At 45.6% G+C, this 57,671-nt stretch carries 60 protein-coding genes, 1 tRNA gene, 1 rRNA gene and 1 riboswitch (1 of these 63 running past the window's edge); of the genes, 1 reads left to right on the top strand and 61 read right to left on the bottom strand.

Features of this window, described 5'->3' with window-relative positions:
- From BM210_RS30150 to BM210_RS30405, 52 genes are all read right to left on the bottom strand, one after another.
- Positions 1 to 291 (bottom strand): 16S ribosomal RNA (locus tag BM210_RS30150); the annotation flags it as partial.
- 378 nt (positions 292 to 669) lie between these two features.
- Positions 670 to 2,166: a lysine--tRNA ligase gene (lysS, locus tag BM210_RS30155; RefSeq protein ID WP_091176296.1), complete on the bottom strand. Its 1,497-nt coding sequence runs from the start codon at positions 2,164 to 2,166 to the stop codon at positions 670 to 672.
- Positions 2,167 to 2,270: 104 nt separating this feature from the next.
- Positions 2,271 to 2,747: a transcription elongation factor GreA gene (greA, locus tag BM210_RS30160; RefSeq protein ID WP_091176298.1), complete on the bottom strand. Its 477-nt coding sequence runs from the start codon at positions 2,745 to 2,747 to the stop codon at positions 2,271 to 2,273.
- Positions 2,748 to 2,928: 181 nt separating this feature from the next.
- Positions 2,929 to 3,945 carry a tRNA dihydrouridine synthase DusB gene (dusB, locus tag BM210_RS30165; RefSeq protein WP_091176300.1) on the bottom strand — a complete coding sequence of 339 codons (1,017 nt, stop codon included), beginning with the start codon at positions 3,943 to 3,945 and terminating at the stop codon, positions 2,929 to 2,931.
- Positions 3,946 to 3,966: 21 nt separating this feature from the next.
- Positions 3,967 to 4,176, bottom strand: coding sequence for a helix-turn-helix domain-containing protein (locus tag BM210_RS30170; protein WP_091176302.1), 210 nt, complete (start codon positions 4,174 to 4,176; stop codon positions 3,967 to 3,969).
- The gene (gene folK, locus BM210_RS30175) at positions 4,158 to 4,664 is read right to left on the bottom strand and encodes a 2-amino-4-hydroxy-6-hydroxymethyldihydropteridine diphosphokinase (protein ID WP_091176304.1); all 507 of its coding nucleotides are present in this window, start codon (positions 4,662 to 4,664) and stop codon (positions 4,158 to 4,160) included. Before folK ends, BM210_RS30170 begins: the two co-directional genes overlap by 19 nt.
- A 4-nt stretch (positions 4,665 to 4,668) precedes the next feature.
- A complete protein-coding gene (gene folB / locus BM210_RS30180) occupies positions 4,669 to 5,031 on the bottom strand; it encodes a dihydroneopterin aldolase (RefSeq protein WP_091176306.1) in 363 nt (120 codons plus the stop codon).
- On the bottom strand, positions 5,024 to 5,884 hold the full coding sequence (gene folP, locus BM210_RS30185) for a dihydropteroate synthase (RefSeq protein ID WP_091176307.1): 861 nt from the start codon (positions 5,882 to 5,884) through the stop codon (positions 5,024 to 5,026). Before folP ends, folB begins: the two co-directional genes overlap by 8 nt.
- Positions 5,885 to 5,896: 12 nt before the next feature.
- Positions 5,897 to 6,775 carry an aminodeoxychorismate lyase gene (gene pabC / locus BM210_RS30190; RefSeq protein ID WP_091176309.1) on the bottom strand — a complete coding sequence of 293 codons (879 nt, stop codon included), beginning with the start codon at positions 6,773 to 6,775 and terminating at the stop codon, positions 5,897 to 5,899.
- Positions 6,772 to 7,353: an aminodeoxychorismate/anthranilate synthase component II gene (gene pabA, locus BM210_RS30195; RefSeq protein ID WP_091176312.1), complete on the bottom strand. Its 582-nt coding sequence runs from the start codon at positions 7,351 to 7,353 to the stop codon at positions 6,772 to 6,774. Before pabA ends, pabC begins: the two co-directional genes overlap by 4 nt.
- 16 nt (positions 7,354 to 7,369) lie before the next feature.
- Positions 7,370 to 8,917: an anthranilate synthase component I family protein gene (locus tag BM210_RS30200; protein ID WP_091176313.1), complete on the bottom strand. Its 1,548-nt coding sequence runs from the start codon at positions 8,915 to 8,917 to the stop codon at positions 7,370 to 7,372.
- Positions 8,918 to 9,022: 105 nt separating this feature from the next.
- The gene (gene cysK, locus BM210_RS30205; protein WP_091176315.1) at positions 9,023 to 9,961 is read right to left on the bottom strand and encodes a cysteine synthase A; all 939 of its coding nucleotides are present in this window, start codon (positions 9,959 to 9,961) and stop codon (positions 9,023 to 9,025) included.
- A 104-nt stretch (positions 9,962 to 10,065) separates the two neighbouring features.
- Entirely contained in the window at positions 10,066 to 10,983 is a 918-nt protein-coding gene (locus BM210_RS30210; protein ID WP_256224151.1) for a peptidyl-prolyl cis-trans isomerase, read from the bottom strand.
- Between the two features lie 87 nt (positions 10,984 to 11,070).
- The gene (gene hslO / locus BM210_RS30215) at positions 11,071 to 11,940 is read right to left on the bottom strand and encodes an Hsp33 family molecular chaperone HslO (protein ID WP_091176318.1); all 870 of its coding nucleotides are present in this window, start codon (positions 11,938 to 11,940) and stop codon (positions 11,071 to 11,073) included.
- Between the two features lie 45 nt (positions 11,941 to 11,985).
- Positions 11,986 to 12,750, bottom strand: coding sequence for a type III pantothenate kinase (locus BM210_RS30220; RefSeq protein WP_091176320.1), 765 nt, complete (start codon positions 12,748 to 12,750; stop codon positions 11,986 to 11,988).
- Positions 12,747 to 13,619 (bottom strand): carboxylating nicotinate-nucleotide diphosphorylase, encoded by an 873-nt coding sequence (gene nadC / locus BM210_RS30225; RefSeq protein ID WP_371263569.1) that lies wholly within the window; start codon positions 13,617 to 13,619, stop codon positions 12,747 to 12,749. The genes BM210_RS30220 and nadC overlap by 4 nt, the downstream gene beginning before the upstream one ends.
- Positions 13,609 to 15,222 carry an L-aspartate oxidase gene (gene nadB / locus BM210_RS30230; RefSeq protein ID WP_091176324.1) on the bottom strand — a complete coding sequence of 538 codons (1,614 nt, stop codon included), beginning with the start codon at positions 15,220 to 15,222 and terminating at the stop codon, positions 13,609 to 13,611. Before nadB ends, nadC begins: the two co-directional genes overlap by 11 nt.
- A 39-nt stretch (positions 15,223 to 15,261) precedes the next feature.
- Complete coding sequence (nadA, locus tag BM210_RS30235) at positions 15,262 to 16,200, bottom strand: quinolinate synthase NadA (RefSeq protein ID WP_091176325.1); 939 nt, start codon at positions 16,198 to 16,200, stop codon at positions 15,262 to 15,264.
- Between the two features lie 284 nt (positions 16,201 to 16,484).
- Complete coding sequence (ftsH, locus tag BM210_RS30240) at positions 16,485 to 18,422, bottom strand: ATP-dependent zinc metalloprotease FtsH (RefSeq protein ID WP_091176326.1); 1,938 nt, start codon at positions 18,420 to 18,422, stop codon at positions 16,485 to 16,487.
- Between the two features lie 68 nt (positions 18,423 to 18,490).
- Positions 18,491 to 19,030, bottom strand: coding sequence for a hypoxanthine phosphoribosyltransferase (gene hpt, locus BM210_RS30245; protein ID WP_091176328.1), 540 nt, complete (start codon positions 19,028 to 19,030; stop codon positions 18,491 to 18,493).
- A gap of 24 nt (positions 19,031 to 19,054) precedes the next feature.
- Positions 19,055 to 20,476, bottom strand: coding sequence for a tRNA lysidine(34) synthetase TilS (gene tilS / locus BM210_RS30250; protein WP_091176330.1), 1,422 nt, complete (start codon positions 20,474 to 20,476; stop codon positions 19,055 to 19,057).
- A 27-nt stretch (positions 20,477 to 20,503) separates the two neighbouring features.
- Complete coding sequence (locus BM210_RS30255) at positions 20,504 to 21,415, bottom strand: protein kinase domain-containing protein (RefSeq protein WP_091176331.1); 912 nt, start codon at positions 21,413 to 21,415, stop codon at positions 20,504 to 20,506.
- Positions 21,399 to 22,175, bottom strand: a complete 777-nt coding sequence (locus BM210_RS30260) for a vWA domain-containing protein (protein ID WP_091176333.1) — start codon at positions 22,173 to 22,175, stop codon at positions 21,399 to 21,401. Before BM210_RS30260 ends, BM210_RS30255 begins: the two co-directional genes overlap by 17 nt.
- Positions 22,176 to 22,373: 198 nt before the next feature.
- On the bottom strand, positions 22,374 to 24,836 hold the full coding sequence (spoIIE, locus tag BM210_RS30265; RefSeq protein WP_256224152.1) for a stage II sporulation protein E: 2,463 nt from the start codon (positions 24,834 to 24,836) through the stop codon (positions 22,374 to 22,376).
- A gap of 232 nt (positions 24,837 to 25,068) precedes the next feature.
- Positions 25,069 to 25,142 (bottom strand) — tRNA-Met (locus tag BM210_RS30270).
- A 138-nt stretch (positions 25,143 to 25,280) separates the two neighbouring features.
- On the bottom strand, positions 25,281 to 25,817 hold the full coding sequence (locus BM210_RS30275) for a S1 domain-containing RNA-binding protein (protein WP_076237322.1): 537 nt from the start codon (positions 25,815 to 25,817) through the stop codon (positions 25,281 to 25,283).
- 103 nt (positions 25,818 to 25,920) lie between these two features.
- Positions 25,921 to 26,253 (bottom strand): FtsB family cell division protein, encoded by a 333-nt coding sequence (locus BM210_RS30280; RefSeq protein ID WP_091176336.1) that lies wholly within the window; start codon positions 26,251 to 26,253, stop codon positions 25,921 to 25,923.
- 15 nt (positions 26,254 to 26,268) lie between these two features.
- Positions 26,269 to 26,847: a spore cortex biosynthesis protein YabQ gene (gene yabQ, locus BM210_RS30285; RefSeq protein ID WP_091176338.1), complete on the bottom strand. Its 579-nt coding sequence runs from the start codon at positions 26,845 to 26,847 to the stop codon at positions 26,269 to 26,271.
- The gene (gene yabP / locus BM210_RS30290; protein WP_091176340.1) at positions 26,844 to 27,128 is read right to left on the bottom strand and encodes a sporulation protein YabP; all 285 of its coding nucleotides are present in this window, start codon (positions 27,126 to 27,128) and stop codon (positions 26,844 to 26,846) included. The genes yabQ and yabP overlap by 4 nt, the downstream gene beginning before the upstream one ends.
- Before the next feature lie 99 nt (positions 27,129 to 27,227).
- Positions 27,228 to 27,512 carry an RNA-binding S4 domain-containing protein gene (locus tag BM210_RS30295; RefSeq protein ID WP_076237314.1) on the bottom strand — a complete coding sequence of 95 codons (285 nt, stop codon included), beginning with the start codon at positions 27,510 to 27,512 and terminating at the stop codon, positions 27,228 to 27,230.
- Positions 27,512 to 27,784 carry an HU family DNA-binding protein gene (locus BM210_RS30300; RefSeq protein ID WP_091176341.1) on the bottom strand — a complete coding sequence of 91 codons (273 nt, stop codon included), beginning with the start codon at positions 27,782 to 27,784 and terminating at the stop codon, positions 27,512 to 27,514. Before BM210_RS30300 ends, BM210_RS30295 begins: the two co-directional genes overlap by 1 nt.
- A gap of 83 nt (positions 27,785 to 27,867) precedes the next feature.
- Positions 27,868 to 29,364 carry a bifunctional methyltransferase/pyrophosphohydrolase YabN gene (mazG, locus tag BM210_RS30305; protein WP_091176343.1) on the bottom strand — a complete coding sequence of 499 codons (1,497 nt, stop codon included), beginning with the start codon at positions 29,362 to 29,364 and terminating at the stop codon, positions 27,868 to 27,870.
- A 155-nt stretch (positions 29,365 to 29,519) separates the two neighbouring features.
- Positions 29,520 to 31,235 (bottom strand): putative polysaccharide biosynthesis protein, encoded by a 1,716-nt coding sequence (locus BM210_RS30310; RefSeq protein ID WP_091176344.1) that lies wholly within the window; start codon positions 31,233 to 31,235, stop codon positions 29,520 to 29,522.
- A 191-nt stretch (positions 31,236 to 31,426) separates the two neighbouring features.
- On the bottom strand, positions 31,427 to 31,969 hold the full coding sequence (gene spoVT / locus BM210_RS30315) for a stage V sporulation protein T (protein WP_091176346.1): 543 nt from the start codon (positions 31,967 to 31,969) through the stop codon (positions 31,427 to 31,429).
- 247 nt (positions 31,970 to 32,216) lie between these two features.
- Positions 32,217 to 33,305, bottom strand: a complete 1,089-nt coding sequence (locus tag BM210_RS30320; protein ID WP_091176348.1) for a peptidylprolyl isomerase — start codon at positions 33,303 to 33,305, stop codon at positions 32,217 to 32,219.
- A complete protein-coding gene (gene mfd / locus BM210_RS30325) occupies positions 33,292 to 36,813 on the bottom strand; it encodes a transcription-repair coupling factor (RefSeq protein ID WP_091176349.1) in 3,522 nt (1,173 codons plus the stop codon). The genes BM210_RS30320 and mfd overlap by 14 nt, the downstream gene beginning before the upstream one ends.
- A gap of 249 nt (positions 36,814 to 37,062) precedes the next feature.
- Entirely contained in the window at positions 37,063 to 37,293 is a 231-nt protein-coding gene (locus BM210_RS30330) for an anti-sigma-F factor Fin (protein WP_091176351.1), read from the bottom strand.
- Positions 37,294 to 37,371: 78 nt separating this feature from the next.
- Positions 37,372 to 37,932 (bottom strand): aminoacyl-tRNA hydrolase, encoded by a 561-nt coding sequence (gene pth, locus BM210_RS30335; RefSeq protein WP_091176353.1) that lies wholly within the window; start codon positions 37,930 to 37,932, stop codon positions 37,372 to 37,374.
- 206 nt (positions 37,933 to 38,138) lie between these two features.
- On the bottom strand, positions 38,139 to 38,771 hold the full coding sequence (locus BM210_RS30340) for a 50S ribosomal protein L25/general stress protein Ctc (protein WP_091176355.1): 633 nt from the start codon (positions 38,769 to 38,771) through the stop codon (positions 38,139 to 38,141).
- A gap of 132 nt (positions 38,772 to 38,903) precedes the next feature.
- Entirely contained in the window at positions 38,904 to 40,301 is a 1,398-nt protein-coding gene (glmU, locus tag BM210_RS30345; protein ID WP_091176388.1) for a bifunctional UDP-N-acetylglucosamine diphosphorylase/glucosamine-1-phosphate N-acetyltransferase GlmU, read from the bottom strand.
- A gap of 100 nt (positions 40,302 to 40,401) precedes the next feature.
- Positions 40,402 to 40,695: a septation regulator SpoVG gene (spoVG, locus tag BM210_RS30350; RefSeq protein WP_076237295.1), complete on the bottom strand. Its 294-nt coding sequence runs from the start codon at positions 40,693 to 40,695 to the stop codon at positions 40,402 to 40,404.
- Between the two features lie 123 nt (positions 40,696 to 40,818).
- Entirely contained in the window at positions 40,819 to 41,205 is a 387-nt protein-coding gene (locus BM210_RS30355; RefSeq protein WP_091176356.1) for a RidA family protein, read from the bottom strand.
- A gap of 6 nt (positions 41,206 to 41,211) precedes the next feature.
- Positions 41,212 to 42,039, bottom strand: a complete 828-nt coding sequence (gene purR, locus BM210_RS30360; protein ID WP_091176358.1) for a pur operon repressor — start codon at positions 42,037 to 42,039, stop codon at positions 41,212 to 41,214.
- 148 nt (positions 42,040 to 42,187) lie between these two features.
- Positions 42,188 to 43,042 (bottom strand): 4-(cytidine 5'-diphospho)-2-C-methyl-D-erythritol kinase, encoded by an 855-nt coding sequence (gene ispE / locus BM210_RS30365; protein ID WP_091176360.1) that lies wholly within the window; start codon positions 43,040 to 43,042, stop codon positions 42,188 to 42,190.
- A 118-nt stretch (positions 43,043 to 43,160) separates the two neighbouring features.
- On the bottom strand, positions 43,161 to 43,361 hold the full coding sequence (locus BM210_RS30370) for a small, acid-soluble spore protein, alpha/beta type (RefSeq protein WP_091176362.1): 201 nt from the start codon (positions 43,359 to 43,361) through the stop codon (positions 43,161 to 43,163).
- Positions 43,362 to 43,474: 113 nt separating this feature from the next.
- Complete coding sequence (gene veg / locus BM210_RS30375) at positions 43,475 to 43,747, bottom strand: biofilm formation stimulator Veg (RefSeq protein ID WP_091176363.1); 273 nt, start codon at positions 43,745 to 43,747, stop codon at positions 43,475 to 43,477.
- A 241-nt stretch (positions 43,748 to 43,988) separates the two neighbouring features.
- Positions 43,989 to 44,849: a sporulation peptidase YabG gene (gene yabG, locus BM210_RS30380; RefSeq protein ID WP_091176365.1), complete on the bottom strand. Its 861-nt coding sequence runs from the start codon at positions 44,847 to 44,849 to the stop codon at positions 43,989 to 43,991.
- 80 nt (positions 44,850 to 44,929) lie between these two features.
- Positions 44,930 to 45,832, bottom strand: a complete 903-nt coding sequence (gene rsmA / locus BM210_RS30385) for a 16S rRNA (adenine(1518)-N(6)/adenine(1519)-N(6))-dimethyltransferase RsmA (protein ID WP_091176366.1) — start codon at positions 45,830 to 45,832, stop codon at positions 44,930 to 44,932.
- A 3-nt stretch (positions 45,833 to 45,835) separates the two neighbouring features.
- On the bottom strand, positions 45,836 to 46,381 hold the full coding sequence (gene rnmV, locus BM210_RS30390) for a ribonuclease M5 (RefSeq protein ID WP_091176367.1): 546 nt from the start codon (positions 46,379 to 46,381) through the stop codon (positions 45,836 to 45,838).
- Positions 46,382 to 46,485: 104 nt separating this feature from the next.
- A complete protein-coding gene (locus BM210_RS30395) occupies positions 46,486 to 47,625 on the bottom strand; it encodes a 3D domain-containing protein (protein ID WP_091176369.1) in 1,140 nt (379 codons plus the stop codon).
- A gap of 342 nt (positions 47,626 to 47,967) precedes the next feature.
- Positions 47,968 to 48,163, bottom strand: a riboswitch (cyclic di-AMP (ydaO/yuaA leader).
- 225 nt (positions 48,164 to 48,388) lie between these two features.
- Positions 48,389 to 49,156 (bottom strand): TatD family hydrolase, encoded by a 768-nt coding sequence (locus BM210_RS30400; RefSeq protein WP_091176370.1) that lies wholly within the window; start codon positions 49,154 to 49,156, stop codon positions 48,389 to 48,391.
- Positions 49,157 to 49,179: 23 nt separating this feature from the next.
- Positions 49,180 to 50,469: an HD domain-containing protein gene (locus BM210_RS30405; RefSeq protein WP_091176372.1), complete on the bottom strand. Its 1,290-nt coding sequence runs from the start codon at positions 50,467 to 50,469 to the stop codon at positions 49,180 to 49,182.
- 320 nt (positions 50,470 to 50,789) lie between these two features.
- On the opposite strand from BM210_RS30405, the gene BM210_RS30410 reads away from it, so the two are divergent.
- Positions 50,790 to 51,044 (top strand): AbrB/MazE/SpoVT family DNA-binding domain-containing protein, encoded by a 255-nt coding sequence (locus tag BM210_RS30410; protein ID WP_076237273.1) that lies wholly within the window; start codon positions 50,790 to 50,792, stop codon positions 51,042 to 51,044.
- Positions 51,045 to 51,203: 159 nt separating this feature from the next.
- On the opposite strand, the gene rsmI is transcribed toward BM210_RS30410, so the two are convergent.
- The 9 genes from rsmI to BM210_RS30455 form a co-directional block, all read right to left on the bottom strand.
- Positions 51,204 to 52,082, bottom strand: a complete 879-nt coding sequence (gene rsmI / locus BM210_RS30415; protein ID WP_091176373.1) for a 16S rRNA (cytidine(1402)-2'-O)-methyltransferase — start codon at positions 52,080 to 52,082, stop codon at positions 51,204 to 51,206.
- A gap of 13 nt (positions 52,083 to 52,095) precedes the next feature.
- Positions 52,096 to 52,866, bottom strand: coding sequence for a tRNA1(Val) (adenine(37)-N6)-methyltransferase (locus tag BM210_RS30420; protein WP_091176374.1), 771 nt, complete (start codon positions 52,864 to 52,866; stop codon positions 52,096 to 52,098).
- A gap of 98 nt (positions 52,867 to 52,964) precedes the next feature.
- Positions 52,965 to 53,318: a DNA replication initiation control protein YabA gene (yabA, locus tag BM210_RS30425; protein ID WP_091176375.1), complete on the bottom strand. Its 354-nt coding sequence runs from the start codon at positions 53,316 to 53,318 to the stop codon at positions 52,965 to 52,967.
- A 36-nt stretch (positions 53,319 to 53,354) separates the two neighbouring features.
- The gene (locus BM210_RS30430) at positions 53,355 to 54,158 is read right to left on the bottom strand and encodes a PSP1 domain-containing protein (RefSeq protein WP_091176377.1); all 804 of its coding nucleotides are present in this window, start codon (positions 54,156 to 54,158) and stop codon (positions 53,355 to 53,357) included.
- 1 nt (position 54,159) lies between these two features.
- Positions 54,160 to 55,137 (bottom strand): DNA polymerase III subunit delta', encoded by a 978-nt coding sequence (gene holB, locus BM210_RS30435; RefSeq protein WP_091176378.1) that lies wholly within the window; start codon positions 55,135 to 55,137, stop codon positions 54,160 to 54,162.
- Between the two features lie 59 nt (positions 55,138 to 55,196).
- Positions 55,197 to 55,643 carry a YaaR family protein gene (locus tag BM210_RS30440; protein ID WP_091176380.1) on the bottom strand — a complete coding sequence of 149 codons (447 nt, stop codon included), beginning with the start codon at positions 55,641 to 55,643 and terminating at the stop codon, positions 55,197 to 55,199.
- Positions 55,644 to 55,663: 20 nt separating this feature from the next.
- Positions 55,664 to 55,993 (bottom strand): cyclic-di-AMP receptor, encoded by a 330-nt coding sequence (locus tag BM210_RS30445; RefSeq protein WP_076237259.1) that lies wholly within the window; start codon positions 55,991 to 55,993, stop codon positions 55,664 to 55,666.
- 125 nt (positions 55,994 to 56,118) lie between these two features.
- Positions 56,119 to 56,751 (bottom strand): dTMP kinase, encoded by a 633-nt coding sequence (gene tmk, locus BM210_RS30450; protein WP_091176381.1) that lies wholly within the window; start codon positions 56,749 to 56,751, stop codon positions 56,119 to 56,121.
- Between the two features lie 293 nt (positions 56,752 to 57,044).
- Positions 57,045 to 57,671 carry the end of an aminotransferase class I/II-fold pyridoxal phosphate-dependent enzyme gene (locus BM210_RS30455; protein ID WP_091176383.1) on the bottom strand. It continues 858 nt past the right edge of the window, so 627 of the gene's 1,485 nt are visible here — the last part of the coding sequence; its start codon lies beyond the right edge, outside the window; its stop codon occupies positions 57,045 to 57,047.

Here is a 57,671-nt window from a genome sequence, read left to right on the forward strand (position 1 = left end):
GGCTACGCATCGTCGCCTTGGTGAGCCATTACCTCACCAACTAGCTAATGCGCCGCAGGCCCATCTACAGGTCACAGATTGCTCCGTGTTTCTTGATCTCAACATGCGTCGAAATCACTTATCCGGTCTTAGCTACCGTTTCCGGTAGTTATCCCGATCCTGCAGGCAGGTTGCCTACGTGTTACTCACCCGTCCGCCGCTAACTGTTCCCGAAGGAACAATCCGCTCGACTTGCATGTATTAGGCACGCCGCCAGCGTTCGTCCTGAGCCAGGATCAAACTCTCCATTAAGGTAGAACTTGAATTGCACTCATTCGTATTGCTAGCGAGAATTTGCATTCTCTTGTACTGCTATTTTACTCACTCGTTGATTCAGTTTTCAAAGGACAATTCTTTTCGATCATTTTCGACATTCTGTCAAAAGCGACCTGATTAATATAGCACATTCATCTATTCGATTGCAAGTACTTTTTTAAATCATTTATGTTTCTCATCATGACCAGAAAAGCTTGCCCTCGAAACGACAAAAAGTAATATAACAAATCGACAAGAAAATTGCAACAACTATTTTTCAGTATACCCTGTTAATGAAAATACTATAAAAAAACGCACCTTCCTTTAGGAAGATACGTTGTAATCTGTTTGTATATATTGAAGTGTTGAAGAAGCTTATTCGCCTTGGCGTTCACGCATTGAAGGAAATAATAGTACGTCCCGAATGGATGGGGAATCTGTCAGCAGCATAACAAGTCGATCGATTCCGATGCCAAGTCCACCTGTAGGTGGCATTCCGTACTCCAACGCACGTAAAAAATCTTCATCCATTTCATGCGCCTCATCATTACCTTGCTCACGCTCAACAAGCTGCGATTCAAACCGCTCACGTTGATCTATAGGATCATTTAACTCAGTGAATGCATTAGCATGCTCACGTGCCACAATAAATAGCTCAAAACGATCAGTAAACCGTGGGTCCTGAGCATTCTTTTTGGCTAAAGGCGAAATCGCTACAGGATGGCCATATACAAAAGTCGGCTGAATCAAAGTCTCTTCAACAAAAGCTTCAAAAAATTGATTCACAATATGACCAAATGTCATCATCGGTTCAACATGAACCTTATGCTCTTTAGCCAATTGATGTGCTTCCTCATCGGTCATATGCTTGCTAAAGTCAACGCCAACAACCTCTTTAATTGCATCGACCATGGAAACGCGTCTCCATTCCGGAGTCAGGTCAATTTCTTGCCCTTGATACTGGATTTTCGTCGATCCCAGAACCTCTTGTGCGATATGTGCGATCAAAGTCTCGGTCAGCTTCATAATGTCCAAATAATCCGCATACGCTTCATAGAGCTCGATCATCGTAAATTCTGGATTATGCCGAGTCGAGGTTCCTTCGTTACGGTATACACGACCAATCTCGTACACCTTTTCCATGCCGCCGACAATTAAACGTTTAAGATGAAGCTCTATTGCGATACGCAAGTGAAGCTGCATGTCCAACGCATTGTGATGTGTATTAAAAGGGCGAGCAGCCGCACCACCTGCTATCGAATGCAAGGTCGGTGTCTCCACTTCTAAATATCCATGGGAATCTAAATATCTGCGCATAGATTGAATAATTTTAGAACGTTGAATAAAGGTAGCCTGAACTTCCTGATTCATGATCAAATCCACATATCGTTGACGGTAACGAAGCTCCACATCTTTTAAGCCATGGAACTTGTCTGGCAGCGGCAATAATGATTTGGAAAGCACCACTACTTGGTTTACTTTGATTGAAAGCTCACCCGTTTTGGTTTTGAACACAGTCCCTAGTACGCCAATAATATCCCCAATATCCAGCAAGTTAAAAGCTTGATACTGAATGGGATCGAGCGCATCTTGACGAACATACAATTGAATTTTACCGGTAATGTCCTGAATATGGGCAAAACCTGCTTTACCCATTCCCCGCTTTTGCATAATTCGCCCAGCAAGGCTGACCTCTAATGACAGTGCATCTAATTCCTCATGACTTTGGTTATCATAGGCATGCAGCAAATCGCCTGCGTGATGGGTAACGTTGTACTTTTGACCAAATGGATCTACACCCAAGCCCCGCAGCTCATCCAGCTTATTACGCCGTATTTGCAGCAATTCGTTAAACTCTTGTTCTTCTGACATCGTGCCTCCAGCTCCTTATCCATCATTCTTCTTACATTAAAAAAGCTTCCAAAGGAAGCTTTTTGCTTGTGAATCAGTATCGATTTCAACTTGCATCCCGGAATTTACTTCTTAATATCGATGATTTCATACTGAATCGTGCCTACCGGAACGTTGATATCAACCTTAGTTCCTTTCGGTTTTCCGAGAATAGCTTTACCTACAGGACTTTCATTGGAGATTTTATTATTGAAAGGATCAGCCTCGGCCGTACCCACAATATTATATTCAACAGTTTCGCCAAATTCCAAATCCTTCAGCGTTACAATAGCTCCGACACTGACCGTATCTGTGTTTACATCAGCATTATTGATAATACGTGCATTACGCAGCATTTTTTCTAAAGTAATGACTCTGCCTTCAATAAAAGCCTGCTCATTCTTGGCATCCTCGTACTCAGAGTTCTCACTGATATCGCCGTATCCAATTGCCACTTTAATCCGTTCCGCCACTTCACGGCGTTTGACCGATTTCAAGTGCTCCAATTCGTCTTCTAGCTTCTTTAAACCTTCCTGCGTGAGGATGACTTCTTTCTCGGCCACGGTAACGATCCCCTTTCATGTGAAAAATTCCCGTATTATGAGCAGATTCATGGAGTATGAATTCACTTTTAATCATATGTTGACCATCTTAATCTTAATGACTAATATCTCATGAGGATGACTATTGACTGATTATATTGCAAGCCTATACAAATGTCAATCTAAGCCAAACCTACAACTTTTAGACCAATTGGCGCATAATCGGAGTTCCATCCTGCGAATCTGGATTGTCTATTGAAGCAACGAATTCCTCCAGCACGCCAGCCATCGTATCCCGCTTGGTAGTCTCCATCACGACGTCCTTCACCCGCGCTCCACCTGGTAAACCTTTCAGATACCATGCCAGATGTTTACGCATTTCCTTAACAGCCACATGCTCACCTTTTAAGGCTACCAATCGATCCATATGCAGAATCGCAATACGAATTTTTTCCTGAGCAGTTGGCTCTGGAGGCAGCTCTCCCTTGGTCAAGTATTGAATTGTGCGATACAGCATCCACGGATTACCCAAAGCTGCGCGACCGATCATCACACCATCAACACCCGTCTCATCCAGCATACGTTTGGCATCCTCAGGAGTTGTCACATCGCCATTTCCAATGACAGGAATCGACACTGACTGCTTCACTTCTCTGATGATGTCCCAATTGGCGTGCCCCGTATACATTTGTACACGCGTCCGTCCATGCACGGATACAGCAGAACCACCGCCGTTCTCGACAGCTTTAGCATTTTGAACCGCATAAATATGCTCGTCATCCCAACCGATCCGCATTTTCACGGTAACCGGCTTACTTACAGCTTTCACGACGGTCGTGATCATCTCTTCAATTCTTGAAGGATCCAGCAGCCAACGGGCTCCCGCCTCACATTTCGTTATCTTCGGAACGGGACAGCCCATATTAATATCAATAATATCTGCATTCGTATGCCGATCCACGTGCTTGGCAGCTTCCACAAGTGTTTCTGTGTCTCCGCCAAAAATTTGCAGGCTGAGCGGCTTTTCCCGATCATCCACATACAGCATATCCAACGTACGATGATTACCATGTAAAATAGCTTTATCACTTACCATTTCCGCACAAACCAATCCAGTACCGAATTCCTTGGCAATCAACCGAAAAGCCGGATTACAGACACCTGCCATAGGCGCTAATACGACTTGGTTGGGCGCTACGACATTTCCTATCTTCAACATCATAATACCTCCTTTCCTTGCTTATTTTGCAGTTGGAAAAAGCTCTTCCGGGTCAATTCCGAGCACTTCCGATATTTTATTGATGATTTGCGGGTCTGGACTTCGTGTTCCTCGCTCAATAGCTCCCAGAACAGCAATCGATACATCCAATTGATCGGCCAGCTCCGTTTGTGTAAATCCTTTGAGCTTACGAAACGCGCGTATGCGCTGTGCTATTGCATATGATTCCATACTCTGACACCCTCCTTCCCTTCCGCCTGATCCAAATGCTCAGACCACACGCCAGCTTGCTTGGAGTGTCTCTGCTGCATAACCTCGACCAGTGGTACCAATACGAACGCCCGCTCTGCCATTCGCGGATGCGGTAAAATGAGCTGTGGATCTTCCTGCCGCAGTTCATCATACAGCAATAAATCCAAATCGATCGTTCGTGGTCCGAAACGAATCTCTCTTATACGACCGAGCTTATTTTCTACACTTAGCATAACAGCAAATAGCTCTTGTGCCGATAGCAGAGTTTCTACCTCAATTACCATATTCAAAAAAGCGTCCTGATCGACATAACCAACAGGGTCTGTTTCATATATATGTGAGCGTCCAGAGACGTAAATATGTTCGTGGTTATCCAGGCACTTAATGGCATCCAGCAGATACCGCTCCCGATCACCGATATTGGAGCCAAGTGCAAGGTATGCACAAACTGGCAACTGAGAACCCATAAAGTTATACCCGCTTTCTGTGAATTTCAACCTTTACCCCATCAAAAAACATTTTGACCGGTGGATGAGGCTTCAGTACGCGTACAGTCACTTCATGGATACTCGCATACGTTTGCAGCAGAATAGCAGCAATTTCCTCAGCCAGCGCTTCAATGAGCTTAAAAACCTGACCTTCTACAATATTTTGAATGACCTCATACGCCTCTGCGTAATTGATTGTATCTTCAATACGATCACTTTGACCTGGCTTATCAAGCGGGAGCAGCAGCTCCACATCCACCTGATAACGTTGGCCGATTTTGTTTTCTTCTGGAAATACACCGTGATAGCCGTAAAATTGCAAACCCGTCATGATGATTTTATCCAATGCCTGTTCCTCCTTTGTGATTGAGCATCGTATCCATCATCAATGCCACACGTTTCATTTCCATTACGTCATGGACCCTAATAATCCGGCAGCCCTGCTGGATTCCCATACAGACCGTAGCCGCGGTTCCTTCTTGAACATCACTCGGAGGAAGCCCCAGCGTTCGAGTAATCATGCTTTTTCTTGACGTCCCTAGTAAAACAGGATAACCAATAGCTACAATTCGATGCAGCTCATTCATCAGCTGTAAATTTTGCTCATAGGTTTTGGCAAAGCCAATACCCGGATCGAGTATTATTTGCGAGTCTCGAATTCCAGCAGCATGCGCCAAGCGAATACTTTGCAGCAAATCGTCAATAACCTCTGGAATGTAATCGCCATACACGGCTTCATTACGATTATGAGTTATCACAATAGGACATTCGAATTGTGCTGCCAGCTGAGCCATTTCCGGTTCTCTTTGTAACCCCCAAATATCATTCAAAACATGCGCACCTGCTTCCAGAGCCTGCCGAGCTACCTCTGCTTTGTAGGTGTCAATGGATAGAGGAACGGTAATTCCAGCTGCTATCAGCGTCTTTACAACAGGTATAACCCGCTGCAGCTCTTCCTCAAGGGTTACAACGCTTGATCCCGGTCGTGTTGATTCTCCACCAATATCAATCATGTCCGCACCTGCAGCAACCATTCGTTTCGCCTGCTCTACAGCAACTTGCACATCAACGTATAGTCCCCCATCGCTGAACGAATCCGGGGTCACATTCAATATCCCCATAATAGCCGTGCGATTACGCAAATCCAGCTTCAAGCCTCTACAATCCAGCTCCATAGCTTGTTTAAGTGATAGTTCCATCTCATTCATCCTTTATATTACCGCTACTGTGCGCTGTCTATAAAGCTGCATCAGACGCCGCGTTAATTCACCGATCGTTCCGTTACTCACATTTGTTATTTGTCCACTTGGATCAAAAAGCCGGGTAACCGGTACGATCTCCTGAATGGAATTCGTGATGAATACTTCATCCGCTTCCAGTACCTGGTTCCAATCATACAAACCTTCTTCTACCGATACCCCGATCGCCTCGGCTAGACTGATTACAAAAGCACGAGTAATTCCCGGTAAAATCCCAGTTGCCAATGATGGCGTATATAAACTTCCGCTCTTCACGAAAAACACATTGCTGACTATACCTTCCGCTATATGCCCTTGTCCGTCAACAAGAAGCCCCTCAGCGCCCTCAGCCCAAGCATATTGCTGAAGCTCACGCTTAGCCAAAATATTGTTCATATAATGCAAAGACTTGAGACGTACTGCACCTTCCGGCGTGTTTCTTGGCAAATGCAGAAGCTGCAGTGATTTCCCCAGAAGATCCTGCTGGTCATTTCGTGGAGGAAGCGACTTTATATAGACAACAACAGAAGGCTTTGTATAGGCCCCCATGGGTAAGCCCAATGCTTCCTGTCCCGCTGTTACCGTGAATCTAATATAAGCATCCTTCAGCCCATTAGCTTCCAACAGATTGTGAACGATTTGCTCCCATTCTCCTGCTTCGGTTTGATAAGCAATACCTAATTGTTCACAACCTGCCTCCAAGCGTGTCCGGTGCGCTTCCAGCAAAAAAGGCTGATAATCATAAGTACGGAACGTTTCAAACAGCCCGATACCGTATAAAAAACCATGGTCGTAGACCGATACCATGGCCTCTTCTTCGTTCGTCACACGATCGTTGATATAAATCTTCACGCTTGCTTGACTCCCGTTTCCTGCAAAAAGTTTCTTAAGATTTGTAATCCGTGATCTGTAATAATCGATTCCGGATGAAACTGTACGCCCTCTATTGGATAATCCTTATGACGCAATCCCATAATTTCACCTTCAGCCGTTTCGGCGCTAATTTCCAGACAATCTGGCAAAGTTTCTCTTTTTACGATCAAGGAATGATAGCGGGTAGCCGTGAAGGGCGAAGGCAAGCCTTTAAACAAGGTTTTGCCGTCATGGATGATCGGAGAGGTTTTGCCATGCATCAACCGCTCAGCACGAATAACTTCGCCTCCGAATACTTGTCCAATGGACTGGTGACCGAGGCACACACCCAAAATCGGAATTTTACCTTTGAAGCGATCAATTAAGGCCAAACTAATGCCAGCTTCGTTTGGTGTACATGGGCCAGGAGAAATCAGAATATGATCCGGCTTCAAAGCTTCGACACCATCCAGATCAATCTCATCATTACGGTGCACCTCAATCTGTTCCCCAAGCTCACCTAAATATTGCACCAAGTTATACGTAAATGAATCGTAGTTATCAATCACTAAAATCATCGTATTCCCCTCGCCTTTACACCGGATTTTGAACGTCCATTTCGCTGTACTGTATTGCTTTCCACAAAGCTTTCGCTTTGTTGATCGATTCCATATATTCCTTCTCAGGGATGGAATCAATGACAATGCCTGCGCCTGCTTGCACATAGCCTATATCATCCACCACAACAAGAGTGCGGATTACAATGTTGAATTCCATATTTCCATTATAGTCAATCCATCCAATCGATCCCGTATAGGGGCCGCGGCGGACAGGTTCCAGTTCCTCAATGATTTGCATGGTGCGAATTTTGGGAGCACCGGTTATCGTTCCTCCTGGGAATTTCGCGGCAATAACTTCATAGGCCCCATTGCCTTTTGCTATTTGCCCCTCAACCTGTGATACGATATGCATCACATGAGAGTAATATTCAATAACCATAAACTCTCTGACTTTCACGGTCCCATAGGTCGAAATGCGGCCCAAATCGTTGCGTTCCAGATCAACCAGCATAATATGCTCGGCGCGCTCTTTTTCATGATGAATCAGCTCGTCTGCCAGCTTGCGATCTTCCTCAGCATTTTTGCCTCGCGGTCTTGTGCCTGCAATCGGACGGGCTCTGACCACACCGCTTTCCAGCTGCACCAAAAGCTCCGGAGAGCCCGACACCAGCTGAAAATCACCAAAACGCATTAAAGCCATATAAGGTGAGGGATTGATAACGCGCAGCCATTCATAGATCTCTTCTGGACTCTGAGTAAGCTGCTTATGCTGTCGGACGGACAAATTAACTTGAAATACATCTCCTGCACCAATGTAAGCCTTAATTTTATTCACAGCTTGGATGTAAGCTTCCCTTGGGAAATCTGCCTGAATGCCTTCAATGGAGTCCACATCAATACGAAGCTGATCGTTGTCCATTTGCTTCAACATCATGTCTCTTTTGCGCAGTGAATGTTCTTCACTATTGATTCTAGCTACCCGGTCCCATATTTCTTTCATATGAACCGTATCCGCTGCTGCTTGCTGGTATAGCCGTTCAAGCTCATCAGGGCTATTCAGAGATGGATCCCATCTATGGGAAGATGAGCAATACAGCTCCCTCTTCTCATGATCAATAATCCATACCTGATCAAACCGGACAAAAGCATAATCGGGAATTTCTAGATCGTCTGCCGACATCTCAGGAAGCTTCTCAAGTGAACGAACTACATCGTATCCCCAAAAACCAACACAGCCACCCAGAAACTTTGGCGCTTCCTCAATGTAAGGGGAGCGAAATGGCTCCATCCATCGTTTAACCAGCTCCAATGGAGCCCCATGCTGCTCCGTAAGAGTGCCGTCTACCTCTTTGATAATCGCCTGTTCATTTTTCCCGCGAATTTCCGAAATCGGCTGAAGACCAAGAAATGTGTAGCGCCCGCCTTTCCCACTTTCCAGTACAAAAGAACCCGGCAGTGCTTCCTTCCAAGCATATTCCCATGAAATGATGCGGATATCCTCCAACGGGAACGATTGTACATAAGGAAGCATCGTGTAATGCTCAGCCCATTCTATCCATTGCTTATAGGTTGTCACAAACACCTGCTCCCCCCTTTATCTCGTCGTCATATAAGTTAGGATTTAGTATACTGTATATTCTCAACGAAAAAAAGCCCCTCAAGGAACTGAAGGGCTTTATCGATGCTGCTACTCTTCAAATTGGTATAAAGGGGTACTTAAGTATCTCTCACCGTTACTTGGAAGAATGGCGACTACACGCTTGCCAGCACCCAGTTCTTTGGCCACCTTCAAAGCTGCAAAAATCGCTGCACCGGAGGAAATACCACCGAGAATACCTTCTTCTTTAGCAACACGGCGTGAGGTTTCAAAAGCTTCCTCGTTATCAACCTGAATAACTTCATCATAAATGTTCGTATTTAAAATTTGTGGAACAAAACCTGCACCGATCCCTTGAATTTTGTGGGGACCTGGTTTACCTCCGGACAAAATAGGAGATGCACTTGGTTCAACGGCATAAATTTTGATATTCGGGAAGTTTTCTTTTAATACGCCGCCCGCACCTGTAATCGTTCCGCCTGTACCAATACCGGAGATGAAAGCATCCAGCTTGCCATCATGGGAATTAATAGCTTCCACGATTTCAGGACCTGTTGTTTCCGTGTGAACCTTAACGTTGGCAGGATTGTTAAATTGTTGTGGGATAAAATAAGACGGATTCTCAGCTTGAAGATCTTCCGCACGTTTAATTGCACCCTTCATACCTTCTGCCCCAGGTGTCAGCACCAGCTGTGCACCATAAGCGCGAAGCAAATTACGGCGCTCCAAGCTCATCGTTTCCGGCATGACGAGAATGGCTTTGTATCCTTTTGCTGCAGCAACCATAGCTAATCCAATTCCAGTATTTCCGCTTGTAGGCTCGATAATGGTATCACCAGGTTTGATTTTGCCTTCTTTCTCTGCAACCTCAATCATACTGATCGCAATACGATCCTTAACACTAGCTCCCGGATTTTGATATTCCAGCTTTACATAGATCTCTGCACTACCTTCAGGTACAACACGATTTAATTTAACCAAAGGGGTACCACCGATTAAATCTGTAATACTTTGCACTAATTTCGCCATGCCGAGTTCCTCCTAGTATCGTTATAAATAATATCCGAGTTTTTTGGTTGGTATTCTATTCTTATCTTATCAACCTGCGATGAGGTTGTCAATATCCAATTGGGTTAAAATGTAATGCTAACCTTCCATCTCTCACGAAGTTTAGCAATTACATCTTTTAGTGGAGGTGCCTCCCGGAGTGCCATTTCTTTTCTAACCATTTCTTTCAGCTCATCCTTCTTGGCTTTGGAATCCTCTTTAAGTTCCTTTAGCTTGAGGATGTAATAGTTACCGTTAAAAAAAACCGGTTTGCTGACTTCACCTACTTTGAGCTGCTTGGCAGCGCTCATGATTGAGGTAGCCATAAACGGATCGTTCTCATCCAACCAGCCCAAGTCTCCGCCCTTATTGCGTGTTGCATCATCAAGCGAACGGTTTTTGGCCACCTGTGCAAAATCCATACCTTTGTTTAAATCAGCCGCTATTTTATCCGTTTGCTCCTTACTGCTAACCACAATTTGTTGAAGCCTCAACTGAATTGGAGAACTAAATTCATCAGGATGTGCCAAGATATAGGTATCTACTTGCCCATCTGTTATCGTGATAGATCTAGTCGCTAACTTTTCTAGCAACAGTTTATTGTACACATCCGTTCTTAGTGCCTCGGGTGTAAAACCAAGCTGCTCATTCATAGACTCATAAAACTGCGTTTCACTATCATACCCCTGCTGCATTCGTTTTAATTCTCTATTTATTTCGTCTTCAGTGACGGTCACGCCCTCCGCATTTCCTTCCATACGAATGACTTCATGGTCCACCATTTGGTTTAACAATTCCCGACCGTGCTTTTGCAACAACTGCCGATTCAATTCCTCACTGGTAATAGTTTTCTCACCCATTTTGGCAATCACGCGCTCACTCGGATTCGACGGGTCAAGCTTCATTGTAGTAGAAGGCTCCTTAAACAATTCGGCAAATATTACGGAGGAAAGGATGACAACGACAAACAGCAACAGTGCATTGACTCCCCACAATATCTTCATGTTTCGCATTCCTAGTCCCCTCGTATGGTCACTCTCCGTAGAATTGAGCTGTTTCCACTATTACTTTCCTTTTTTCAAAATTTCTGATTACAGCTCCTGGATAAGACCTTCAAGATTTTCCCGATTAAACAGATACGCTTCATTACAATAATGACATGAAACTTCCGCTTGACCATCCTCCTGAAGCATCAGTTCAAGCTCTTCACGTCCGAGTGAAATCAAGGTCTGCTCGACCCTTTCTCTGGAGCATTTGCAGCGGAACCTAACATCCATCGATCCGAGCACCTGCACCTCCGGAAGTATCCGATGCAAAATCCCCTCAAGATTCAATCCCTGGCTTAATAAGGTTGTGATCGGTTCAATACGGGAAAGCTGAAGCTCAATCAAGGAAATATCATCATCACTTAAACCTGGCAGCAGTTGAATAACAAAACCGCCCGCAGCAATAACCGAGTAGTCAACATCTACCAGTACTCCAAGAGCTACTGCCGAAGGGGTTTGTTCAGACTTGGCAAAATAGTAAGTGAAATCTTCGGCCAGCTCTCCTGAAATTAACGGAATGCTGCCGCGGTAAGGCTCCTTAAGTCCTAAATCTTTAATAATATTCAAAAACCCTTCCGTACCTACCGCACCGGAAACATCCAGCTTGCCCACCTGATTCAGCGGCAAATCCACTTGGGGATTATCCACATAACCTCGAACATCGCCATTCGCATTGGCATCTACCACCACTTGACCAATGGGTCCTCCACCTTTAATAAGTATGGTCAACTGCTCATCACCTTTAAGCATTGCTCCCATAATCAAACCTGCGGACACCGTCCGACCTAAAGCGGCCATGGCTGTAGGCGACATTGAATGCCTCTTGCCTAATTCATCCACAATTCCTGTGGTGCAAACAGCAAATGCCCTTACCTTTCCATCCATCGCTGTAGCTCTAATCAATTGATCCTGCATCGCTAACCCTTTCCGTATTGAAGTTATGTGATATCATCGCTTTGCTTATTGGTTGCGTTCATAAATAATTCGCAGTCCCTGAAGGGTCAGCAATTGGTTGGTCGTTTCAATGGTGCGCGATTCATTGGAAATTAATTCAGCGAGCCCGCCGGTTGCAACAACTTTAGGGTTCGTCCCAAATTCCTCGCGAATACGATCTACAATTCCGTCAACCTGCCCGGCGAAGCCGTAAATAATACCTGCCTGCATAGAGGCTACCGTATTGCGCCCCACGACGCTTTTTGGCTTAACCAGCTCAATTCTCGGCAGCTTGGCCGCGCGCTGATACAAGGCTTCTGTCGAAATGCCAATACCCGGCGCAACCGCTCCACCTATATATTGTCCAGCCTCATCTATGTAGTCAAAGGTCGTTGCCGTTCCGAAATCAACAACAATAAGGGGTGAGCCATACATCTCAATCGCAGCAACAGCATTGACAATCCGGTCTGCACCTACCTCGCGTGGATTTTCGTAGCGAATATTTAAACCGGTTTTCACACCAGGTCCCACAATCAGAGGTGCTTTCTTAACATATTTTAAACACAATTGCTCCAATACAAACATTAAAGGCGGCACAACTGAAGAAATTATGACGCCCTCTACCTGATCCAATTTAATTCCGGCATGCTGGAATAAATTATACATGGTCATTCCATACTCATCTGCCGTAGAAGCTCGATTGGTGCTGAGTCGCCAGTCATGAAGCAAGCTTTTTCCGTCATAAAGGCCTAATACGATATTCGTATTACCGACGTCAATCACCAATATCATGCCTGCACCCCTTTTTGTGCATTCAGATCCAGACTGATATCAAGAGACTGTACCGAATACGTTAATCGACCTACTGATATAACATCCACACCGGTTTGCGCAATAGCCCCAACCGTATCCAAATTGACGTTTCCTGATGCTTCTATCAGAATATGCGGTGCTGCCGATTTCATGCGTGCAACAGCTTCCCTCATCTGATTCGTTGTCATGTTATCCAACATAATAATATCGGGCTGTGCGAGCAATGCCTCTTCCAACTGCTCTTTGCTTTCGACCTCCACCTCGATCTTCATCGTATGAGGAATCTGAGCACGGGCAGCACGGATCGCTTCTGTAATTCCGCCTGATCCTTTAATGTGGTTATCTTTGATCATAACCGCATCATACAGACCAAAACGGTGATTATGTCCGCCTCCGACTCGCACTGCATATTTTTCTAACAGTCGATGTCCTGGAGTTGTTTTACGTGTATCCACGAGTCTAACGGGCATGCCTTGCAGAGCATCGACAAATTGCTTTGTTCGGGTAGCGATACCAGACAAACGCTGCATCAGATTCAGAGCAAGCCTTTCACCAAGTAATATATGTCGCGTATTGCCTGTTACCTCAGCTAACACACACCCTTTTTCTACAGCCTGTCCTTCCTCTACCTTCATTTCAAAACGAAGCTCAGGATCGACAAGCGCAAAAACGGCGGCTGCAATCGGCAATCCGGCGATAATACCAGACTCCTTGACATGAATAATACCTTTAGATTGATGATCCTTTGGAATGGTTGTCATGGTCGTAACATCCCCCATGCCAATATCCTCCTCCAACCACAGCTGAAGGTTTTTCTTTACTATATCCATCTGCAGCTCAAACATCATCAATCATCTCCTCCGTAATCCCATCTTCCCGACTGAATATCGTATGCTTTCTCCAGTTCAGATCGTCCTTCTCCGGAAAATCATCCCTGTAGTGTCCCCCGCGGCTTTCTTTCCTAATCAAGGCAGCCTCAGTCGTTAAAAGAGCACATGTCAGCATATTGGCAAATTCGTAATCCTCGCGCTTGGTCAGACAAGAATCAAAGATGGATAGCTGGCGGCGCAGCTCCTCATAGCCTTTCTCAAGCCCTTTGGCATCACGCTTTAATCCTGCATAACGCAGCATAATTTTTTGCAGCTTGAGCTTCTTCTCAACTATCGGCTGCTTAGCATGTTCATTCCGAGCAGATATTTCCTGGGCAGACGGATTCACAGCCAATGGTGATAGCTGGTCAATTCGCTCCAAAATTCTGCGACCGAACACGATCGCCTCAGAAAGTGAATTACTAGCTAAACGATTCGCTCCATGTACCCCTGTTGATGACACTTCTCCACAGGCAAACAATCGAGCTACCTTGGTTTCACCATATAGATCCGTTTTCACGCCACCCATCATATAATGCGCGGCAGGCGCAACAGGAACCCAGTCCGAAGACAAGTCCAGACCATAGTTCAAGCAAAACTCATAAATCGTTGGAAAACGATGCTTCACGGTTTCTTCCGACTCATGTGTAAAATCGATATAAACGAATGTTGATTTTGTCAGTTCCATCTCGTTCACGATGGCTCTTGCTACTACATCACGAGGTGCAAGCTCCAGCTGCGGATGGTATTTTTCCATAAAACGTTCACCGGTAATATTCCGTAAGATAGCGCCTTCACCACGAACAGCTTCAGAAACGAGAAAGCGCGGTGCACCTGGATAACAGAGCGCTGTCGGGTGAAATTGGATAAATTCAACATCTTGAATAAGTGCTCCTGCACGATAAGCAATTGCGATCCCATCACCTGTTGCAATATCCGGATTAGTGGTGTACCGATATAATTGTCCTGCTCCACCTGTACATAAAATGGTTGCGTTAGCTTTGACAAAAACTTTTTGCCCATTCGGCTTTTGCACCAGCGCACCCAGACATTCCCCGTTTTCAGTTATCAAGTCAATGACGAAATGATCATCCCAAACCTCAATATTGGGGTCCAGCTTCGTTTTCTCCGATAAGGATCTTACGATTTCTGCTCCTGTTGCATCCCCATGCGCATGTAAAATACGGCGATGACTATGAGCTCCTTCTCTAGTCAGAGCAAACTCCCCATCCTCAAGGTCGAACTGCGTACCCATCTTAATCAAATCCCTGACGCCTGCCGGTCCCTCATGCACTAATACATCAACAGCCTCATGAGAGCACAGACCCGCTCCAGCTACCAGCGTATCGTGCAGATGGTAATCAGGCGAATCATCATCTGATATAACGGCAGCGATTCCTCCCTGGGCATAGCGAGTGTTGCTGTCCAGCAGTGATTTTTTCGTCACCATAAGCACACTATATTTTTCACTTGCCTTAATAGCGGTAAAAAGACCGGCGATTCCAGCGCCGATCACCATAACATCGGTATGAACTTGAGGCAGCTTGCTGATATCAAAGTCTACTAAATAACGTGGTATCATGAGTACGCTCACTTTCTTCTACAAAGAGAGTAGCGCATGCTACTTCACTAGCAGCATGCGCTCCAAGGATGCTCTGGCTTGATCGGCAATATGCGGCGGTACATAAATTTGCGGCTGCATGGTTTCAAGACAGCGTACCACCTTTTTCAAATTGTTCACTTTCATGTTAGGACAAACCAAGTATTTGGTAGCAAAATGGAATTTTTTGTCTGGGCTGTCTACTCTAAGCTGAAACCCTGTTCCATCCTCTGTGCCTACTATAAATTCTTGATGCTCCGATTCCTTGCAATATTTGATAATGGCCGTTGTGCTTCCCACAAAATCGCCCAGCTTAACCACTTCAGGACGACATTCCGGGTGAACGACAAATTTGGCATTAGGGTACTGCGCTCTCATCTCTTCCACATCTTTGACGGTCAGCATGTCATGAGTGTTGCAATAACCTTCCCAAATAATCATTTTTTTGTCAGTAAATTTCGAAACATAATCACCCAGATTTTTGTCAGGAACCCAAATAATCTCATCTGAGTCTACCGATTCAATCACTTTAATGGCATTAGCCGACGTACAGCAAATATCAGTCTCTGATTTCACATCAGCTGACGTATTGATATAAGCAACAACTTTGGCATTAGGATGCTGTTTCTTTAAAGCACGGAGGCCGTCTACATTCACCATATCTGCCATTGGGCAGCCAGCCCGTTCATCGGGAATCAGCACAGTTTTGGTTGGAGCCAGTATCTTTGCACTTTCCCCCATGAAATGTACGCCACAAAATACAATAACATCAGCATCTGTAGTAGCTGCTTTTTGTGCCAGAAGAAAGGAATCACCACGAAAGTCAGCAATTTCCTGAATCTCATCTCTTTGATAATAATGAGCCAATATGATAGCATTACGTTCCTTCTTTAACTGAAGGATTCGTTCCTTTAACTCACGCTTTTGTTCCTCTTTACGTTCCAAAGCCAAAGCTTCCATAATAACACCCTCCCTTTCTCTTGAGCTGCGTTTGGTTTATTTGACAATAGTATGTGAATTTGTTCACATAAAGTTTAAAGATTTACACCTAATTTACACAACATCACAGGTTGTGTCAATGCTTAAATACATGCAATAGAAACAAAATATTCGCATCTCCAGCAGCAGGTTCCCCTTACCCTCAGCTTGTGTCCGGTTTCGTCTATATCCCGCTTAACCAAACCCTTAGCAAAAAATAAAACCGACAGCAATGGATATGCTGCCGGCTTGTATAATACTGTACATTAAGACTCTTTATTCGGATCTTCTTCGATAGGATGTTTATCAAAATCAAGCTTATTAGCTTCTGATGTGGTTTCTTGGCTTTGGATGTTAATTCTGACATCGGAAGCATCAAGACTGCCATTATCGATGAGTTGAATAATTTCATCCTTTTCCAAAATCTCTTTCACTAATAACGTCTCGGCAATCAAACGTACTTGATCTGCATATTTCTCCAACGTTTCTTTCGCTTTCGCGTAGCAGCTGCGGATAATGGTTTGCATTTCCTGATCGATTTCATAAGCGATGGCATCACTGTAGTTTTGTTCATGCCCGAAATCGCGACCCAGGAACACTTGACCCTGTACATTACCAAACTGCATCGGTCCAAGCTTATCGCTCATCCCATACTCCATAATCATCTTACGAACGATGCCCGTAGCACGTTGGAAATCGCTGTAGGCACCTGTACCGATTTGTCCAATGAACAATTCTTCCGCCACACGGCCCGCCAACAATCCGGTAACCTTGTCAAGAAGCTCGGTTTTGGTATTCATCATCTTGTCTTCGCCTTCTTTAGGAAGCATCATCACATAGCCGCCTGCGCGACCTCTTGGGATGATCGTTACCTTATGAACCATATCGGCGTTTTCAATGTGATATCCGACAATCGTATGTCCAGCTTCATGAAAAGCTACCATACGCTTTTCACGTTCGCTAATGATTCGATTCTTCTTCTGGGTACCTACAACTACACGATCAAAAGCTTCGTCCAATTCACCCATGGATATATCTTTACGGTTACGTCTGGCCGCGATTAATGCAGCTTCATTCAACAAGTTCTCCAGATCAGCGCCTGTAAATCCAGTTGTATAGCGTGCAATCGATTCCAGCTTCACATCTTTATTTAATGGCTTATTGCGAGCATGAACTTTCAATACTTCTTCACGGCCCTTAACATCTGGACGGTCAACCGTAATTTGACGGTCAAAGCGTCCTGGACGCAGCAACGCCGGATCAAGAATATCAGGTCTGTTCGTAGCTGCGACAATAATAATACCTTCGTTAGCTCCGAAACCATCCATCTCAACAAGCAATTGGTTCAATGTCTGCTCACGCTCGTCATGTCCGCCGCCTAAGCCTGCGCCACGCTGACGACCTACAGCATCAATCTCATCGATGAAAATAATACATGGTGCGTTCTTCTTGGCGTTCTCGAACAAATCACGAACACGCGATGCCCCGACACCCACAAACATTTCAACAAAATCTGAACCGCTTATGCTGAAGAACGGTACACCCGCTTCACCAGCTACAGCTCTTGCAAGCAAGGTTTTCCCTGTTCCCGGAGGACCATTGAGCAATACACCCTTAGGAATTCTTGCACCTACAGCAGCGAACTTACGAGGATCCTTTAAAAATTCTACAACCTCGACCAGTTCTTGCTTTTCTTCGTCTGCCCCCGCGACATCTTCAAAAGTAACGCGCTTCTTCTCTTCGTTATATAGTCTGGCGCGGCTTTTTCCAAAATTCATGACTTTGCCGCCGCCACCCTGCGCGTTATTCAATAAAAAGAAGAACAGGATGAAAATAATGACGAACGGAATAATGGAGGTAAGGAAGCTAATCCAAACATTGTCACCTTCCATTTTCTCAATCGTGATGTTCGGTACCTCGGCCTTTTCAAACATCTGGATGACCTCTTGGTCAAAGGGCGCACGAGTCTCGAAATTTTTCTTATCCGGCAAGGGCGCATTTTTATATTTCCCACGAACCAAGTATGTATATCCGTCAAATTTAACATTGACCGAGTCCACATTTTTCTCTACTAAGGCCTGTCGGAGCTTATCGTAACTAATAATGTCTTTCTGTTCATTCTGTGTGCTAATAAAGTGAACGATACCGACGGTGACCAAAAAAATGAGCAAATAAAACCCTGTATTGCGTATAATTCGGTTCATCCCTTACCTCCTCTCAAACGGCAACTTTGTTTATTGTACCACAGCAAGTCTGGGCATAACAAGAAATGCTACTGCGAGTAAACTTCCGGCTTTAAAATCCCGACATACGGCAGATTGCGATACTTTTCCGCATAGTCCAGTCCGTACCCAACTACGAATGCATCCGGTATGCTGAATCCTTTGTAGTCTGCTTCCAAATCGGTCGTTCTACGCGCCGGTTTATCAAACAGGGCTGCTACGGTAATCGAAAGCGCATTGCGACGTTCGAGAACATCTATTAAATAGCTGAGTGTAAGTCCGCTGTCAATAATGTCTTCGACAATGAGGATATGCCTTCCCTCAACGGGAACATCCAAATCCTTCACAATCTTAACAACTCCTGATGATTTGGTCGATTGCCCATAGCTGGACACCGCCATAAAATCAATTTCCAATGGAACTGTTATACGCTTTACCAAATCGGACATGAAAATAAACGCGCCTTTTAATACACAGATGACCAGCGGATTACGCCCTTCAAAATCACGGCTTAATAGCTCACCCATCTCCTTAACTTTCTCTTGAATGTCTTGTTCGCTGTAAAGTACTTCGAGAATGTCGTTTTGCAACAGAGAACCTCCTACTGAAATAAATTAAATGATAGCACTTATACAAATCATTGATCGTGTGTGCCCAGTAATCAAGGCATGCGACGATCTTCGAACACCCGGAAGCCATACAATACGCTCCTGAGCATCCACTACAACCGGCACCTGTAATCTTAAGCTCGGCGGCAGTTTGCTGTCGATGAAGATATCCTTTACCTTCTTGGAACCTTTCATTCCAAGCAGACTCATTCGATCTCCATCCTTACGATTCCTAACCTGTAAGGGAAACTGCAGCTGCTCCGCATCAAACCAGGCGGCATTTCGTTCATGACTGGGTACAGCCCATTCCTCATCCAACAAGTCTCGCTCCAGCCAGCTGCATGCAAGCCGGACACCTGTTTCTCCAATCGTCAGGCCATCCATGTCCCGCTCCCAGGTATAACTGTAGGATGCAGGTGGTACCCCATCATTATGCACATAAATCCGATCGTATTCCCTTGTTAAAACCAAGCTGCCTCCTATATGTAGGCTCAGGTTAGATAGGTCCCCGAGAATAGCGTCTCGCATTTGCTCAAGCTTTAGGAAATCTATGGAATCTGCGTCACTAAGAAGACAATTTAATATTAGTTTAATCAACCGTCTTTGTAAAGCAACATGAAGTCCTTCAAACCATTTTCTTGACCATTCACAGAAATCACTTTCTTGGTTAACCCCCTCTGCGAAAGCTGACTTGGTCTGTAAGTCCATGAAATCATGCTCAGCCGTCATCATAACAGACAGTCGATTCAATGCTTGCGGCAGTTGATCGTTGTAATTACGGAGCTGTGGAAGCAGACCAAGACGTATTTCATTGCGAAAATATTTGGTATCCATATTACTACTATCCACATAGAAAGCAAGCTGTTGTTGATGACAATAATCCAACAGCTCTGATTTATATATACGGAGCAAGGGTCGAACAAGTTCCACATCTTTTTCTAAACGACGAATTGGGATGCCAGTAAGTCCTGCAGGCCCCGTCCCCCGAAGCAGTCTCATCAGCAGAGTCTCTGCCTGATCATCCGCGTGGTGAGCAAGCACAATATGTGCAGCTTCATAGCGGTGAGCAACCTCAACAAGAAACTGATAGCGCAGCTCACGTGAGGCGACCTGCGGGTTCTTGCCGGTTTTCCGAATAAATTGCGGGACATCGAAGTGCGCTGTTTCACATGGCAGACCATACTTGGCTGCCAAACTTGCGACATACATCGCCTCCTGCGCCGACTCCTCTATACGAAATCCGTGATTTACGTGCGCCAGGACCAACCGCCATCTCCAGCGCTCTGACATCGTAAAAAGGAGATGCAGCAGCGCGACGGAATCCGGTCCCCCCGATACCGCTACAATGATACATTCCCCTTCTACCAATAACCGCTCCGACTTGATTAATAACTCCACTCTTGCTGCTAAATTCACTCCCTGATCCATTTCCCCCTCCTTCGGCCTTGCTGCCAGCTATGTCCAGTAAAAGTAAACGGCTAATCCAAAAAACAACAAGGAAGCCGTAAATCCCAATTTCAGCCACGACTCGCGACTGGCAGATGAAGCAGGTGGATGCTTATGAAAGCTCAATCGCCGCCATGCCGCCAATACCTGTTTGGAGCTTGTGTAATGCCCCAACAATGCTTTTTGCAAAACAGGCATACAAGGCTCCAATATCGGATTGGACTTCAGTAAATCAATCAATATATGGACACTGCGATTTTGCGGCAGCAGTTTATCAATACCATGCATGCGCTGCTCCGTCTCCGTGCTGCTGATTAGCAGCATAGCAAAGGCAAACATATCATAGCCTTCATCAGCGGTGCGTGTACCCGCCCCCCAATAGCCACGGTCATACACTTCGGTAAATTGCTTGACAGATCGTCCTTTTGCCGTGACCCCGCCAAAATCGATTAATTCGACATCACCATAACCGCATACGAGCATATTTTGCACTTTAATATCACCGAATACATAACCCTGCTCGTGCAGCTCCACCAGCTTGCGCAGCATATTCAATCCGATCAGACCCACCCAATCGCGACCGTTTTGCCTGACAAAATCGGAAATCGTCTGTCCCTTAATGTAACGCATCACATAAAATGGGTAGTCTACGCCCTGATGGTGAAAGTCATCGACATCCAGCAAATAATTTTCAAAAGATGTATTCGATTTCGAAAGCACCTTTAAGGCATTCACTTCGGATTGTAGATCTGCCGCATCTAATCCGATCTTCAGGGCGTATTGACGTTTACCGCGTTTAACTAGATATACCTTGCCATTGGCCCCTTCACCCAGCAATCGTTCAACCTGGTATAGGGTCTTGTTCCATTTGCCGTTCAGGACGGTATCGGATTGTATAATTTGATCAAACGATGTAATCACTCAATATCCCATCCTTGCCTATTGGCGCGTTTCCATTCAAGATTATGTCTTTCTGGCGAAAATGATCACTTTCATATACATCGGTAGTCTGAGCGCCTTTGATAAACTTAGTTACTTTGAGAAGAGCAGGACCCGTCGGAGTTGTACCTCTCATGTTTAATTTATAAAACAAACGGTTTAAATTTGCAAGGTTCCGTGTCCAATCCATATCCATTTCTGCCTCTTGTTGATGGGCACCTGCTCCTGGAAAGTGGAATACAGCTGTTTCGCTGCTGCCCGTCCGCGCCTGCAAGCTAAGCTGCAGGTCATAGATCGCCTCTTTTACCGCCGACAACTTTTGTTTCATACTGGCGCTCGTATCTATAAGCAATGCCACCTTAATAGCTGCCGTCTCGCCTAAATCATCCATGACCTGTACAACCTGTGCGCGCTGATCCGGAGGGAGGCTTTCCAGCTTGGCATCACCCAAAATTTGCTGCAGCTCTTTACCTACTATTTGCTGGATGGTATGCGCCACCGTTTTACGGGTCATCATCTGAACGGTTTGTGAGAGCTTGGCAGGTGTGACAATCCGGCTGGCACCCCCTCCGGCCAAAGCAATTTCTCGAATTTCTTCCGCCCCCATCTCATCAATTTCATGTTCATTGAGCAATCCGATAACATTCACTACAATACCTTCAGCCTTCGCCTCGGCAGCAGCAATAACGGGACTAATGCCTACGTTCGAGCAACCATCAGTAATTAAAAGAATCTGCTTCACGGGTTAACCTCCTATTCATCCTATTAAGCTTAGTTTTTCCACATTGCAAGATTATTAAACTTGAGCTCAGGATGTTGAAGCAAGCAGACTTGTCAATCACAAAAAAGAACCGTCGGCATCTATCCAACGATTCTTTTCTATGCAGATTGATGCACACTCGACAGCAATTTTAAGCAGACAGCAAGTGACACGATAGCTTTAGCTCACCACCTTTGGACGTTCGATGCGCTGCAGTCCGGGCCAACTGAAGGTGGCCCACTCCGGCTTGTACTTCTCCACACGCGCGACCACAACCGTCATATCATCGTAAATCTCCCCATAATGATATCGGACAATCCGCTCCAATAAAATGTCAGCAAATTCCTGTGGGGATTCTGTATCAATCTCTGACAGCATCCGTTTCATCCACAACTCCTTATTGACTGCATGTCCTGGTGCGTCATAAATTCCATCGGTCATCATAACAAGAATATCTCCTGGATACAGCGGCAGACTGATCAGATCCACATCAATTTCATGAACTATCCCGACTGGCAAGTTATTGGCCGATATCGGTATGACCTCACTCCCTCGCTTGACGAAGCTTGGCACAGATCCAATCTTCAAAAATGTCGTATGCGCATCATAGAGATCAATCAACGCTACGTCGACTGTTGCATACATCTCATCGGAGGATCGAAGCATCAAGACGGAATTAACGGATTTAATCGCCAAGCGCTCATCCATACCGGACTGTAACAGCTGCTGTAGAATCGTAAGGGCTGTGCTGCTCTCGGCTCTTGCCCGTTCCCCATTCCCCATACCGTCACTTAAAGCGACTGCGAATTTACCGTTTCCCAGTTCCTTCGTGCTGAAGCTGTCACCCGATAGCACATCCCCCCCCTTGGCTGCCGCAGCGATGCCGGTTTCTATTTCATATTCCTTTGCCGATCCAAAGACGACCGTACTGTAGCCCTCCTTACGCTCCAGCATCTGCTCATTTTTAACGGTAATATGCTCTTCCAAAATATCCGATAGCAGGGGACCAATGATTTTCCGACATTCATCAAAGCCCTTGGTGTACTGGTGAATAATCTCGATTTCGACATTGCCCTCATCCAGACTAATAATATCGATACTGTGTATTGAGAGTCCAAGCTCCTCCAAAGCGCTGCGAATTTGCTCTTCTTGTACGAATAGCTCCTGCCCCTCTCGCTTGATTTCATTCGCCAGGTCCTCCATCACCTGAGATACGCCAAATAGCTGCTCGGCGACCAAATGTCGGCTGTCCACTATTTGCTTTTTCCAATGCTGATCGTTCTGATACAGCTGGTATTGCTGCTGCATGACCTCTGCAACCTGGTCCGGCTTTACACATAGTTTTTTCCAATGGGGCTGCATATCCTTGCGCTTGAGCCCATGGCCCAGTTCTACCTCTGTCATCATTTCGGTCATAAACTTATAGGTTTGATAAAATTTATCGTCCCAGCATTGATCCCGCTTCCAGCAGGAGGCGCAGCTGCGATTCGCAACCGAGTTCATAAAGTGGCCAATCTCCTCCTCCCGTTTCATTGGCTCCGTTTCCGCTGTAATTTGTCTAAAGCTGCGAGACAGCTGGCGAAACACCTCTGAGAATTTTTCCACGCGATCTGCGGTAATATCTCGTACTCTTTTGGCATAATCATGCTGTGACTTTATATTTTCCTGCGTACCTGGGACATATTTGGCAAGCAGTTGAAGCACCGCACGCGGCGTTAAGAAAAACAGCAGCACAGCCGCAAGAGACTCCCAGGTCGAATTCATAATTTCGGCTTGATTCCCGATGTAGATAGATAGAATCGAAGAACCCAGCAGCATGCCCAGAGCCACCGCCATTCGATGCCCCTCCTTGAGCAATCCAGCCAGCATCCCTGCAAAAGCGAGCAAACTCATCTGGTAAATCGCCGACGAATTGGCCAAGCTTAGAATCAGCCCTGTAATGACTCCAACCGAAGCTCCGAGCGGTGCACCTCCGACCAATGCAAACAGCAGAATCAAATAACGGGACAGCACATGCTCCAAAGTAATCGGACCGATCAACCAGCCCACTGTACCCGTCATGACGGAAGCCAACAGGATGATCAGACATATAATTTCCTCATGCTTCAAGCTGTAATGCTTACGTGAAAGCGTAAATACAGGAACCGCCTGCAAGAAGATATGCGTCAATATTAAACTTAATACGGATTCGACACCCGTTATCGTCAAGGTATACCAAGATAGCTTGCCAGCCGCCAGCACGGCAAAGAGCTGAACAAAGAACGTGGCAGTAAACACTATTAGTGGTGCATAGGAAATGTCGGAGCGTTGAAAGCGTTCTATCCCTTTTTGAATAAGCAGTACCACCAGCATCGCTACCACCATATATCCGGTATGCTCAGGTGCCTGTGAGAACAAGCTGCCTCCAATCAAAAAAAGTGCAGTTCCCACTAACAATTCCTTTCGTAGAAAATAGATCACAGCAAAAAATGCCACGGCAAACGGGGCCAATTGATCCAGAATCATCGCCCTTCCCAATAAGAACGCCATGCCCAGTAAGAGGATCGAGCTTTTTCGTGTCGCTACTGATTGCACCCATCGATTGTCCGCAAACCTGCCAGCCATACTGCGCTTCGTCTTTTGAAACCAGCGGTTTCGTTCCATTCCTGCTTGTGTCCATCCTAAACTTTTCAACATATTTGCCCAACACCACCTATATCCGATTAGTGTTTTCTAGTATATCGAGAGTCTATTGTAAAGTTTGTCACAATCAGTTGGTAGACTTAAAATTTTTTCCGACAAAAAAGAAGCCATCTATCCGATAGCTTCCTTTTAACAGCAAAAAAACACCCCACCGGACAACAAGTCTCGGCAAGATGCTTTTGTTCTCTTGCAATAGCGGCGAAGGGAATCGAACCCCCGACCTCACGGGTATGAACCGTACGCTCTAGCCAGCTGAGCTACACCGCCACAACATGTATGAATATATAACAGGCTTGGTCTAGTTGTCAAGCATGGTACAGCGTCATAAACAGGGATACACAGACCGCAATCCACAAAAAAGCCGCATAAGCAATTCGCTCATACAGCTTCATCACCCTACTATATTTAATCGCGTCTAGCGCCGCGACCTCCACGTTTCCCTTCCGTGTTCTTCTTCAGGGAAGAGATGCGTTCCTCGCTATCCTTTAAAAAACGCGAAACCTTGTCCTCGAACGTTAATTTGCCTACCGGAGGTTTACCTCCACGGCCTCCACGATCGCCTCCACGGCCTCCAAATCCACCGCCGCCTCCGCTGCTGCGACCGCCACGATCACCGCCACCACTTCCGCCGCTGCCACCCATACCGCCGCCACTGGAACTACCAGCTGGTCGTTCGTAGCGTTGAGGTCTTGGCGCTTCAGGGGGTTTGTCAACCGCTTGCTTGATGGATAAACCGATTTTACCGTCTTTATCGACATTAATAACTTTGACAGTTACCACGTCGCTCAATTTCAAATGATCGTTGACATCTTTTACATAATTGTCTGCGATCTCCGAAATGTGCACCAGACCTGTACCACCCTCTGGAAGCTCAACAAACGCCCCAAAATGAGTAATGCCTGTTACCTTACCTTCCAGTTTGCTGCCCACTTCAATTGCCATAAAGTAAAATGTTCCTCCCTTAAATAGTTAACAAAAGACTTCAACAATGGAGATTATAACGTACACGCTGCAATACGGTCAACCAAAGCTTTGATGCACTTACTTATTTCTTTAGCTCTTTGGGCACATAAAATAATGTTTCCCCTTGCTTCACATAATGCAGCTCTTTTCGAATTTTTTGTTCAACGTATTCCGGATCATTCAATCTGACAATTTCACGCTTGGTCGCTTCATTGATTTTCCGAGTCTCATCCAGCTCCTGCTGCAAAGAGCTCATTCTCTCGTCCTTGGAACCAAGCTTACTTACCTGATTCCATAAGGTTACGCCAGCCCAGCTCATAAAGCAAGCAAGAACAATCAGGACCAAGCGGCGTCTGCGGAAAGAGCCTTTATTATTTGGTTTCGTATTGTTGCTTGTTATGGTGACAGCTCGCATCGTTTGAAAATCCTCCTACGTCCGATGAAAAAACCGACGAATGAACTTTACCATCGTTTGAACGGTTGTATTCTTTCCTAGCTGAGCACGAACATATCTTGTTAGTGGAAATGTTAAAAATCTAATTAGTTTCCACACAGTATATAGCAATTGTATCATAACTTGATACAGGAAAATAGCTATTGCTGATAAAAATCCAAAAAAGATAAGGATCACTCTAAAAAGCAGAACAACAGGTGTTATAATGAGTATATTAACCAATTTTACAACCCATTGAAACACGATTTTTACCATACGGATCAAAAAATGCAAACAATGAATGATAAGTCCGCTGAACAACCAGAAATAGACGATTACCCCGGCCAGCAGACCGATAAATATAAACAACCGGACCTGTCCCCAATTAATATCATACAGCAATTTAAATACAAGTAAGGTCCCAATGATCCAGAATACGATGTCCAACAAATAATAGGCATAACGGGAAGCCTTTAGATGATGGGCAAGCACCCGATACAAATCAAACAAACCCCCGAGCGACAGTCCTCCCAGCAGCATGGTACCCATCGTGGCGAATTGTATCTCCAGTGTCATTTAAACATCTTGCCCCATAATCCCTTAGGTTTCCCCTGCGCATTCGCATCTACATAAAGCAGCTCATTAATCAAACCTTCGATGACGACGAATCCCTGCTCCAGACTCAGGTTTTTGATATGCAGATTCTGCCCTCTGATTCTAAGATACCCATAGTCCGTCTCCAGCAAAAACTCCTCACTATCAAAGCTTTCCACATTTAAAACGCCGGTTACCTCGAGCAGCTTGCGGTTGAGCATTTTGATTTCCTGTCTTTTCACTTTCCCCTGCTCAATGGCCATGAAACGATCCCTCCCGTCAGCTTTGATTTTCTACAAAGCTTGTATACTCTACACATATGGGGGGATGTCCACATTTAGAACACAAAAGAGACTGAAAGATCAGTCTCTCTGGCCTTGCCATAATTCGGTTTTGTGCATTTCCTCTTTGAGCAGTGTATACATGTGGGCTGCATCTTCCTTGCGGGTAGATTCGGAAAGCTGTTCCACGCGAACCGTGATGCTTTTCTGTCCGAATTGGATTTTCAGCTCGTCCCCGACCTTCACCGCACTGCTCGGTTTGGCATCTCTGTCATTGATCCAAACACGTCCCTGGTCAGAAACATCCTTAGCGACTGTCCGTCGTTTGATCAACCGTGATACCTTTAGGAACTTATCAAGACGCATTATTTTACCGCTTCTTTAAGCTTGTTACCTGCTTTAAAAGCCGGTACGGTCGATTCAGGGATCGAGATTTCTTTGCCCGTTTGTGGATTGCGGCCGGTACGTCCAGAACGCTTGCGAGTCTCAAAAGTACCAAATCCGATCAATTGGACTTTGTCACCCGTAGACAATGCATCTGTAACTTCACCTAAAAAGTTATTCAAGACGGTTTCTACATCTTTCTTGTTAAGTCCGCTTTTTTCGGAAATATTCGTAATCAAATCTGTTTTATTCATGGTTATAAATTCCTCCTTAAGTTAAAGCTTATTGGTATGTATTCTTGATACCTCAGGAAAATCCTGCTAAAAGCCTGCAATCTTTATATTTTTTTTGCTTCCTGCCACAAGGCTTCCATCTCTTGTAAATCAGTTTGCTCCAAATTCTTGCCCTTTAATCGCAGCTGCTGCTCGATATATCCAAAACGGTTAAAAAATTTGCGATTAGCCGCATCCATGGCTTCCTCAGGCTCAATTTTCAAGAATCGGGCCAGATTGACGACAGAAAACAACAGATCGCCCAGCTCTTCCTGCTGTTCAGCCTTGGACAGTGACACCATCGCTTCCTTAAGTTCCAACAGCTCCGACTCCACAACTTCAATAACTTCCTCCAACCGACTCCAATCGAACCCAACAGCCGATGCTTTCTTTTGCAGCTTGTAAGCTCTCATCAGACCAGGCAGCTCACGAGGCACCCCCGAAAGTAGTGGGAGCTGATCTGGATCAATCCCCTTCTTACGCTTCTCCTCCTGCTTGATCTGGTTCCAGTTCACAAGCGCCTCATTGGCATTATCGGCCTGAGCTGAACCAAATACATGCGGGTGGCGGCGGAGCAGCTTTTCATTCAGTCCTGCGATAACATCCCAGACGTTAAAGCTGCCTTCCTCTGCTTCAATTTGCGCATGCAGCATAACCTGCAGCAGCAAATCGCCCAGTTCCTCGGCCATATGGTCCGTATCGTCCTCATCGAAGGTTTCCAGTACCTCATAGGCTTCCTCGATCAGATTTTTACGCAGTGATTGATGTGTCTGCTCACGATCCCAAGGGCAACCATCTGGACTCCGCAAAATATCGACAATTTCATGCAGGCGGGCAAAGGTACGGTTTCTCAGCCTGTCTTGATCGCTTCTTGGCACCCACACTAGAGAAAGATTTCCAAAATCCTGCAAATGGTCCAGCTCAAACAGCGGAATGCGATGAACCCGCTCCTCCCCTGCCACACCCAGGGCGTGCCCGACAACGATCTCATGCTCGTCCGGGTACATTTCCATCAGCGACAGCTTAACATCAGAGGCGCTGAGTGTATCGTACACTTGGGTAATAACCGTATGCAGCATTGGATTCAGGTTGTACAACGACAGATCGGACCCATTGAGCAATTGAAAGCCTTCTACCGGATCAAACCCAAGACGCAGGAAGGCTTGGTCGAGAAAGCTTTCCCCGCCCAGCAGCGTTAACTCGATGCCCGCTTCCGGACAACGCTCTCTTAACAGCTGCACAGTCTTCTCCGCAACCATGGGATGTCCAGGCACAGCATATACAATCTCACCTGCTGAGGAATTGGCGCTAGCGGCAGCTTTGGCCAACGCCAGGAGCTCCGCGGTTATTGCTTCGTAAACCTGCTCGAACTGTTCATGGCTTTCGTAAATGGCATCAAACGACTCATAAGCTATTCCGTTGCGTGTCAGCATCTGTACCATCGGATGCTGATCTGTGCGCAGATACAGCTTATCAGACGCTTGAATTTTTTTCCAAACACCTAGGGTCAGCTGATCCTCGTCACCAGAGCCAAGGCCTACAACAGTAATGTGGGGTTTCATGATAATATTCGCCTCCAAAAAAATAAATAAGGGGTATAGCCGTCAAATGTAAAAATGAAAATCCTGAAGTTCGAGTTCGGACGCAGAAGCATTAACCTTTCCGTCCAACTGCTATACAGCGATTTTCAGAATGAACCGATATGAAATTACTGGCTTTAGCGCAGCAGTCTGACTTTGCGGAGAAGTGCGAGCGGCTTGCCTCGCAGCTTGGGGATTTGCTCCAGCTCGGCGGCGCTGATAACGCCGAGTCGAACCAGCGCGAGTAGGTATACGAGCGCACCCACCGCTACGCCTGCAAGTGCTACCACGGTGGCTGTGCCCCTTGAGGGCAGGGCCACCGGAAGCGCACCCAGCAGCGCGGGCAAGCCGTGCGTCACGGCGAGCAGGCTCGCCGCCATCAAGCCGACGCAGAGCAGCGGCTTGATGACGGCACGGCCGACCGCCGGCGTGACGCCGGTCGCGCGCAGCGCGTGCGCAAGCGCCAGCAAGCCTGCGAGCGCGTATGCGCCAACCGCCGCGAGCGCGGCGCCATCGATGCCCCAGTGGGGCACGAGGGCGGCGTTCGCCGCGATCTTGACCGCGGCGGCAGCGAGCAGGTACAGCGCCGGAGCTACGACGGCGCCAAAGCCCTGCAGCACGCTGCCTGCGATAATGTTAATCGTGCTGAACAGCGCCGTATAGGAGAGCAGGCTCATCGCAAGAGAACCGTCAGCGCTTTTATAAAACATCACATTCAAGGGCTCTGCCAGCACCGACAAACCAACCGAAGCTGCCAGTCCAATCACCCAGGTCAGCCGCAGCGCCATACTCGAACGGTTTCTCAGTATCTCCTGATTAGAGAGAAGTTTTGCAGCGGCTATGGAGGGAACGAGTGCTGCCGACATGGAGGAAGCAATCATCGCAACCAATTGAACAAGCGGCATTCCATGATTATATAAGCCGAACTGGTAAAGCGCACCTGTCTCATCCAACCCATGGAGCTTTAATAAACGCGGCAATGTAAATGAATCGACCAACGTTAGAATCGGCAGTGAAATTGTCCCCAGACAAATCGGCAGTGCGTACAATAATAGCCTCCGAACCAGGCTCCAATCGCTTTCTCTGCTCTGCGGCTTGTACGAACCGTCCGATTGATGCGATGTTTTATTTTCACCAAATTTGTCGGGCCCTTCCTCACTCTGCTTCCGCCCATTCTCCTTATGCCTATCCTTTCGATAATAGACCAGCATAACCATAAGACCAGCGGCTGCACCTGTGACTGATCCGAAGGTAGCACCCGCTGCAACCCACTCTGCGCCGTAGCCCCAATGCATAAATAATAGCAGTAAACCAAACATCGTCGCTACTCGAACTGTTTGCTCAATCACCTGAGAGACCGCAGTAGGAATCATATTCTGATAGCCTTGATAATAACCGCGAAGCGCTGACATGATCGGTACCAGCAGCAGGGCAAAAGACACACTGCGAATCGCGAGACCTGTCTGCTTGGCACCCATCAGCTCCGCCAGCCAATCGGCCCCGTAGAAAAGCAGAAGGAAACATGCAATTCCTGTGGTTATCAATACGTATGAGGCTACCTTTAACACGCGCTTCGCTTCTTCATATTGCTGCATAGCGACTTGCTCTGACACAAATTTAGACACAACCAGTGGAAACCCTGCTGTAGCCAAAAACAAAATCAAAATGTAAAGCGGATATACCGCGTTGTAAATACCGAATACCGCATCGCCAGCCATATTTTGCAGCGGGATTTTTTGCATCGTTCCAATCAGCTTGGACACGATTGTAGCGAGACCCAATACGACTGCTCCTTTTAGAAGCATGGATCCCATTTGCTTTTCGGAGCCCTGACGCCTTTGCTTACTGTTCATTCCTTTTCCCCTTCGCCTCGACAATCCCCCTTATTATAGCATATCAGTTTGACTCTCATCGTTTACGTTTGTCCAGAAACCTTCTGAATGCTAAGAAGTTAATATGCTGCAAATCACAAAAAACAGCCCCCAAGCCAACGTCTCATGAAGCTACGTTAATAAGGGGACTTGTTATTCAACTTATTTACATACTACTGTTCCATTTGCTTAGCCAGAAAACCAGCTGCCGTTTCTGCCATCTTGGTTTCCATTTGCCCCATCTTGACTTGCTCGTCTTTATTCAACAAGATGACCGCACCGATCGGATCGCCACCTGCTATAATAGGCGCCACTACATAAGAGGAGTAGGCTTCATGTAGATCTTTAATCAGTTCGTATTGTCCTGCTTCTCCCTCGAGGGAGGTCTTGCGATTTTCCATACAAGCTTCTACCAGAGGACCAACCTGCTTTTCCAAATAATCCTTTTTGGATCCTCCGGAAACCGCTATGATATTATCCCGATCCGTAATCATAGTCGTATGATTCGTGCTTTCGTACAGAGACTCTGCATATTCCTTCGCGAAATCACCCAACTCACCTATAGGCGAATATTTTTTCAGAATCACTTCCCCGTCACGGTCAACAAAGATTTCCAAAGGATCTCCTTCCCGAATTCGTAACGTGCGGCGAATTTCCTTGGGGATAACCACTCTTCCTAAATCGTCAATACGACGAACAATTCCAGTTGCTTTCATGGTTCTAGATGCCTCGCTTCCCTTGAGGAGTTAAATACTGCTGGATTGAATCTGTTCTATACCAAACATCATATTGGGATTCGACTAAGTAACCATAGTATTCATTGATTCCCAGCAGTTTATGCATGTGAGGCTGTGATTCAGACGACCGTTTTTTCAGCTATGTAATCTTGGGCGTCGTTGTTTACATTATGTCCATAATTGTGAAATAAAAACAGGGTACCCTAAGGGGTACCCTGGTAATATATTACTTTGTTGCTGGCGCTTCTGTTTTTGGCGCTTCAGCAGGTGGAGCTGTTGGTGCAGTAGCCGGAGGTGTTGCTGCTGGCTTAGGCAATGTGTTCGTTTCGATGATTGTTGGTAATTCCTTTTCCACAAAATCATACACTTGGGTTTCTGCCGCTTCCGAACGCAGACTTTCTTTCACTTCGTCATACGTTTTGGTCTTACGTGATTCGACCTTCATGATATGGTAACCATAGCTCGTTTCAACGGGATCACTGATTTGATTAATTGGCAGCTCGGCAGCCGCCTTCTTAAATTCAGGGACCCACATGGAAAGCTCAACATTTTCGTATTTACCGCCTTTATCTTTTGAACCCGGATCATCTGAATATTCCAATGCCAATGCAGCGAAATCGCCGCCAGCTTTCAGCTTGTCCTGCACTTCTTTAGCGCGCTTCATTGCTTCTTCCTTCGTTCTTGTCTCCTTACCGGTTGCAGGGTCAGAAGTACCGATCAAAATATGGGCTACCGTAGCGATATCATAGATATTTTTATCTGCTGCCAGTTTTTTGTCGTACGCGTCTTTTACCTGCTGCTCGGATACCTTGGATTCAAGGGCAGAAATGGCAAGCATACTGCGCCCTATAAACTGCTCAATATCTTTGGCGTTCAGATTAGCATCTTTCAACTGCTTATCCATACCGCCTTCTTGCATACCCAGATACGTGTTAATTTGCTCAACCTGCTGCTTTGTCTTCGTATCTGCCTCAGCCTTGGCTTTGTCATCCGCACGCGCGGATAGAACTCTAAACGTAACCAACTGCTTCATCATATCCTGCTGAAAAGCTGGATCTTCTTTGTATTGTGCGTATTCCTTATAGAAAAAAGTGTTAATGTTAATAAAAGTATCGAATTCACCACGAGTCACCTTGCCACCATCTTTATAAGTGACCAGCACCTCATTAGCATCACCCTTGGCTGGTGTTGTCGTTGGAGCTGCTCCTGTTCCCGCTTTATCTCCGCCACAGCCTGCAACTACTGCCGCTACCGTCATGACTGTCGCTAACGTAATTAAACTCTTTTTTGCGTGTTTCCATTTAGTTGATAACATTCTGTAATTCTCCCTTCGATTTCAAAGCTCGCTTATATTGTACCAGAAACCTTTCGAGCAGATCGATCGATTCTTCTGGCTGTAACCCTTTGCCTTTGAGCTGGATATGAATTTGCGGACCGGCGATCAGCTTAAACCGATGATCAAATTCACTTGCCAGTGCGGCTAATGCCTGACCATCCAAATTAGAAGTTTGGTCAGCATGAATTTTGATTTCATAATCCGCAGCCTTTTGTGAAATCGTTTCGATGGCATACATAGCACCATAAACTTTCAATCTGGCAACAGCGAGCAGATGATGCACCGCTTGCGGCAAGTCGCCGAAACGGTCTACAAGCTCGTCGTGCAGTTCGGCAACTTCATCTAACGATTTGAGTGTCGCTACCTTTTTGTAAATTTCAATCTTTTGTACACTATCATAAATATAATCCCCAGGAATGTACGCATCTAATTGTATATCCAGTACGGTTGACCAAGGCTTTTGGACCACAGGCGCTTCACCCGTAATTTCATGCTTGCGTTTAGCGATTTCTTCACCTAGCATTTGCGAATACAAATCGAAACCGACCGAAGCTATAAATCCATGCTGCTCCGAGCCCAGCAAGTTGCCCGCGCCGCGTATGGACAAATCCCTCATCGCAATTTTAAACCCTGATCCAAGTTCTGTAAACTCTTTTATAGCCTGCAGCCGCTTTTCAGCGATCTCTGTTAATACTTTGTCCCGTTGATACGTAAAGTAAGCATAGGCGATTCGATTCGAGCGCCCAACGCGTCCTCTAAGCTGATACAGCTGGGATAAGCCCATTCGGTCTGCGTCATGCACAATCAAAGTATTAACATTAGGTATATCCACGCCTGTTTCGATAATACTCGTAGACACCAGAACATCGAATTCCCCATCCAAAAAGTCGAGAATTGTTTTTTCCAGCTCATGCTCGGACATTTGGCCATGCGCAACCGTAACTCGGGCATCTGGAACGAGCATCGAAATTTGTTCAGCCATCTGATTTATGCCTTGTACACGGTTGAATAAATAGTACACCTGTCCTTCACGAGCAAGCTCTCGCTCGATCGCCTCCCGGACGAGTCCCGTATTATGCTCCACTACATAGGTTTGTACAGGAAACCGATTCTCCGGTGGCGTCTCGATAACCGATAAATCACGGACACCCAACATCGACATGTGCAGTGTACGTGGAATAGGCGTTGCCGTTAATGTTAGCACATCTACATTCGTTTTTAAACGTTTGAGCTTTTCCTTATGGGAAACACCGAACCGCTGCTCTTCATCAACGACCAACAATCCCAGATCCTTAAACTTCACATCAGCCGACAGCAAACGATGCGTCCCGATTACTATATCAACGGTTCCCGCTTTAACTCCCTTCATCGTCTCCGCTTGGTCCTTCTTGGAACGGAAACGGCTCAACACCTGAATATTGAAGGGATATCCGGAGAAACGCTCGCGGAAGGTCTCGTAATGCTGCTGGGCCAAAATGGTCGTCGGTACAAGTACCGCCACTTGCTTGCCATCGATTGCCGATTTAAAGGCAGCCCGAATTGCAACCTCGGTCTTCCCGTAACCAACATCGCCGCAAAGCAGCCGATCCATAGGGCGCGGCTTTTCCATATCTTCTTTAATTTCGCTTATAGCCCGTAGTTGATCCGACGTTTCTTCATAAGGGAACATACCTTCAAATTCCTGCTGATAGGTGCTGTCTGGATTAAATCCGTATCCCGTCGTTGCCTGACGCTCGGCATAAAGCTTAATCAAATCATCAGCGATATCCTCAACAGAGGAGCGCGCCTTGCTCTTCACACGATTCCAGTCCGCCCCGCCCAACTTATAAACCTTCGGTTCCTTTTCCTCGGAGCCTACATATTTTTGAATCAGGTCGATCTGGTCAATAGGAACGGACAGCTTATCGCCGCCTGCATACAAAATATGCAAATAATCCTTATGAATCCCGCCTACTTCCAATGTGCCGATACCTACAAATTTGCCGATACCATGATTCACATGAACGACGTAATCACCTAATTTAAGCTCCTGATAGCTTTTAATCCGCTCGGCATTTTCGATCTTCTTGTCAACCTTGCGTACCTTACGCTGCTTTTGGGTAAACATTTCGCCTTCGGTTATGACGACCAAATGGATGTTGGGCAGCTCAAACCCGGTCTGTAGATTGCCATTGAGAATCATCGGCTCATCGATGTGATAGTCCGCCAACACACGGCGTACTCTTTCCACACGCTCTTCGCCATTGGCCAAAATCAGTACCTTGGCGTTAGATTTTTTCCAGCGCTCCATCTCGTTTTTAAGCACATTCATTTGACCATGAAAATTTTGCATCACCCTGCACATGAAATTGACGATATTTTGCGGCTGTGTTTGTGGAACCTGCCGCAGGAACAATGACATATATAAGGTCGGATACGGCTTACGCTGCAGCAGCGTTTCGTACGGCTTGGAAATAATAAAAGCAGGAATGCTTTTCCCGTCTTGCAGCGAAATTGTCATCCATTCCGCTTCATCTCGTTCAAGCTGCTTCGCTGTTTCCAGCAATCGTGCCGGCTCGTCTATGAGCAGTATTGAATCCTGTGGCATGTAATCCAGTAAGGTTTTGCGCTCAGGGTAAAGTAAAGACACATATTTGAACAAGCCGGGAAAATAACTGCCTTCCCGCATCATTTCGATTTCATGTCCAACGCCTTCCAGCAACCGATCCTTCGCATTGCGGTCGGACATTTTGTCCAGCTGCGCCTGCAGAAGGTCAGACGCATGCTGAGCCGCTTCTTGTAACCGTTTTCCATTGGCAACAATCTCACGACAAGGCGTAATCACCAGCTCATTCAATTTATCAATTGAACGTTGGTCTGCGATATCAAAGCTGCGAATCGAATCGACTTCGACATCGAACATCTCAATACGATACGGCTGAGGGGAAGATAAAGGATAGAAATCGATAATGCCTCCACGGACACTCATTTCTCCTTTGGATTCAACCCTTTCCACACGCTCATACCCAAGACTGATCATACGAACAATCAGTTCATCCATAGGTATTTGCTGGCCGACCCGAATCGTGATTCTGGCTGCTGCAATATCCTCTTTGTATGGCAATACCCGCCGCATCCCTGCATAAGGCACGACCACAATACCATGAAAATCTGCCGCAAGTCTCGTTAACGCATCAATCCGCTGTGCAAGCATATCCGGACTCGCTACAGCTGTCTCTGCAGCTAGCAGCTCCTGCGCTGGGAACAGCAGCACTTTGTCACTGGGCAGGCACTCTACCAAGTCTTCAAATATTTTTTGCGCGGAAAACATATTGTGCGTTACGATAAACAAGGGCCGCTGGAGCTCCTCGTACACTGCTGCCAGCATAACCTGCCGGGAGGAACCGGACAATCCGGACAGTAACTGCTCCTTCATCCCCGAGCGTACGCCCGAAACAATACTTTGTAAATCAGGATCTGCGGAGAATGCTTGAATTAAAGCCTGCAAAACGGTACACCCCTCTCACCCATTTAAACCCATATACCTATTATAAAATCCTCCGCAAACGGGGATAAGGAGCTTCACCAGTTACGGGTGAGGCCCCTTGATAAGCCATATGTGAAATCTTCGAGTTCATCATCATTGCCCTGAAATTGCTCGAGTCATCGTTCTGATATTTGAAAAAAGCCTAGACTTTCAAGCCTAGGCCGCTATCATCTACATATGTTTCCCGTGTAGGATCCTGAATCCTTGCCACTACTGCAAAGGACTCACTATCAAAGATAGCTCCGGATTGCTGTCCAAAGCTTCTTTACAGTAATCACATATTACTTTGACCTTGACATCTCCATTCGGGCTATACGATATTATACTCTGACGCTCCTCAGGGGTCAAGAAATGGAAGCCTAGCAGCTGTTCATTCACTTGCTGCTGGGGTAGTTCTCCAATAAATGTCTGGCAATGACGGCAAACATAAGTAACAGTCAAAGCGAACACCTCCTTTTCATTCATTATGACCCAAAAAGGAAAATGCTAGCCTTTATCCTCACATACAACCAATACGTTCTATACGTTAAATTTGGCCATCGTCTTCTCAAAAGAATTTCCTAAAGCGTGCTCCATTGCGTCGCAGGTTGTGTCCAACAGCTCAGGCATCGCTTTGGCCTCCTCCTTCGAAAAGGAAGAAAGTACATAATCGGCAATATTATAGCCCGGCAAAGGGCGGTTGATTCCCATCCGAATCCGGTTAAAGGATTGCGTTCCCAAATGCTGAATCGTCGATTTAATTCCGTTGTGTCCTCCAGCACTTCCTTGATAACGCAGTCGGATTTGCCCAAAGGGAGTATCCAAATCATCATAAATCACGATAAAATCCTCGATCGGTACTTTGAAAAAGTCCATAAAGGCACGTATCGATTCCCCCGATAAATTCATATATGTCATCGGCTTGATCAAATATACCTTCGTACCGTTAACATTCCCTTCACCAAGCAGCGCTTTACATTTGCTTTGTGTTACTTTGATTCCGTGCTTTTCCGCAAACCGGTCCACAGCCATAAAACCTATATTATGACGGGTCGATTGATAAGGAGTACCCGGATTACCTAAGCCTACAAACCATTTCACTCTTTGTTTACTCCCCTTCCAGACTGTCAAGCTTTCCATATTTCCTATACCTATCATACCACAAACCGGCTTTGATTTTGCAGCACATGGGGCTGTCCTTTTATAAAATCATCCTAGCATCTTAAAAAAAGAACGCGAAAAAGCGTATCGAATCGCAATCCGATACGCTTCTGAATTTAAGGAATTTCTCAGACTCCTGCAGTCGCTTATTTCTCATCCTCAGCTTTGGCATCAGCCGCCGCTGCAGCGCCAGATGCATCCGCTGGTTCAGCTTCCGTTTCTTCCTCTGCTTTTTGAGGTGCTAAAATCGAAACCAGCACATCATGCTCGTCGGTCTTGATTTCCAGCTTGCTGGATACCTTCAGCTCGGAAACCAGAATGTTTTTGCCGACTTCCAATTCGCTGATATCCACTTCAATCGATTCAGGAAGGTCATCCGGTAAACAACGAATGGAAATTTCATGATGCTGGATTTGCAGAATACCGCCTTCCCTAACACCAATCGAGTCTCCATGGAAATCCAAACGAACAGTTGCTGTAACGGGCTCATTCATATTGATTTGATGAAAATCAACATGCACCACATGTTTGGATAAAGCGTCGCGTTGAACTTCGTTGATCATCACAGACTGTTTGCCTAATTCAGGCACATCCATTTCAACAATAGCATTAGGGTGAGAACGAAGCAGTGCCAATAATTGCTTTTCATCGATTGCGATAGATTTACTAATTATTCTCGAGCCGTAAATGACACCAGGAATTTTTCCATTTGAACGCAAGCCTTTGCGCTCAGACTTGGTTGTACCTTTCCGTGCTTCTGCTTTCAATGCTATTACCACGGGTTGTGCCTCCTTCAACTTTCGATAATTTTGCGGATATGGTATTACATTACCCAAAATTAAAGAAAATCAATCACCCATGGCCGATTCCATCCTAACAGCTTAAGTAACATCACTCCCTTGCCCTGCTACTCAGGACTTCGATTGCTTCTTCTTCTCACTGAATTTGCTTCTTAGCTTGTCTGCATAACCTGCTTTATTAACCTGACGTTCACGTGCGATAGCCACATCATTAGGCTCGACGTCATGTGTGATGGTTGAGCCTGCAACCACATAGGCGCCCTTGCCAATCTTCAATGGGGCAATTAGATTTACATTGCTTCCGATGAATGCATCGTCGCCTACCTCAGTCAATTGTTTGTTAAATCCGTCATAATTAACTGTAATCGCTCCACAGCCAAAGTTCACATTTTTTCCAACAATAGCGTCCCCGATATAACTCAAATGGGAAACTTTAACGTCGTCGGCCAGTGTCGCATTCTTAATCTCGACAAAATCGCCGATCTTCACATTCGATCCCAGCTTAGCGCCTGGACGCAAATAAGCGTAAGGTCCAATAGCCGTCGCGTTGCCTACCTCAGCCTCTGACAGCACTGAATACTTCACTTGAACACCGTCAGCAATAATACTATCCGTAATATCAGCCTGCGGACCAATGTAGCAATCCTCTCCAATGACTGTCTTGCCCCGAATAACACTGCCCGGTGCCACAATCGTATCTGCACCTATCTGTACATCTGCCTCGATATAGGTAGCTAAAGGGTCCAACAGTGTAACCCCTGCCAGCATATGGTTATTATTAATACGCGCACGCATGATCCGTTCAGCCTCTGACAGCTGCACTTTATCATTCACACCCAGCGTTTCCATGGCGTCTTGTGTACAGTAAGCCTGTACAATTTCTTTATTACCAACCAAAATACCAATTACATCTGTTAAATAATATTCCCCTTGGGCATTTTGATTGGTTACTTTATTTAAGGCATCAAAAAGCTTCCGGTTTGTAAAGCAATACATTCCTGAATTAATCTCTTTAATAGCCCGCTCCTCATCATTGCAGTCTTTCTGCTCAACAATGCTTGCTAGTCTGCCGCTGGAATCGCGAATAATTCTTCCAAGACCCGTAGGATCTTCCATGATCGCGGTCATTACCGTTGCTGCCGCCCCTGCTTCCTGATGAGACTTAATCATCTCCTGTAAGGAGGTGTGGGTAATGAGCGGCGTATCTCCATACAATACTACGGTCAGCCCCTCTTCTTTTCCAAGCAGTGCCTCCGCTTGAAGAACAGCATGTCCGGTACCCAGCTGCTGCTCCTGCATCGCATATTCAACACGCTCACCCAAATACGATTTAACGGAATCAGCTCCATGTCCGACAACAACAACCATCCGCTTGGCTTCTATTTGTTCCAAGGCACTGACAACGTGTCCCACCATCGGCTTGCCGCATACCTTGTGAAGCACCTTATACAATTTAGATTTCATTCGTTTCCCTTGCCCTGCTGCAAGTACAATCCCCATAATACTCAAATCCGCCAACTCCATTTCCCCTGAACGTGTTTTGCCTTCAATTTTATATGAATCCGTACCAAAAGAAAAGAGAGCCTCGAAAGGCTCCCCGGAATACGTATTATGCTCCTTCAACGATAACGGCTTCTTCTTCTGTTTCAGACGCGGCCAAATCGTACTCTGCCAGAACAGCAGCTTGGATTTTTTCGCGTGTAGTTGAAGAAATAGGATGAGCGATATCTCTAAACTCTCCATCCGGTGTACGCTTGCTGGGCATCGCCACGAACATTCCGTTATTTCCGTCAATAACTCGAATGTCATGAACGACAAATTCGTTATCAATGGTAATGGAAGCGATGGCTTTCATTCTTCCCTCGGAGTTAACCCGACGGAGTCTTACGTCTGTAATTTGCACTAGTGTTCACCACCTTTTCACATCTTGAGAAGACTTGGTGTTTAAATTCCACATTTTGGTGCTAAATCCTTCTTTTTTTTGTAACAATTTTACTATTTTTTTAAATTAATATTTTATTATAAATTATTCGACAATTATCGCTGCAATCAGTTCTATTTCGACAAAAACATCCCTCGGCAAGCGTGCTACTTCCACGGTAGAGCGGGATGGCTTATGCGTTCCGAAGTACGCTGCATAGATCTCATTCACTTTCGCGAACTGATTCATATCCTTCAAGAAAACGGTTGCTTTGATGACAGTATCGAATCTTGCGCCACCTTCAGCCAACACGGCCTCCAGATTGCGAAATACTTGATGGGTTTGCTCTTCAATCCCACCCTCAACAACTTGTCCGTCAAGTCCAAGCGGAATTTGCCCGGATGTAAACAATAGATTGCCGAATTGGACGGCTTGTGAATAAGGCCCTATGGCCGCTGGTGCTTTATCGGTTGCGATTGTATGTAAGGTCATGTCTTATCACTCTCCATTTGAAAAATAGTTACCAGGTTCTACGGTTATATGTTTCGTACGTGGATCCACACCCGACAGCTTGGCTAGCGAAACATATTCTTCTACAAGATGCTCTTCCACCTCACCGGATTCAACGAACACCCCAACACCTTTGACTGTCGCTTTAAACTCCTGCAATAAATCCATCATCCCATGAACGGTACCACCAACACGCATAAAATCATCAATGATCAATACGCGTGACTCTTCCTTCAACGCCCGACGCGACAAGGACATAGTCTGAATCCGTTTATTGGAACCTGACACATAATTAATACTAACCGCCGAGCCCTCAGTCACCTTATTATCACGCCGAACGATAACGACAGGTAAATTCAAAAACGTTGCCGTTGCATAAGCAAGCGGTATTCCCTTCGTCTCAACGGTCATCACTACATCGATATCCTTCGAGGCAAATGCAGTTGCAAACATTTTGCCAACTTCATTTAAAATTAGCGGTTGCCCCATGATATCCGACATATACATATACCCGCCAGGCAGGATACGCTCCGGCTGCTCTAGTTGTCGGCAAATCCCTTGTATAAATTGCAAAGAGTACGCTTTCGATACCTTAGGAATAAATTTAACCCCTCCGGCTGCTCCAGCCAGCGTCAGCAGCTCGCCAAGCCGCTCCTCCTCAAATACTTCTTTAATGATCGCCAAATCCTCACTGATCGAAGACTTTGCTGAATTATACCGATCGGCAAATGTAGTTAGAGGAATCAGTGTATGGGGGCGAAAAAGCAAGTATTGCGTCATTTCGACCAACCTTGCACTTCTTTTCATTTTTTTCATTGGTGCACCCCCTTCTGGAAAATTCATTAAAATCCGAATATTATAATGAGAATATACCATTTTTATACGTATTTATTCAAGATGCACATGAAATTTATTCTCACATAGAACTAACATTCATGATTTCTGCAGCCATCGCCACTCCTAATTAAGTCAAAAGACGAACGACGTACACATCTTTGCAAAATCCGCGCAAGCCATTGTATATTCTCGGTACTTTCGCTTCCCTGGAGACAAGTCCGAATACAGTCGGACCGCTGCCCGACATCAGGACGCCATCCGCACCCAGTCTAACCATGCATTCCTTTAACTGTCTAACCTCTGGGTAAAGATCCAGTGTGACCTCTTCCAGTACATTGCCCATCCGCTCGCACAATAAATCAAACCGCTTCAAACGAATCGCCTCCAGCACATCAGACGTTGAAGGATGATGATTGATCTGATTGGCACGCAGCTTTCCATAGATCTCTGAGGTGGATACATTGATCGGCGGCTTGGCAAGCACAACCCAGCATTGCGGTGGCGCCTCAATTGGCTCCAGCTTCTCACCGCGGCCGCGAGCAATCGCCGTCCCTCCAGTTACACAAAAAGGCACGTCCGAGCCCAGCTCAGCTCCAAGAACCTGCATCTCTTCGGCAGGAATATTCAGCTTCCATAGCCTGTTCAATCCACGCAGCGTCGCTGCTGCATCACTGCTTCCGCCGGCAAGGCCAGCAGATACCGGTATCTTTTTATCCAAATGTATGTAAACGCCTTGCTTCACATCATAACGGTCCTTAATCAACCGAGCCGCCTGAAAAGCCAAATTTTTCTCATCCAGCGGTATATAGCCGGCTTGACTGGAAATGATAATCGTGTCACGGGGCAGTTCCTGCATCTCGATTCTGTCGGACAAATCGACCATCGTCATAATCATTTCTACCTCATGATATCCATCCTCGCGCTTACGTAAAACATCCAATAACAAATTAATTTTGGCCGGAGCCTTCTCAAAAACCTTCATAACGACACCTTCTTTGCGGCTCTATGCTTCTATATGTTTATACTATACCAAAAAACGAACAAAAAAAAGCTAAAGCCGCTTAATGCATGCTCCAGCTTGAAATTGATTCGTCAATGGCTCATCTAAACGGCGGTTGTGATTGCTGCTTTAAAGCCTGCTCGGCGATTTGAATAGCTCTTTTCACCATATTCCCCGCGTCCTGAGTACGTATACCGCCCCAGCCTTCTCGCTGTACAGTCTCATAAAAACCCAAGTCTTTTGCAAGCTCATACTTAAACCCTTCTGACATTACTCCACGACTTCGGCCTCTGCGTGACATACGGAACCCTCCCTCTCGGTAAGATGGTTGTAGTATCCCCCCATTGCCCCGCTCTCATACGATCATTCTAACAAAAAACAGCATACCCACTGGGGCATGCTGTTTATGTATATTTATTGATGTATAGCAATCCGTACTTCTCCGTCAGCTTGACACACCGTAACTTCGACGGATTCCGTGAGAATATCTGCATAACTGTATGAAACCCGTTTAAAGGCATTTTGTTCCTGATCAAGCTTCACAATAAAAACAGATGGGTAGGTTTCTTCTAACACACCGGAACGTTCAATCGTTTTACGGCGACCACCATTTGCTCTTAACATGATTTTTTGTCCGACATGAGGTTCCAAACTGCGTTTGATATCCAATAGCGCATTTTTAGCCATTTGACCACTCCACCTCTTTCTTACTAAAGTATACTGCATTAGTGGGGTTATGTCAAATGGGGTTAAATATTATAGCAGTGGTCCAAAGCTGTTGTCAACGGCATATTTGCTTAATTTAGTTAGTTTTAGGTATGAAAAAGATTGTTTGTGTTCACAGAAATGTCAATATTACAGTAGCGGTCTTATTTTGTATGAATTGCTCCAAGAAAAAAACGCCCTAAGGCGTCTCTGCTCATCCATTCTATTGAAATTGAGGAACCCCTCTGCGAAAGCTGCCGCGCGATTCAATGCCGCCCATTCCTTCAAATCCGCTATGGGTCAACCCTATAACGCCTGCCACATTAACCGTATCGCGAATCGGCGTAAAGGCAACCTTAGCCGCCACACAGAGCGGATCTAACGCATGAATCAGCACACGGGCCGGAGAACTGGCATAATTCGCACCCGCCTGCAGCAGCGCTTCAAAATGGGACTGACAAGCTCCAGCAATAATGGTTAGTTCATCCTTATTTTTTTCATATTGTCTAGCCACTTTGACAGCCTGAACGAAATGATATGAGTTTTTGTAGCTGTTCAGTTGGTTGATATCCCCATTCCTGCGATTCTTAAGAATGCCATCATGGCCTGTAATGACGAGAATATCCGGCTTAGTCTGAGGCAGCAGACGATATAAGGCCTCGGCCATCTTGATCTCTGACACATAAAAGCCTTCTGCTGGCACTCTAAGCTCTCCGTAGAGGTTCATGCACTTTCGTAAGTAAGAGGGATCTCCGTCCAAATGAAGCACCTTGCCTGGAATTTCAAAATATTTCATAGCTATACTGTCATTAGGCTTTGCCTTCCCTCCAAGCGGTTCCGCAGAGGGCAATAACATTTGTTGAGCCTCGTTACTGCGGATCATGTTCATCCAAGGAGGATTCACTCTGCTTACGGTTGGATAGGGATCAAGCTGTGGAGCACTTAGCAGGTCACTCAGAGGCGCATCAGCAAGCAACCGATAATCCACTCCCCTTAGGAGAGCCTGCCGCTGCACGACATCCTGAATTTTAAACACAATATCATTATCATAAGATCTACGAGTAACCAGATCTCCCTGTTTCATGGGCAATCGCCTCCTCGTGTATCTTATGGCGTACCTAAGCCATTGGTGAATACCGAGTACAGCTTCGATTTACAGGCGATTTACGCTCTTCCCAGAGCTTTGGACAAACAGCTGCTTAAACGGGCATACTCCTCCATAGATAGCGTTTCACCACGCCTCACAGGGTCAATACCCGCCTCCGTCAAAATAGCCTCCAGCTGTCCCTTTGTTTCTTTTGTGAAATAGCGAACTGCCAAGTTATTATAGATCGTTTTTCTACGCTGAACGAACGAGGCTTGGACCACATCAAAAAAGAAAGCCTCATCCTCGACCTCAACAGCCGGTTTTTCACGAACTTTAAGTCTGATGACAGCGGAGTCTACGTTTGGCTGAGGGATAAACACCGTTTTCGGAACAATCGTAACTACCTCAGGCTCACAGTAATACTGTACAGCGATACTCAGACTGCCATACTCCTTGCCGCCGGGTTTTGCCGACATCCGACTGGCTACCTCTTTTTGAATCATGACAACGATATACTCAAGAGGCAGCTTCTCTTCGAGCAGCTTCATGATAATCGGGGTCGTAATGTAATAGGGAAGATTGGCCACAACGCTTATTTGTGCAAAGCCCTCAAATTGTTCACGAAATAACGTTTGGAGATCGACCTTCAAAATATCACCATGAATAACGCTCGCATGAGCATACACCGCTAAGGTTTCTGTAAGCAGCGGCAGCAGCCGCTGATCAATCTCAATAGCTACAACTTTACCCGCTTTTTTGGCTAGCTGTTGCGTCAAAGCTCCAACACCCGGACCGATCTCTAACACACCTTTACTTGCATCCAGGTCTGCCGAACTGACGATCTTATGTAAAATGTTCGGGTCCACCAAAAAATTTTGGCCCAAGCTCTTTTTTAATACGAGTTTATGTTTTTTTAGCAAATCATTGGTTCTTTTAGGTGAGGCAATATCCTCTTGCTCTGTCCATTGGTTCGTATCCATCCTTCAGCCCTCTTCTTGTTCAAGTTGCTGCCAGGCAGCTGCAAATTCTTCACGTGTAATTCGAAACATCCGACAACGGTTGTAAAACTGTTTTCCATTGCAATAGCCTATACCAAGCCGTTTGCCCATCTCCATCCGTCTCGCTGCCGCTTGGGGGTGAACGATCAGACCTGCTGTCATCAAATCCTCAAGCGTAATATCCGACTCGGCCGCTTCATAATCGGTACGCACGTTCTCAAGCGCTCTTCGTATCGTATCGGCTGAAGCATTCTCGACGCCTATATCCCCTTTACTGGTCGCATCCTCACGCGTTATAAAGGCATGCTTACATCCAGGGACCTGTGCTGTAATGATCTTGCGTATTCGTTCTCCCGCGTGGTCAGGATCGGTAAACACAATGACTCCCCGCCGCTGCTGTGCCAGCTTGATCCGCCGGATAATATCTTTGTTAATCGCAGAGCCTCCGGTCTCAATCGTTTCAGCATCGACAGCGCGTTTGATTGCTGTTGTATCGTCTTTACCCTCCACCACAATCATTTCTTTAATCACACCTGCACCTTACCTTTCAAAGCAGAAAAAAGAAGAGGGTTTCCTCTTCTCTTCCTGTGATTCGATATAGCTATATATGATGAGTCTGCCCCAATTGCCGACTGTTAGTCCGACGTTGGCTTGTTCGGTCCGATTACATAGATAGTATTTCCTCGCTTCATGCCAAAGCGGTTCGCGTAATCGTTGCTATCAAAATAAACATCGATTTTGTTCCCCTTGACTGCACTACCAATATCTTCTGCTCTGCGGAATCCAAGCCCGTCTATATATATCCACCAGCCCAGTGGAATCACTGTGGGATCCACTGCAATCGTTCGACCTTCCATTACTCTCGTACCTGTCGCAGTAAGCCCGTATTGCGGATGCTCGCTGCTTTTGCCAGTCGATGATGCACCAGCTGAATAAGCAGTCAGGGTCACATTGTTTATAACCTGTTTCACGTTAAATTTCATACCACTCTTGGATAATTCCTGAATACCAGGTGAAGCCGCAGATAAAACTGTAACCGGATTTTTCGTTCCTATTGCAACAATTTTGTTAACTCGCTCGGATTGAACCTTTTCATCCACTACTTCTTCAGAAATCAGCTTTCCATCCTCAAACAACTTCTCTTTGGTTTTTACAACGACGCCTTCTTGACCCTCTTGAACAATCTGTTCCTTGCCTTTAAGCAACTGTGCATCGCTTTTCTTCTCAACATCAAAGGCGATCTTTTCCGAGAACTCTTCTTTTTCTTTTTTAACTCGGACAATTTGAACTACACCGGTCTCTGATAATTCGGTGTCAAGCGCAGGACTTACCTTATCAAGCTCCCCGATGGAGACTTTAAATTCCTGCAAGGCACTTCCTACAGTTTTGGCCACTGTGTAGAAGGTTTTTATTTCTCCGTCAGCTGTAAGCTGTAACGGCTTCGCATGGTCAATGGCAATCCGGTCACCCGTATTCACCTTTGCATCCAGCGATGCGGAGAGACGATCATGCTCTCCAATAGAAATCCCCTGTTCATCCAGTAAACGTTGCAGAATCCATTGCTTGGTATACACAACTGATTCTTGTCCATTGACAACCACAGATACCCGTTTGGTAGCCGTGCCGTATAACATCATTAAAAACATGAAAGCGATAGCGATTGAAATCAGTGAAACGATCGAAATCAAACGCAAGTTTTCATGCTTCCATCGCAATGCGAAGGACATGCTGGATGATCGTCTTACATGGGGTTGCTCATACTCAATAGCTCCCACTTATTCGGTCCTCCTTAAAGCCCCGCCGTCGAGTGTATCACATGATTCATCTGACGCGACTATGGTTTAGGTTTTGCAATCTTTCGTTAGACGAGTATAAACGGCTTCGGTCTCGCAATTAAAGTCGATGCGCGTTTTTCCAGAAACTAAAGGGCTGCAATCTACGTTCCATATCGTTCTTTCTGAGTGCGTTCAACACCTCCCCAGTGTAAGATGTCGGCCTGTTCCGGAACCCCTGCTATAATGACGGGAGAACACAAAAAAAGTCAGCGGAGAAGAGGACTCTTCCCGTGACTTATTAACTTATTTCATCGGCATGATGAAATAAAGTACACGACAATCGTTACCTCTCTCTTAACGCTTACGAGGTTAGCTGACGGATTCGGACTTGAGAGTCGCCCTACTTTGGACTGAATCATGCGTGATTCTATCCGAAAGATTCACCCCAGAAATCGTGACTTTTGCCTCATTGAATGCAATAGGCAAATCACTTTTTGGTTCCCCCGTTTCCCATTAGGAAACTCAGCGAAAATGGAAAATTGGTAATCGTATTAAGTTAATATTGAGTTTACGCTCTCCGGTGTGAACTTGTAAAGTATACAAACAGGGCAAAAAACGGTGAATATCGTTTAAATCAGACCATAATTCGATGTTTTACCGATATAAACCCTATTTATCTCTGATTTTCATTATTCCTGTGTATATTTACTTGCAATATCCCTTTGAACCAGAAAAACAAGGCTTCTCTACGCCCAGAAATGATTCACTTTAGATCGAATAATCTAATCGCATTTTGGGTTGTAATTTGTGCAATTTCCTCAAGCGTGAGACCTTTAATTTGAGCTGCAGCTTCTGCGACTAATTTCACATAAGCCGTCTCGTTCCGCTTGCCGCGGTAAGGATGCGGTGTCAAATAGGGTGCGTCCGTTTCGATCAGCAATCGATCAAGAGGTACCTTGTCCAGAACTTCTTTTGGCTGCTTGGCATTCTTAAAAGTCACGGGTCCTCCGAAGGAAATATAAAAATTCATGTCCAGACACTGCTTGGCCGTTTCCCAGCTGCCTGAAAAGCAATGCATAACACCTCCAACCTCAGCAGCCTTTTCCTCACGCAGCACCTGAATAATATCATGGTGGGCATCTCGGTTATGAATAGCTATGGGCATACCCAGCTTGCGGGCAAGCCTGATTTGTTGACGGAACACTACGTCCTGAACATCCTTAGGAGACGTATCCCAGTAATAATCGAGTCCAATTTCACCAATAGCGACAACTTTGGGATGTCTGCACAGCTGCTCGATCCATTCCAAATCTTCAGGTGTCATATCTTTGGCATCTTGCGGATGCCAGCCAACAGTCGAATAAATACATTCATATTGTTCAGCCAAAGCGATCGAGCTTGGAATGGTTTCTCTATTAAATCCGACATTGATCATTCGACTGATTCCGTTGTCAAACGCGCGTTGTATTACCTCCTGTCGATCTTCATCGAACTGAGGCGCATTCAAATGTACATGTGTGTCGGTTAGCATACTTGATCTGTCTCCTTCTATAATTAGTCTTCCGCATCCAGCAGGCTTCGCAGCTCGGAGGGGATAGCACGACGATCCACCTGCAGCAGCTCCTCAGGGAAATACAAATGGTATTGCCCTTTATGTATGCCGCTGATCGACTGGATAATTTCTGACTTCTGCGAAATTTCAGTCAAATGATGGTGCTGATCCAGCAGCAGTATCGGCAGGTTTTCATCGTGTTCACCTGGTCGGTACACATCATACGAAAGATCGGATGGAAAATCAATTTCCATGTAGAAGGTCGGATCGATACCTGCATCCTGCATCACAACACGCAATTTTTCCAATTGTTGAATATCCAGATGCTCAAGCTTCACATATTTAAACAATCGACGGTTTAGAAACCGCGAGCATAAATCCGACAAAATCGGGTCCTGCTCTGTCGACCATTGTGCCAGCACCGTCTGCATGAATGCCTCGTCCAACATATGGTATTCCTGCACCGTCAACGTATTGCGGAATAAGCTTAATAGTGGTGGCAGCATGAAGGAAAACTCGTAATTCTCCTCATACAAATGCTTGGCGCGTCCGAATACCTTTTGCAGGACTATTTCGGCACTTCGCGTAACCGGATGGAAATACACCTGCCAATACATTTGATAGCGCGACATTAAATAATCTTCAACCGCATGCATCCCACTTTCCTTCACAACAATATGACCTTGAAAAGGACGAATGACTCTCAAAATACGTTCCAGATCGAAGGTGCCATAATTGACCCCTGTAAAATAAGCGTCGCGCAGCAAATAATCCATACGATCGGCATCCAGTTGACTGGAGACAAGGCTGACCACGATTTCCTTATGATAGGTTTTGCAGATCACGCCAGCCACCTGCTCCGGAAAAGTAGCTGAAACCTGTTTAAGCACACGGTTAACTTCGGTATCACCTAGCACGATCCTGCATGACCATTCCTCATGATGCGTGCCAAACGTTTTTTCAATGGAATGCGAAAAGGGACCATGGCCGACATCGTGCAGCAGCGCTGCGCATAAGGAGAGCAGCCTTTCTTCACGCGGCCAATCCTCATATTGATTACGCTCAAATTGCGATATGATTTTTCGAGTCACTTCATAGACCCCAAGTGAATGTGAGAACCGGCTGTGCTCCGCACCATGAAAGGTCAAAAAGCACGTACCCAGCTGTCTGATGCGGCGGAGCCTCTGAAATTCCTTTGTATTAATCAAATCCCAAATCGTCTGATCCTGAACATATATGTATTTGTGAACAGGATCCTTAAATACCTTTTCTTCTTGAAGTAAACGAGCCATTATACTTCGCCTGCTCTTTCATTAAATTTTCGACATAAACAAACAAAAACCTAACCTATTTGTCGAATAATATCATATCATTATTTCCAATTTTTAAAACCTACTAATGGGCTAAATGAGGTACTTTAAAGCTTTCGTAAATCGAATTAAGAAAATTTTAGCAATTTTTAATCTTTTTTAATCAAATTTGAACGAATTCGACATATTTATTGTCAAAAATCGACAAGTTGTTGTTGACTATTATGGGAATGGTTGGTATCATAGAAAATAAGAATTATGTCGAATAATGACGATTATTTTTTTGAGAGGGGACTTATAACATGTTAAAATCAACTGGTATTGTTAGAAAGGTCGATGAATTGGGCCGAGTTGTGATTCCTATCGAACTTCGCAGAACCCTGGGTATCGGCGAAAAAGACGCTTTGGAAATTTACGTAGACGGAGAGCGCATCATGCTCAAAAAATATGAACCTGCTTGTATCTTCTGCGGTAATGCTGAAAATGTTTCTTATTATAAAGGTAAAATTATTTGTCACGAATGTTTGTCCGATATGCCAATACCTGTGACAAAATAAGAAAAATAGTTTATAATAAGGATAGCACTTCTTACTTAGGTAATTCTAACCTTTTTCATATCTCCTCTTGTCCCTGAATCATAGATAACTCTATGACTCGGGGATTTTTTTTGGGAGTAAAAACGGATTGGTGAATGACCGATCCGTTCTCTTAATGAATCATTCTTCTTTATGTAGAAGGTTATATAATTCTCGCTTTGGCATCTGCCTGTCAGAGGCAGCACGTTTAATCGCTTCCTTGCGGTCAGAGCCTTGCGTTTCGTAATGCTCGACATGCTCCTGCAAGGTATAGGATACCCACCATTCAATTGACACCACAGCCTCGGAGGCCGTGCTGCCCTCCACAATGATGCAATACTCGCCTTTGGGCTCGTGTTCCACAAGAAATTCAAGGCATTCGCTTACAGTGCCTCTTGCAGCCTCCTCATACTTCTTGGTCAGCTCGCGCATCAAGCACATTTGACGCTCGGGATTCCATACCGTTAACATAGCTTCAATAGTCTTAACAATTCGATGTGGTGATTCATAAAAAATCAGAGTTTCCTTCTTAGGCTTCAGCAGCTCAAGCTCTTGAAGCAATGACTTTTTGTCACGCGGTAGGAAGCCCAGGAACGTGAAACGCTCCGTAGACAAACCCGAAACGATCAAAGCCGATAAGGCGGCATTCGCACCTGGTATTGGAATGACATCAACGCCAGCCTCTATGGCCAGCTTAACCAGCTCCGATCCGGGATCACAGATAGCCGGTAAGCCGGCATCACTGACCAGAGCGATAGAATCACCGGTTTTCAACAAGCGGATCAATTCCGGCCCGCTGGCGTGCTTATTATGCTCATGATAGCTGACAAGTCTTGTGGGAATGTTAAAATGTGTCATCAGCTTTCTGGTTTGTCTTGTATCCTCAGCAGCAACCCACTGCACCTCCCCCAATATACGAATGGCACGGAATGTCATGTCCTCCAGGTTACCAATCGGGGTACCTACCAGATACAGCTTCCCAAATCCATTTTCTTGCCCATAGCTCTTTTGAATATTCATTATGATTTCCTCTTCAGTTCTCAGGTTGTTGAATCAGCTCATCACGTCGGCCATAATACAGCTCCATGAGCTCATCACAATAATCTGTCTTATTTTTGTATACCAGCAGCGGCGGCAGCGTCCTTAGCTCTGGTTTGCCGTCCTTATGTGCTTCAATCAGCACCATATTAGCTTCTTCCCCAGCACGTGGATGAACGAAGCGGATTCGCTTCGGCTCCAGCTTGTAGGCACGCATCGTACAAAAAATATCAACTAAGCGACTTGGTCGATGGACCATCGCGACCCTTCCTCCGGCACGCACCAGTTTACTGCTGACCTTAACAACATCCTCCAATGTACAAAACACCTCATGCCGAGCAGCAGCAAAATGCTCATTCCTATTTTGCTCTCCGTCCTGAATCGGCAAATACGGCGGATTAACGGTAACAACGTCAAAAGCCCCATGGCCCAGTTCCGTGCAGGCATCCTTCAAATCGCCATGGATAATTCGGATTTGCTGCTCCAGTCCATTCAGCTTCACATTACGCTCGGCCATATGCGCCAGTCTCTCCTGTATTTCGATGGCGACAATGGAGGCTTTGGTCCTTGTACTGAGCAGCAAAGGGATTACCCCGTTACCTGTACATAAATCGATCATCCGTCCCTTAGGTGGGGTATAGCAAAAGCGCCCCAATAATACGGCATCCAGCGAAAAGCTGAACACTTCATCACTTTGAATAATTTTTAAATCATTAGTAAGCAGATCATCGACTCTTTCATTGGCATGCACAAACACTTTATCCATATTGTTCCTCTTTCTAAAAAAACCGTAGAGAAGCTTGCTCCCCTACGGCGGTTTTATTTACAGTTTATCACTTCATCGCATGCGCATTTCTATGCTGATTATTTATTAAGAAAAGATAAGCAGAACAAGCAATCCCCTTCTGTCCGCAAGTGCCCATAATAGACATTACATATATGAAACCCCTCTTGGTACAGTCGCGTCAGGTTGTCATAACCTTCACCTGTAAGCTCTTTAGCCTGTGCCGGTGTAATAGGTGCTTGCGGCACGATAACCTCAGCCGGTAAAGTGTCCATCTTCATCAGCTTGCGCAGCTGCTGATTTTCTATACTCAGACGTTTATTTTCTTCAAGAAGTTCGACAATTTGCCGCTTCATCTGACCAAGCTCGCCGTATATCGTACCCATCTGTTCTTCAATCTGCTCTATTTGCACAAATACATTTCTTTTATCCACGCGTTCACCTCAAGAAAGCTTGAACTAGAACTACCATTAATGCTGTTCAACCGCATCGTCAAAAGAAAGCTCCATTACTTTACCCAAATCATAAACTTGAATTTTTGCGGTACGCTCGTTCATATTCAACGATACTACTCGACCATTGCCCAGCGATGTAATCACATTGCTACCGACACGCGGCACATCTTCTTTGGCACTTTCGTAATTATCGTGCTCATATTTTAAGCAGCACATTAACCGGCCGCAAAGCCCGGATATTTTCGTTGGATTCAATGATAAATTTTGATCCTTTGCCATTTTAATGGAGACGGGCTCAAAATCACCAAGGAAAGAAGAACAGCATAGGATACGTCCGCATGGACCAATTCCCCCGAGCATTTTGGCTTCGTCACGAACACCAATCTGCCTGAGTTCAATTCGTGTACGAAACACACCAGCCAAATCCTTTACCAGCTCCCGGAAATCCACTCTTCCTTCGGCTGTAAAGTAAAAAATGATCTTATTGCGATCAAATGTATATTCAACATCAACCAGCTTCATTTTCAGCTGATGATCCTTAATTTTTTCTTGACAGAGCGCGAATGCATTTTTGGCTGCCGATTTATTATCTTCCACCAGCTGCGCATCCGTATAATCCGCTATCCGTATTACTTTTTTTAGCGGCAAAACCACATCCGATTCTTTAACCGTGCGCTTACCGATGACGACTTTTCCATATTCAATTCCACGAGCCGTTTCAACAATGACAGCACTATCTTTATCAACCGGAAGATCGATAGGATCAAAATAATAAATTTTCCCAGCTTTTTTAAAGCGTACACCTACAACCGAGTACATGTTACACCCCCTTCAAGTGCATCAACATTTTTTCAAGCACCAGCTGCGGGTTTGCATGGAAACGAAGCCTTTTTTGCAGCTCGATCGCCTGCTCCATGCAGCGGACCCAGTGCTTCATATCGTAATTCAAGGCCTGTCCGCCCATCCAATCGGTTTGATCTGTAAAAACCAGCTCATTGTGATTACCCAAACTTAATCGTACCATATCCTTCAGCCACAAAATGAGCATATCCATAAATAATGGCAGTTGGTCGGTAAGCTCCGATTTGGCCAGCTTCTGTTGCGCAGTCAGCATGGATGTGGGAAGCCGGGTCAAGCTTTCCCTTGCTAATTGTATCACTAGGTTTCTAATTTCTGCAAACCCATTTCCTTGAATCAGTTCTCGTGCTGCTTCGGTTCCTGCGGCCAAACGAACGGCCAGCTGGATCAAAAAGGACGGATGTCCTTCCGATTGAAGCATGGATACCATCAAATCACGGCTGAGCGGTGCAAAAGGCACCCATTGCGCTCTTGAACGAATCGTAGGCAGCAAGGCTTGACCGTTATCGGTAATCAAAATGGCTACTACCCGAGAAGTTGGTTCTTCCAAAAATTTCAGCAAGCTGTTGGCAGCCTGCACGGTCATCGTATCGGCATTTTCCAGTACATACATCTTTAAACCGGAAACCCCTGCACGATACGCGAACTGCTTTTGCAGCTCACGAATCTGCTCGATTTTGATCGAAGCTCCGTCCGGCTTGACCCAATGAAGATCCGGGTGATTTCCGTGTTCAACCTTGCGGCAGTCCAGGCATTCTCCGCAACCGTCATAAGGCAGCACCTTGCAATAAAGGGCTTGTGCAAAGGCAAGTGCCATCTGCCTGCGCCCTGTTCCATACTGACCTGTAAAAATATAGGCATGGGACACTTTATCCGTCCGCAAGCTATTTTGCAATATGCGCTTGACTCGTTCTTGTCCAGCTATGGATTCAATAGACATCTCGGTCTGTAAAATCCTTTCCTACTATAATATTTAAAAGCGGGTCGGTTCCAAGCGATTTAAAATACAAGGTTAATGAGCATACCCCTGATCTCGCCAATTTTGTGTAAAATATCGATCCGTCCCTGCTCACTCTCCAGCATCTCATCTGCAAGCGTCAGCAGCTCCTGATCAACCTCTTCCAGCAGCTTGTAGCGTTTGGAGCGGCCGCGTCGGTCCCAGCCCCGTGTATCACGCAATTGGACACCCCGACGCACCGTTTCCTCCAAAAACCTCATTACTAGCAATTTATATTGACGTAACTCGCGTACCGTCATGGATTTGCTTAGACGATCACCTTGCATTTGAATTTCCTGCAAAATTCGTTGAAGCTGTTCCTGATTGGCTCCCTCATTTTGCTGCTGCATCATATCAGAGAAAGACTTCTGCTGCAGCTGCTGGGAAGCTGTATTTTCCATACGTTGAATTTCTTTGCCGAAAGGTCGCCAGCCCGGATTAATTTTCACTCCGCGTCCACCCTTCTTCTTTAATAATGCTCGAATCTTTCAACAGGAAGCACGAACACCGCGGCTCCGCCTACCTGTACTTCGACAGGGAAAGGAATATAGGAATCGGTCGTTCCGCCCATCGGGGACACAGGAGTAACCATTTGCTCACGAATCTTGCAATTGGCTTTAATAACCTGCATCACATCGCTAATGCGCTCGTCTTCGATACCGATCATAAAGGTTGTATTCCCTGCTCGCAAAAATCCGCCTGTACTGGCCAATTTGGTTGCACGAAATCCTTCCTTGATTAAGGCATTGGAAAGACGATTGCTATCCTTATCCTGGACAACGGCAATAACTAATTTCATTAGCATCAACCTCCTCGTGAAATATGTTCTCCCACTCTATATTAATTTGACATCGATGTGTACAATTCCTGCAATGCCAAGTGCTGCAACACGCTAAAAACCATCGAAAACGAGCGAAAAACGGACTATTTTTCTAGAAAATGAGTAATAGCTGCTTTCACTTGCTTAAAGACTGCATCGATTTCCACATTAGCATCTATCGTCACGATTCTTTCCGCGAAACGCTCCGTCAGTATTAAATAGCCCTCACGCACTTTTTGATGGAAAGCAAGCTCCTCCAAATCGAGTCTGTTGATTTCCCTCTCATTATTAGCATGAATCCGCTTAAGCCCAACTTCCGGATAAACGTCCAAATAAATCGTAAGATCGGGCAGCATCTGATCAATCGCAAATTGATTAATACTCAACACCTCATCGATACCTAAGCCCCTGGCGTGACCTTGATAGGCTAAGCTGCTGTCAATAAACCGATCACAGATGACTACTTTTCCTGCCTGCAGTGCCGGTACGATCTTCTCGACCAAATGCTGCCTTCTGGCTGCCGCGTATAAAAGTGCCTCGGTGCGTCCGTCCATCATGGTATTTTGCGTATCTAGAAGAACCGCTCTGATTTGTTCGGCAATTTGAATGCCCCCCGGCTCACGAGACGTCATGACTTCATAACCCAAAGCAGATAAATGGTCGGTGAGCAGTCTAATGATCGATGTCTTCCCTGCGCCCTCACAACCCTCAGTTGTAATGAAAAATCCTTTATACATCGTGTTTACTCCAATACTTATTAATCACAACTTATCGATTTCAAAGAGGTTGTTCAAAAAAATCCCCTTTGGATCACGAGATCATACCGGAAGCTTATTCGGCATCGAATCTTGCATTCGGGCTCGAAATGTGGTTCTCATTTAGGTTCGCCTAAACTCCGCATCTTCTTTACCTTCTTGCAATCATCACGGTGCTGAAAAGTCGACTTTTTGACCACGTTTAAAGCTGTTTCTTCTATTATATATCGTTTGCCTTATGATTACCTCACATTTTCAATAAAATATCCCTTCACCTATGGTTTGGCGCTGCTAAACACCGTGAGCATAGGAGGCTCTCCATCAATTAACCCATGAATGCGTGCACCCATGGCGACCAACTGCATTAAATAACGCAATACTTCGGCAGAGATCAGCTCCCCTGGACACAGTACCGGAATACCGGGAGGATATGGCACTACCATTTCAGCTGACAGCATACCCTCCGCATCCTTTAAAGCCACCTGAATCGTACCCTTCTGACGAACATTGGATTCATCAAAAGAAACGGGCTTGGATAAACCAGGCATCACCGTAGAGGAATAGCTGCGGAGTATCTCTTCGTTGTTGATCTCCCCTGTCTTCTCGTTAATTGCCAGGCTTATCGCCTTTAGCGCCTTCAGAACTTTGAGCACATCCTGTTCGGTAGATGCCAGACTAAATACGAGCAGAACGGCTTGCGGGTCAGCCAGCTCCACAAAGCAGCCATGCGCCTCCAACTCATCCTTCAGCTCAAAGCCGCTTAATCGATGGTGTGTATCTTTAATCGTCACTTTAAAAGGATCTTTGCAATTGATTTCCTGGAGCGAAATTGGATCAAGTCGGGTAAAGTCACTAAGTAATTCCAACCCTTTGGTAAATTTTTCGACTGCTTCAATTCCTTT

Source organism: Paenibacillus sp. 1_12, assembly GCF_900114475.1.
Taxonomy (GTDB): Bacteria; Bacillota; Bacilli; order Paenibacillales; family NBRC-103111; genus Paenibacillus_S.

Coding starts and splice junctions, on each gene's coding strand:
- lysS (WP_091176296.1), bottom strand. CDS start 2,166: ATGTCAGAAGAACAAGAGTTTAACGAATTGCTGCAAATACGGCGTAAT.
- dusB (WP_091176300.1), bottom strand. CDS start 3,945: ATGTTGAAGATAGGAAATGTCGTAGCGCCCAACCAAGTCGTATTAGCG.
- BM210_RS30170 (WP_091176302.1), bottom strand. CDS start 4,176: ATGGAATCATATGCAATAGCACAGCGCATACGCGCGTTTCGTAAGCTC.
- folK (WP_091176304.1), bottom strand. CDS start 4,664: ATGGGTTCTCAGTTGCCAGTTTGTGCATACCTTGCACTTGGCTCCAAT.
- folP (WP_091176307.1), bottom strand. CDS start 5,884: ATGGAACTATCACTTAAACAAGCTATGGAGCTGGATTGTAGAGGCTTG.
- pabA (WP_091176312.1), bottom strand. CDS start 7,353: ATGATTTTAGTGATTGATAACTACGATTCATTTACGTATAACTTGGTG.
- cysK (WP_091176315.1), bottom strand. CDS start 9,961: ATGGCGAAATTAGTGCAAAGTATTACAGATTTAATCGGTGGTACCCCT.
- BM210_RS30210 (WP_256224151.1), bottom strand. CDS start 10,983: ATGAAGATATTGTGGGGAGTCAATGCACTGTTGCTGTTTGTCGTTGTC.
- hslO (WP_091176318.1), bottom strand. CDS start 11,940: ATGCAGGATCAATTGATTAGAGCTACAGCGATGGATGGAAAGGTAAGG.
- BM210_RS30220 (WP_091176320.1), bottom strand. CDS start 12,750: ATGATATTGGTGATTGACGTCGGTAATACGAATATCGTATTAGGCCTT.
- nadC (WP_371263569.1), bottom strand. CDS start 13,619: ATGATGTTTGAGCTGCAGATGGATATAGTAAAGAAAAACCTTCAGCTG.
- nadB (WP_091176324.1), bottom strand. CDS start 15,222: ATGATACCACGTTATTTAGTAGACTTTGATATCAGCAAGCTGCCTCAA.
- nadA (WP_091176325.1), bottom strand. CDS start 16,200: ATGGAAGCTTTGGCTTTGGAACGTAAAGAGGAACAAAAGCGTGAGTTA.
- ftsH (WP_091176326.1), bottom strand. CDS start 18,422: ATGAACCGAATTATACGCAATACAGGGTTTTATTTGCTCATTTTTTTG.
- tilS (WP_091176330.1), bottom strand. CDS start 20,476: ATGGATCAGGGAGTGAATTTAGCAGCAAGAGTGGAGTTATTAATCAAG.
- spoIIE (WP_256224152.1), bottom strand. CDS start 24,836: ATGGAACGAAACCGCTGGTTTCAAAAGACGAAGCGCAGTATGGCTGGC.
- BM210_RS30275 (WP_076237322.1), bottom strand. CDS start 25,817: ATGGCAATTGAAGTGGGCAGCAAACTGGAAGGTAAGGTAACAGGCATT.
- BM210_RS30280 (WP_091176336.1), bottom strand. CDS start 26,253: ATGCGAGCTGTCACCATAACAAGCAACAATACGAAACCAAATAATAAA.
- yabQ (WP_091176338.1), bottom strand. CDS start 26,847: ATGACACTGGAGATACAATTCGCCACGATGGGTACCATGCTGCTGGGA.
- yabP (WP_091176340.1), bottom strand. CDS start 27,128: ATGGCCATTGAGCAGGGGAAAGTGAAAAGACAGGAAATCAAAATGCTC.
- BM210_RS30295 (WP_076237314.1), bottom strand. CDS start 27,512: ATGCGTCTTGATAAGTTCCTAAAGGTATCACGGTTGATCAAACGACGG.
- BM210_RS30300 (WP_091176341.1), bottom strand. CDS start 27,784: ATGAATAAAACAGATTTGATTACGAATATTTCCGAAAAAAGCGGACTT.
- mazG (WP_091176343.1), bottom strand. CDS start 29,364: ATGAAACCCCACATTACTGTTGTAGGCCTTGGCTCTGGTGACGAGGAT.
- BM210_RS30310 (WP_091176344.1), bottom strand. CDS start 31,235: ATGAACAGTAAGCAAAGGCGTCAGGGCTCCGAAAAGCAAATGGGATCC.
- spoVT (WP_091176346.1), bottom strand. CDS start 31,969: ATGAAAGCAACTGGAATTGTTCGTCGTATTGACGATTTAGGAAGAGTG.
- BM210_RS30320 (WP_091176348.1), bottom strand. CDS start 33,305: ATGTTATCAACTAAATGGAAACACGCAAAAAAGAGTTTAATTACGTTA.
- BM210_RS30355 (WP_091176356.1), bottom strand. CDS start 41,205: ATGACCTTACATACAATCGCAACCGATAAAGCACCAGCGGCCATAGGG.
- purR (WP_091176358.1), bottom strand. CDS start 42,039: ATGAAAAAAATGAAAAGAAGTGCAAGGTTGGTCGAAATGACGCAATAC.
- ispE (WP_091176360.1), bottom strand. CDS start 43,042: ATGAAGGTTTTTGAGAAGGCTCCGGCCAAAATTAATTTGTTATTGGAT.
- BM210_RS30370 (WP_091176362.1), bottom strand. CDS start 43,361: ATGTCACGCAGAGGCCGAAGTCGTGGAGTAATGTCAGAAGGGTTTAAG.
- veg (WP_091176363.1), bottom strand. CDS start 43,747: ATGGCTAAAAATGCGCTATTGGATATCAAACGCAGTTTGGAACCTCAT.
- yabG (WP_091176365.1), bottom strand. CDS start 44,849: ATGAAACAGGGAGATCTGGTTACTCGTAGATCTTATGATAATGATATT.
- rsmA (WP_091176366.1), bottom strand. CDS start 45,832: ATGGATACGAACCAATGGACAGAGCAAGAGGATATTGCCTCACCTAAA.
- BM210_RS30400 (WP_091176370.1), bottom strand. CDS start 49,156: ATGCTAACCGACACACATGTACATTTGAATGCGCCTCAGTTCGATGAA.
- BM210_RS30405 (WP_091176372.1), bottom strand. CDS start 50,469: ATGGCTCGTTTACTTCAAGAAGAAAAGGTATTTAAGGATCCTGTTCAC.
- BM210_RS30410 (WP_076237273.1), top strand. CDS start 50,790: ATGTTAAAATCAACTGGTATTGTTAGAAAGGTCGATGAATTGGGCCGA.
- rsmI (WP_091176373.1), bottom strand. CDS start 52,082: ATGAATATTCAAAAGAGCTATGGGCAAGAAAATGGATTTGGGAAGCTG.
- BM210_RS30420 (WP_091176374.1), bottom strand. CDS start 52,866: ATGGATAAAGTGTTTGTGCATGCCAATGAAAGAGTCGATGATCTGCTT.
- BM210_RS30430 (WP_091176377.1), bottom strand. CDS start 54,158: ATGTACTCGGTTGTAGGTGTACGCTTTAAAAAAGCTGGGAAAATTTAT.
- holB (WP_091176378.1), bottom strand. CDS start 55,137: ATGTCTATTGAATCCATAGCTGGACAAGAACGAGTCAAGCGCATATTG.
- BM210_RS30445 (WP_076237259.1), bottom strand. CDS start 55,993: ATGAAATTAGTTATTGCCGTTGTCCAGGATAAGGATAGCAATCGTCTT.
- tmk (WP_091176381.1), bottom strand. CDS start 56,751: ATGTATAAAGGATTTTTCATTACAACTGAGGGTTGTGAGGGCGCAGGG.